At 60.9% G+C, this 56561-nt stretch carries 54 protein-coding genes and 2 tRNA genes (2 of these 56 cut by a window edge); 28 read left to right on the forward strand and 28 right to left on the reverse strand.

Features of this window, described 5'->3' with window-relative positions; all coding sequences use genetic code 11:
- The 5 genes from trmFO to ACHHRT_RS00810 all read left to right on the forward strand — a co-directional run.
- On the forward strand, nucleotides 1–608 hold the final stretch of the coding sequence (gene trmFO / locus ACHHRT_RS00790) for a methylenetetrahydrofolate--tRNA-(uracil(54)-C(5))-methyltransferase (FADH(2)-oxidizing) TrmFO (RefSeq protein ID WP_395496759.1). The gene continues 730 nt to the left of window position 1, outside the view; the window shows 608 of its 1338 coding nt (coding positions 731–1338); its start codon lies beyond the left edge, outside the window; the stop codon is at nucleotides 606–608.
- Entirely contained in the window at nucleotides 535–2592 is a 2058-nt protein-coding gene (locus ACHHRT_RS00795) for a ChaN family lipoprotein (protein WP_395496760.1), read from the forward strand. Before trmFO ends, ACHHRT_RS00795 begins: the two co-directional genes overlap by 74 nt.
- A 142-nt stretch (nucleotides 2593–2734) precedes the next feature.
- A complete protein-coding gene (locus ACHHRT_RS00800; RefSeq protein WP_395496761.1) occupies nucleotides 2735–3187 on the forward strand; it encodes a universal stress protein in 453 nt (150 codons plus the stop codon).
- A gap of 17 nt (nucleotides 3188–3204) precedes the next feature.
- Complete coding sequence (locus ACHHRT_RS00805; RefSeq protein WP_395496762.1) at nucleotides 3205–3477, forward strand: DUF6763 family protein; 273 nt, start codon at nucleotides 3205–3207, stop codon at nucleotides 3475–3477.
- A gap of 6 nt (nucleotides 3478–3483) precedes the next feature.
- On the forward strand, nucleotides 3484–3849 hold the full coding sequence (locus ACHHRT_RS00810; RefSeq protein WP_395496763.1) for a hypothetical protein: 366 nt from the start codon (nucleotides 3484–3486) through the stop codon (nucleotides 3847–3849).
- A gap of 101 nt (nucleotides 3850–3950) precedes the next feature.
- Here the strand turns inward: ACHHRT_RS00810 and ACHHRT_RS00815 are convergent, their stop codons facing one another.
- Nucleotides 3951–4163 carry a cold-shock protein gene (locus ACHHRT_RS00815; RefSeq protein ID WP_395496764.1) on the reverse strand — a complete coding sequence of 71 codons (213 nt, stop codon included), beginning with the start codon at nucleotides 4161–4163 and terminating at the stop codon, nucleotides 3951–3953.
- A 482-nt stretch (nucleotides 4164–4645) separates the two neighbouring features.
- Here ACHHRT_RS00815 and ACHHRT_RS00820 point away from each other — a divergent pair, with 482 nt between their 5' ends.
- From ACHHRT_RS00820 to ACHHRT_RS00840, 5 genes are all read left to right on the forward strand, one after another.
- A complete protein-coding gene (locus ACHHRT_RS00820) occupies nucleotides 4646–5242 on the forward strand; it encodes a TetR/AcrR family transcriptional regulator (protein ID WP_395496765.1) in 597 nt (198 codons plus the stop codon).
- A gap of 263 nt (nucleotides 5243–5505) precedes the next feature.
- Entirely contained in the window at nucleotides 5506–6003 is a 498-nt protein-coding gene (locus ACHHRT_RS00825; RefSeq protein WP_395496766.1) for a NifB/NifX family molybdenum-iron cluster-binding protein, read from the forward strand.
- Nucleotides 6004–6020: 17 nt separating this feature from the next.
- A complete protein-coding gene (locus ACHHRT_RS00830) occupies nucleotides 6021–6857 on the forward strand; it encodes an ATP-binding protein (protein WP_395496767.1) in 837 nt (278 codons plus the stop codon).
- A complete protein-coding gene (locus ACHHRT_RS00835) occupies nucleotides 6854–7747 on the forward strand; it encodes an ATP-binding protein (RefSeq protein ID WP_395496768.1) in 894 nt (297 codons plus the stop codon). Before ACHHRT_RS00830 ends, ACHHRT_RS00835 begins: the two co-directional genes overlap by 4 nt.
- Nucleotides 7748–7789: 42 nt before the next feature.
- Nucleotides 7790–8554 (forward strand): N-acyl homoserine lactonase family protein, encoded by a 765-nt coding sequence (locus tag ACHHRT_RS00840; RefSeq protein WP_395496769.1) that lies wholly within the window; start codon nucleotides 7790–7792, stop codon nucleotides 8552–8554.
- Nucleotides 8555–8565: 11 nt separating this feature from the next.
- On the opposite strand, the gene ACHHRT_RS00845 is transcribed toward ACHHRT_RS00840, so the two are convergent.
- The 15 genes from ACHHRT_RS00845 to pyk form a co-directional block, all read right to left on the reverse strand.
- A complete protein-coding gene (locus ACHHRT_RS00845) occupies nucleotides 8566–10350 on the reverse strand; it encodes a sigma-54 dependent transcriptional regulator (RefSeq protein ID WP_395496770.1) in 1785 nt (594 codons plus the stop codon).
- A gap of 41 nt (nucleotides 10351–10391) precedes the next feature.
- Nucleotides 10392–11945 (reverse strand): PAS domain-containing sensor histidine kinase, encoded by a 1554-nt coding sequence (locus tag ACHHRT_RS00850; RefSeq protein ID WP_395496771.1) that lies wholly within the window; start codon nucleotides 11943–11945, stop codon nucleotides 10392–10394.
- 57 nt (nucleotides 11946–12002) lie between these two features.
- The gene (locus tag ACHHRT_RS00855; protein ID WP_395496772.1) at nucleotides 12003–13907 is read right to left on the reverse strand and encodes a GAF domain-containing protein; all 1905 of its coding nucleotides are present in this window, start codon (nucleotides 13905–13907) and stop codon (nucleotides 12003–12005) included.
- A 119-nt stretch (nucleotides 13908–14026) separates the two neighbouring features.
- The gene (nrfD, locus tag ACHHRT_RS00860) at nucleotides 14027–15277 is read right to left on the reverse strand and encodes an NrfD/PsrC family molybdoenzyme membrane anchor subunit (protein ID WP_395496773.1); all 1251 of its coding nucleotides are present in this window, start codon (nucleotides 15275–15277) and stop codon (nucleotides 14027–14029) included.
- The gene (locus tag ACHHRT_RS00865; RefSeq protein WP_395496774.1) at nucleotides 15274–16215 is read right to left on the reverse strand and encodes a 4Fe-4S dicluster domain-containing protein; all 942 of its coding nucleotides are present in this window, start codon (nucleotides 16213–16215) and stop codon (nucleotides 15274–15276) included. Before ACHHRT_RS00865 ends, nrfD (ACHHRT_RS00860) begins: the two co-directional genes overlap by 4 nt.
- A gap of 49 nt (nucleotides 16216–16264) precedes the next feature.
- Nucleotides 16265–16780, reverse strand: coding sequence for a cytochrome c3 family protein (locus ACHHRT_RS00870; protein ID WP_395496775.1), 516 nt, complete (start codon nucleotides 16778–16780; stop codon nucleotides 16265–16267).
- A gap of 257 nt (nucleotides 16781–17037) precedes the next feature.
- On the reverse strand, nucleotides 17038–18855 hold the full coding sequence (ftsH, locus tag ACHHRT_RS00875; protein WP_395496776.1) for an ATP-dependent zinc metalloprotease FtsH: 1818 nt from the start codon (nucleotides 18853–18855) through the stop codon (nucleotides 17038–17040).
- Nucleotides 18856–19032: 177 nt separating this feature from the next.
- Nucleotides 19033–19347: a hypothetical protein gene (locus tag ACHHRT_RS00880; RefSeq protein WP_395496777.1), complete on the reverse strand. Its 315-nt coding sequence runs from the start codon at nucleotides 19345–19347 to the stop codon at nucleotides 19033–19035.
- Between the two features lie 60 nt (nucleotides 19348–19407).
- A complete protein-coding gene (locus tag ACHHRT_RS00885; RefSeq protein ID WP_395496778.1) occupies nucleotides 19408–19623 on the reverse strand; it encodes a hypothetical protein in 216 nt (71 codons plus the stop codon).
- 492 nt (nucleotides 19624–20115) lie between these two features.
- Nucleotides 20116–20421, reverse strand: a complete 306-nt coding sequence (locus tag ACHHRT_RS00890) for a hypothetical protein (protein ID WP_395496779.1) — start codon at nucleotides 20419–20421, stop codon at nucleotides 20116–20118.
- Nucleotides 20422–20483: 62 nt separating this feature from the next.
- Nucleotides 20484–20702: a hypothetical protein gene (locus tag ACHHRT_RS00895; RefSeq protein ID WP_395496780.1), complete on the reverse strand. Its 219-nt coding sequence runs from the start codon at nucleotides 20700–20702 to the stop codon at nucleotides 20484–20486.
- A 496-nt stretch (nucleotides 20703–21198) separates the two neighbouring features.
- Nucleotides 21199–22383, reverse strand: coding sequence for an NrfD/PsrC family molybdoenzyme membrane anchor subunit (gene nrfD / locus ACHHRT_RS00900; RefSeq protein WP_395496781.1), 1185 nt, complete (start codon nucleotides 22381–22383; stop codon nucleotides 21199–21201).
- Nucleotides 22384–22461: 78 nt separating this feature from the next.
- A complete protein-coding gene (locus ACHHRT_RS00905; RefSeq protein ID WP_395496782.1) occupies nucleotides 22462–22851 on the reverse strand; it encodes a c(7)-type cytochrome triheme domain-containing protein in 390 nt (129 codons plus the stop codon).
- 53 nt (nucleotides 22852–22904) lie between these two features.
- Nucleotides 22905–23660: a 4Fe-4S dicluster domain-containing protein gene (locus tag ACHHRT_RS00910; RefSeq protein WP_395496783.1), complete on the reverse strand. Its 756-nt coding sequence runs from the start codon at nucleotides 23658–23660 to the stop codon at nucleotides 22905–22907.
- 237 nt (nucleotides 23661–23897) lie between these two features.
- Nucleotides 23898–25439, reverse strand: coding sequence for a pyruvate kinase (gene pyk, locus ACHHRT_RS00915; protein ID WP_395496784.1), 1542 nt, complete (start codon nucleotides 25437–25439; stop codon nucleotides 23898–23900).
- A 157-nt stretch (nucleotides 25440–25596) separates the two neighbouring features.
- On the opposite strand from pyk, the gene ACHHRT_RS00920 reads away from it, so the two are divergent.
- The 4 genes from ACHHRT_RS00920 to pap all read left to right on the forward strand — a co-directional run bounded on the left by ACHHRT_RS00920 (nucleotide 25597) and on the right by pap (nucleotide 30039).
- Nucleotides 25597–26982 (forward strand): MATE family efflux transporter, encoded by a 1386-nt coding sequence (locus tag ACHHRT_RS00920; protein ID WP_395496785.1) that lies wholly within the window; start codon nucleotides 25597–25599, stop codon nucleotides 26980–26982.
- A 172-nt stretch (nucleotides 26983–27154) separates the two neighbouring features.
- Nucleotides 27155–27397, forward strand: coding sequence for a twin-arginine translocation signal domain-containing protein (locus tag ACHHRT_RS00925; RefSeq protein ID WP_395496786.1), 243 nt, complete (start codon nucleotides 27155–27157; stop codon nucleotides 27395–27397).
- Between the two features lie 33 nt (nucleotides 27398–27430).
- Entirely contained in the window at nucleotides 27431–27973 is a 543-nt protein-coding gene (locus tag ACHHRT_RS00930; RefSeq protein WP_395496787.1) for a split soret cytochrome c precursor, read from the forward strand.
- A 560-nt stretch (nucleotides 27974–28533) separates the two neighbouring features.
- The gene (gene pap, locus ACHHRT_RS00935; RefSeq protein WP_395496788.1) at nucleotides 28534–30039 is read left to right on the forward strand and encodes a polyphosphate:AMP phosphotransferase; all 1506 of its coding nucleotides are present in this window, start codon (nucleotides 28534–28536) and stop codon (nucleotides 30037–30039) included.
- A gap of 185 nt (nucleotides 30040–30224) precedes the next feature.
- Here pap and ACHHRT_RS00940 read toward each other — a convergent pair.
- Nucleotides 30225–30301, reverse strand: a tRNA-Arg gene (locus ACHHRT_RS00940).
- Between the two features lie 80 nt (nucleotides 30302–30381).
- Entirely contained in the window at nucleotides 30382–31455 is a 1074-nt protein-coding gene (gene tilS, locus ACHHRT_RS00945; RefSeq protein ID WP_395497027.1) for a tRNA lysidine(34) synthetase TilS, read from the reverse strand.
- A gap of 149 nt (nucleotides 31456–31604) precedes the next feature.
- Between tilS and galU the strand changes: the two genes are divergently transcribed.
- The 6 genes from galU to ACHHRT_RS00975 all read left to right on the forward strand — a co-directional run bounded on the left by galU (nucleotide 31605) and on the right by ACHHRT_RS00975 (nucleotide 38241).
- Nucleotides 31605–32477 carry a UTP--glucose-1-phosphate uridylyltransferase GalU gene (gene galU / locus ACHHRT_RS00950; RefSeq protein WP_395496789.1) on the forward strand — a complete coding sequence of 291 codons (873 nt, stop codon included), beginning with the start codon at nucleotides 31605–31607 and terminating at the stop codon, nucleotides 32475–32477.
- Nucleotides 32478–32491: 14 nt separating this feature from the next.
- Complete coding sequence (gene priA, locus ACHHRT_RS00955) at nucleotides 32492–34987, forward strand: replication restart helicase PriA (RefSeq protein WP_395496790.1); 2496 nt, start codon at nucleotides 32492–32494, stop codon at nucleotides 34985–34987.
- Nucleotides 34988–35056: 69 nt separating this feature from the next.
- Nucleotides 35057–35668 carry a peptide deformylase gene (locus ACHHRT_RS00960; protein ID WP_395496791.1) on the forward strand — a complete coding sequence of 204 codons (612 nt, stop codon included), beginning with the start codon at nucleotides 35057–35059 and terminating at the stop codon, nucleotides 35666–35668.
- Entirely contained in the window at nucleotides 35668–36603 is a 936-nt protein-coding gene (gene fmt, locus ACHHRT_RS00965; RefSeq protein WP_395496792.1) for a methionyl-tRNA formyltransferase, read from the forward strand. The genes ACHHRT_RS00960 and fmt overlap by 1 nt, the downstream gene beginning before the upstream one ends.
- A 2-nt stretch (nucleotides 36604–36605) precedes the next feature.
- Nucleotides 36606–37799, forward strand: coding sequence for a nickel pincer cofactor biosynthesis protein LarC (gene larC, locus ACHHRT_RS00970; protein ID WP_395496793.1), 1194 nt, complete (start codon nucleotides 36606–36608; stop codon nucleotides 37797–37799).
- Entirely contained in the window at nucleotides 37792–38241 is a 450-nt protein-coding gene (locus tag ACHHRT_RS00975) for a phosphatidylglycerophosphatase A family protein (RefSeq protein ID WP_395496794.1), read from the forward strand. The genes larC and ACHHRT_RS00975 overlap by 8 nt, the downstream gene beginning before the upstream one ends.
- A gap of 79 nt (nucleotides 38242–38320) precedes the next feature.
- On the opposite strand, the gene ACHHRT_RS00980 is transcribed toward ACHHRT_RS00975, so the two are convergent.
- The 3 genes from ACHHRT_RS00980 to ACHHRT_RS00990 are packed head-to-tail and all read right to left on the reverse strand — an operon-like array spanning nucleotide 38321 to nucleotide 42633.
- On the reverse strand, nucleotides 38321–39154 hold the full coding sequence (locus tag ACHHRT_RS00980; protein WP_395496795.1) for an N-acetylmuramoyl-L-alanine amidase: 834 nt from the start codon (nucleotides 39152–39154) through the stop codon (nucleotides 38321–38323).
- Between the two features lie 34 nt (nucleotides 39155–39188).
- The gene (locus ACHHRT_RS00985) at nucleotides 39189–40088 is read right to left on the reverse strand and encodes a ChaN family lipoprotein (RefSeq protein WP_395496796.1); all 900 of its coding nucleotides are present in this window, start codon (nucleotides 40086–40088) and stop codon (nucleotides 39189–39191) included.
- Between the two features lie 10 nt (nucleotides 40089–40098).
- Nucleotides 40099–42633 (reverse strand): cache domain-containing protein, encoded by a 2535-nt coding sequence (locus ACHHRT_RS00990; RefSeq protein WP_395496797.1) that lies wholly within the window; start codon nucleotides 42631–42633, stop codon nucleotides 40099–40101.
- A 244-nt stretch (nucleotides 42634–42877) separates the two neighbouring features.
- Between ACHHRT_RS00990 and ACHHRT_RS00995 the strand changes: the two genes are divergently transcribed.
- From ACHHRT_RS00995 to ACHHRT_RS01005, 3 genes are all read left to right on the forward strand, one after another.
- On the forward strand, nucleotides 42878–45157 hold the full coding sequence (locus tag ACHHRT_RS00995) for an AAA family ATPase (protein ID WP_395496798.1): 2280 nt from the start codon (nucleotides 42878–42880) through the stop codon (nucleotides 45155–45157).
- A gap of 82 nt (nucleotides 45158–45239) precedes the next feature.
- Nucleotides 45240–45734: a metal-dependent transcriptional regulator gene (locus ACHHRT_RS01000; protein WP_395496799.1), complete on the forward strand. Its 495-nt coding sequence runs from the start codon at nucleotides 45240–45242 to the stop codon at nucleotides 45732–45734.
- Between the two features lie 89 nt (nucleotides 45735–45823).
- Nucleotides 45824–46009 (forward strand): hypothetical protein, encoded by a 186-nt coding sequence (locus ACHHRT_RS01005; protein WP_395496800.1) that lies wholly within the window; start codon nucleotides 45824–45826, stop codon nucleotides 46007–46009.
- Between the two features lie 54 nt (nucleotides 46010–46063).
- Here ACHHRT_RS01005 and ACHHRT_RS01010 read toward each other — a convergent pair whose 3' ends face one another.
- The 6 genes from ACHHRT_RS01010 to ACHHRT_RS01035 all read right to left on the reverse strand — a co-directional run bounded on the left by ACHHRT_RS01010 (nucleotide 46064) and on the right by ACHHRT_RS01035 (nucleotide 50277).
- The gene (locus ACHHRT_RS01010) at nucleotides 46064–47272 is read right to left on the reverse strand and encodes a pyridoxal phosphate-dependent aminotransferase (RefSeq protein WP_395497029.1); all 1209 of its coding nucleotides are present in this window, start codon (nucleotides 47270–47272) and stop codon (nucleotides 46064–46066) included.
- 42 nt (nucleotides 47273–47314) lie between these two features.
- Nucleotides 47315–48124, reverse strand: a complete 810-nt coding sequence (gene truA, locus ACHHRT_RS01015) for a tRNA pseudouridine(38-40) synthase TruA (protein WP_395496801.1) — start codon at nucleotides 48122–48124, stop codon at nucleotides 47315–47317.
- An 8-nt stretch (nucleotides 48125–48132) separates the two neighbouring features.
- Nucleotides 48133–49170 carry an N-acetyl-gamma-glutamyl-phosphate reductase gene (gene argC, locus ACHHRT_RS01020; RefSeq protein WP_395496802.1) on the reverse strand — a complete coding sequence of 346 codons (1038 nt, stop codon included), beginning with the start codon at nucleotides 49168–49170 and terminating at the stop codon, nucleotides 48133–48135.
- Between the two features lie 156 nt (nucleotides 49171–49326).
- Entirely contained in the window at nucleotides 49327–49722 is a 396-nt protein-coding gene (gene rpsI / locus ACHHRT_RS01025; protein ID WP_395496803.1) for a 30S ribosomal protein S9, read from the reverse strand.
- Between the two features lie 29 nt (nucleotides 49723–49751).
- Nucleotides 49752–50180, reverse strand: coding sequence for a 50S ribosomal protein L13 (gene rplM / locus ACHHRT_RS01030; RefSeq protein ID WP_395496804.1), 429 nt, complete (start codon nucleotides 50178–50180; stop codon nucleotides 49752–49754).
- A 22-nt stretch (nucleotides 50181–50202) separates the two neighbouring features.
- Nucleotides 50203–50277, reverse strand: a tRNA-Gly gene (locus ACHHRT_RS01035).
- A 209-nt stretch (nucleotides 50278–50486) separates the two neighbouring features.
- On the opposite strand from ACHHRT_RS01035, the gene hisB reads away from it, so the two are divergent.
- Nucleotides 50487–51083 carry an imidazoleglycerol-phosphate dehydratase HisB gene (gene hisB, locus ACHHRT_RS01040; protein ID WP_395496805.1) on the forward strand — a complete coding sequence of 199 codons (597 nt, stop codon included), beginning with the start codon at nucleotides 50487–50489 and terminating at the stop codon, nucleotides 51081–51083.
- Nucleotides 51084–51149: 66 nt separating this feature from the next.
- Nucleotides 51150–51929 carry a tRNA lysidine(34) synthetase gene (locus ACHHRT_RS01045; protein WP_395496806.1) on the forward strand — a complete coding sequence of 260 codons (780 nt, stop codon included), beginning with the start codon at nucleotides 51150–51152 and terminating at the stop codon, nucleotides 51927–51929.
- A 39-nt stretch (nucleotides 51930–51968) separates the two neighbouring features.
- On the opposite strand, the gene ACHHRT_RS01050 is transcribed toward ACHHRT_RS01045, so the two are convergent.
- The gene (locus ACHHRT_RS01050; RefSeq protein ID WP_395496807.1) at nucleotides 51969–52904 is read right to left on the reverse strand and encodes a PA2778 family cysteine peptidase; all 936 of its coding nucleotides are present in this window, start codon (nucleotides 52902–52904) and stop codon (nucleotides 51969–51971) included.
- Nucleotides 52905–53085: 181 nt separating this feature from the next.
- Between ACHHRT_RS01050 and mrcB the strand changes: the two genes are divergently transcribed.
- The 3 genes in view from mrcB to ACHHRT_RS01065 are tightly spaced (at most 3 nt apart) and all read left to right on the forward strand, a layout consistent with a single transcriptional unit that may run on beyond the window.
- On the forward strand, nucleotides 53086–55446 hold the full coding sequence (gene mrcB / locus ACHHRT_RS01055) for a penicillin-binding protein 1B (protein ID WP_395496808.1): 2361 nt from the start codon (nucleotides 53086–53088) through the stop codon (nucleotides 55444–55446).
- A 2-nt stretch (nucleotides 55447–55448) separates the two neighbouring features.
- A complete protein-coding gene (locus ACHHRT_RS01060; RefSeq protein ID WP_395496809.1) occupies nucleotides 55449–55886 on the forward strand; it encodes a tetratricopeptide repeat protein in 438 nt (145 codons plus the stop codon).
- Between the two features lie 3 nt (nucleotides 55887–55889).
- Nucleotides 55890–56561, forward strand: the 5' portion of a protein-coding gene (locus tag ACHHRT_RS01065; RefSeq protein ID WP_395496810.1) for a CbbQ/NirQ/NorQ/GpvN family protein. 141 nt of this gene lie beyond the right edge of the window; the window shows 672 of its 813 coding nt (coding positions 1–672); its start codon is at nucleotides 55890–55892; its stop codon lies beyond the right edge, outside the window.

Here is a 56561-nt window from a genome sequence, read left to right on the forward strand (position 1 = left end):
TCGGCCCCATGAAGCCGGTGGGCCTGATCGACCCCCGCACCGGCCGGGAAGCTTACGCGGTGGTCCAGCTGCGCCGGGAAAACCGGGAAGGTATCCTTTACAACCTGGTCGGTTTCCAGACCAAGATGACCCACCCGGCCCAACGGCGGGTATTACGCCTGATTCCGGGGATGGAAAAGGTGGAGTTCGCCCGGCTGGGGAGCATCCACCGCAATACCTTTGTTTGCGCCCCCAAGGTGTTGCAACCCAGCCTGCAACTCATGGCCCGGCCCGACATTCTGCTGGCCGGCCAGATCAGCGGGGTGGAGGGTTATGTGGAATCCACCGCCGGCGGCCTGTTGGCCGGGATCAACGCCGCCCGGCTGACCACCGGCCAAACGGCCACGGTGCCGCCGCCGGAAACCGCCCACGGGGCCCTGATCGCCCACTTGACCGGTACCGAAGCCAAGCTGTTTCAACCCTCCAATATCAATTTCGGGCTCTTTCCCCCGCTGACGGGCAAAAAGATGCCCAAACGCCTGCGAGGAGAATATCGTGCCCAAATCGCCCTGGATGCCCTGGCCCACTGGCAGCAGCAGGAGAAGATCGAACCGGAACCGGCCCCTTGAACGGGGCGGGACCACTCTGCCGCGCGCCCTCCCCTTTCTGCTGCTGATGCTGCTCACCCTGATCTCCTCCCCGGTTGCGGCCGCCCGGCAAACGGGCTGGGTTGAGGATAATTTCCTCCGCCTGCTCAAAACCCAGCTGGCGACCGACCGGGAACAGGATTCCTTAGCCGAGCTGGCGATCGTCAACCCCCTGCTTAGGGAGCAAAAAGGGCGGGTGGAGTTGAGCTTCACCCTGGAACAGGGCCAACCCACGCCCCAGCCCTTGGAACTGCTGCTCTTGATCGTCACCCCCGCACAAAACTACAGCGCCACCTTTACCAGCGATCAGGCCAGCACCCCGCTGAGCCTGCTGCTGGACGATCCCCCCACCGAAATTCGCCTGGACCCCTATTTTGAGGCCCCCCGCCTCCTGAGCCGCCAGGAGACCCCGCCCACCTGGGCCGGCTTCATCAAGGCCCCCCGGCGGCTGGCCATCCTGCCCCAGCAGGAAGCGCCGGGGTCCTGGGCTCCCCTCCTTGCCTATCTGGCCCAACAGGAGGTGGAGGTGGTCACCCCGGCGGAGATCCAGGATCGGGACCTGACCGAAGCCGCGCTGCTCTTCCTCGGTGACGGCACCGCCAGTTCAGCCCGGGGGTACCTGCTTCAACCTGCTTATCCGGCTACCGCCATCACCCTGGAGGCCCGCGAAAACCCCCTGAACCCCGACCTGCCGGCCATTCTACTCAACCTGCCGCCGGCGGCTGTCGCCACCGAGCTCGACTCCCTGCTGAGCCATCTCCGGGGTGAGGGGATCTTCAGCAAGCTGCAACTCCAGGAGGGAGTGGTGCGCCAACACGCCTTGGCCCCGACCGAGGCCGGGATCAGGGTGACCCTGGACCGGGCCCCGGACGGCATCCCCGCCGCCGCCCGGCAGGATTTCCCCTCCATCATGGCCGAACTGGCCGACACCCGGGTGATCTACGTCGGCGAGGTCCACAATCGCTATGAGGACCACCTCCTGCAGTTGCGGGTGCTGCGGGCCATGCATCGCCAGAATCCCAAGGTGGCCGTGGGCATGGAGATGTTTCCCCGCTCCACTCAACCCATCTTGGACGCCTATCTGGCCGGAGAGCTGGAGGAGCCCCGGTTCCTCAAAGAGTCAAACTGGTTTAAGAACTGGCAGTTCGATTATCGCCTCTACCGCGAGATCATCGATTTTGCCCGCCACCACCAACTCCCGCTCATCGCCCTCAACCTGGAAAAGGGGATCACCAACAAGGTCTTCCGCGAGGGGGGCATCTCGGCCCTGAGCCCCGAGGAGCGGGCCGAGCTGCCACCGGAGCGGGACCTGGGCCTGCCGGGCTATCGGGAGCGAATTAAGGCCGCCTTCGGCGTCCACAACCATGATGAGGAGGAGGATCGGCAACAACGGTTTGGCGGGTTTCTCCAGGCCCAGAACCTGTGGGATGAACAGATGGCCGCCGCCATGGCCCAGTTCCTGGCCGCCCAACCCGATTACCGAATGCTGGTGGTGGTGGGCCAGGGCCACACCGACAAGCGCAACGCCATCCCTCCTCGCCTGGCCCGCCGCCTGCCGGTGAGCCAACAGGTTCTGGTGCCGGTGCGGGAAAACAGCGCCGCCCCGGCCGCCGCCGACTTTTTTTTCTTTCTTGAACCCCAAAGCCTGCCGGAACTTCCCTTGCTGGGAGTGCAGATCAGTGATGGGGAGGAGGGGGCTCCCGGGGCCCTGGTTGCCGGAATCAATCCCCACGGTAAGGCCTACGGGGCGGGAGTTCGAGAAAACGACCTGCTTACCGCCCTGGACGAGCAGCAGATCGAAGATGCCGCCGATCTCCGCATTGCCATGCTCTACAAGGAGCGGGGCCAAACCCTCCGGGTCCGGCTCAGCCGCCCCCCGGCTCCGCAACCGGAAGAGCAGGACGAAGAGGCGCCAGAGCCGACGGAAGTGGAGCATGAAATCATTGATATTACGCTAACACTGTAAGCAGCCGGCCAGCGCCGGACCGGCTTCGCCAAAACAAAAAAAGGCCTTGGAACTTCCTTGCTTTTTTCTCCCTCGACCTTCATTATACTTTATGTAAAGGGTCTATCCAGCCATTTCCGGTTCGATGCAATGGAGGTGATTAATGAGTAAATCAACATGTAATATCAAGAAGATCCTGGTGCCCGTCGACTTTTCAGCCAACTCCATCAAGTTGATCAAAAAAGCCGCCGCGGTGGCCGAAGATCTGGGGGCCGGCCTGGAGATAATCCACGTGACCGAATCCCTGGCTCCCTACGCGGGTTTTGCCGTGCCTCACCTGCCCCTGGACAACCTGGGCAAGGATATCTTGGGTTATGCCGAAAAGAAGATGACCAGTTTTTTGGAGGAGAACCTGCACAGCAGTGTTCCCCACAGCGCCAAGGTTGTCGCCGGGCAGGACGCCGCCGCTGAAATTGTCCGCCATGCCGAGGAGAACGGCAGCGACTTGATCATCATCGCCAGCCAGGGTTTTAAGGGTTTGCCCAAGTTTATTTTCGGCAGTGTTGCCGAACGGGTACTGAAACAGGCCCCCTGCCCGGTTCTGACCATCAAGTAAAACCAACAGGTGCAACCATGACTTTAAACTCAGATGAGCCGGTGGAGGGAAACTGGTACGAGCTGCCATCCGGCGAGATCTTCACCGTGGTAACCGTGGATGAGGATGATGGCATTGTCGAGATCCAATACGACGACGCCACCCTGGACGAGATCGAACTGGAGGCCTGGGAGGATCTTGGGGCCGACCCCATCGACCCGCCCGACGAGTGGGCTGGTGACTACGCGGGATTTGATGAAGATGAAGATCTGGATTACGACGTGGATCCGGACGAGATCGAGGAGGAATGAACAACTATGACCACCCAGCTTTCATTCAACAAGGATGAGAACGAACTGCTGCCCGATTACCGCAACAAAATCGGTAAGGCCGAATCAACCGAGGATGTGAAAAAAATATTCGCCCAAACCATGGGGGCTTTACTGACTCGGGTTTTCAACGGCAACTTGCAGGTCGAATATGATGATATAAGCTTGGCCCCCCAAACGGAGGCCCGCCCTTTTACCCTCAGTGATCGCCTGGGTGGACGCTCCGAGTTTGCCGAACTTTGGGAGAAATCCGATCTTCCCCATGTGATTGGCCGCCTGGCCCAAACCGCCCAGAACCGCTACCGGCACCTGGAAAAACACCCGGAAAAGACCAACTCCAAAATCAGGATGTAGCCCCCTCTCGGCCCAACGCTGATCATCTCACGCAAAAAGCCCGGTTTTTTACCGGGCTTTTCTTGTTAATTTAATCAAGTTTGACCAAGGGCGAGAAGCACTCAGGCGATCACCTCCACATCCTCCGCCTGCAGCCCCTTGGGGGTTTCCACCACCGCGAAGCTCACCGCCTGCCCATCCTGGAGGGACTTGTATCCCTCTCCCCGGATCCCCCGATAATGGACAAAAACATCAGAATCGTTCTCTCGCTCGATGAATCCAAAACCTTTGGGGGCATTAAACCACTTTACTCTACCGCTGACTCGTTCCGACATACCATCCACTCCTTCCCAAAAATTTCCGGCGCCTTCCCGTCGCCCAACCGTAACCCCCTTCCCCGGGCCAACAACCGCCACCAACCGACAATGGCTGCGGACCATCGGGGGGTTACACTAACACAACCGACTACGACTGAGTTTAGGGTTGATTTTTCCTCCAACGCAACATTTTTTTTGGGATGTGGTACTTTACCAACCGAGGAACTCCAGAAAGCACTGGGCCAGCACCGATCCAACTACAAATCGGCGAGTTTTAGGGCCATCGGCATGCCGTTCTCCGGTCAATCCGTTCACCACACCGTGCCCCCCGGGAGCATTATACCCAGGGATGCACCGTCTAATTTACTTTGCAAATGTCATATAATTTGCCTATATATGCCTCGGTTCATAATTTTAAGATTAATTCAGGGTCCGAAGCGATCGACAGAGCCATATAGGCTGCCGACCGTGACCGACCCCCGGAATAGACCCCAAAATCAATGGATTCAGCCAAAAAAAAACGGACCATCGACCCCGAGGATAAAGCGCGCCGGATTTTTGCCAGTGCTCGCAAACTGTTCGTCGACAAGGGTTACTACCGGGTCTCCATTCCCGATATCGTGCGCAGTTCCGGGGTCAGCACCGGAGCGATCTACAACCTCTTCGGCAGCAAGGAGAACCTGGCCAAAATCCTGCACAAGAAAACCCTGGGGGACTTCAACGAAATGTTTCTCCAGCGCCTGCATGGCCGGGAAACTACCTTTGATAAGCTGAGGGTTTTTGCCGAACTGGTCTACGAATTGACCGAAGAAGATCCGGCCATGATGGAGTATCTTTTGTTTATGAAACACGCGGAGTTCATGGAAGATGCCGCTCCGGTCTGTTTCAGCGAACCTTTCATGGTGATCCGCCAGATCATTACCGCCGGGATGAAGCAGGGGGATATCCGGCAAACAGATGTTTTCATCGCCGCCGTTTCCTTCACCGGCGCCATTCTCCGCCCGGCCCAGCTCCGTATCCAGTGTGTCCTCAAGGAACCCCTGACCAGCATGACCGAACAACTGATGGCCAACGCCTGGGCGGCAATAAAATCCTGAAAACCCGCCTTTCTAAAGTTTCCGGCAAGCTCCGGCCTTCACCATCCATCCGTCACCACAAAATAGAAAGAATGTCTTTTCTATTGACTTAAGTGGGTTCTTAATTTATTCTGAATTTGTTACCTCCTCTCCGTTGGCTCCCCCCTCTTTTCTCTCCCCAGGAAAAAAGGGAAGGAGCCAACGTTTTTTTTTGCTTGACATCCCGGCTGGTCATCCATAATGTGTGCATATGCACATTACCCCAACCCTCATGAGGTGTCGCCATGAAAGTCGCAGTCAGTTCCACTGGTAAAGAACTCACTTCCCCCGTCGATCCCCGCTTTGGCCGAGCCGACTATCTGTTACTGATCGAAACCACAACCGGAGAGGTTGTGGAGGTGATCGACAATCGGGAGACGGCGGCCCAGGCCCAGGGAGCCGGCATCGCTGCCGCCGGCCGGCTGGCTGAGGCAGGAGCCCGGGCAATCTTGACTGGGGTGGTTGGACCCAAAGCGGCTCAGGTCTGCGAACGGGCCGGCATCGCCATGGTCAATGGCGCCTCCGGCACTGTCGCCGAAGCCATCGCTAAATTCAACGCCACTCCTCCCCCGTCACCGACCGACCAAGCGGTGACACCTACTTCCGTTTCCCCAGGCCGACCCGCCCCTGGAGCCGCCCGGAGTCGCTGTCGGGCTGCCGGCGGTCCGAGCCGCGATGGCCAGAGAGCCCAAGGCCGCGGAAATCAGGGCCGCTGCCGCCGCACTATGCGGACGGCCCGCTGAAAAAAAGAGGTGACCAGTTGAAGATCGCGATTGCCAGCGGCAAGGGCGGTACCGGCAAGACCACCGTGGCCTTGGCCATGGCCCGTTCCTGCCCAGGCCCCGTCCAGTATCTGGATTGTGATGTGGAGGAACCCAACGGTCATCTCTTTTTGCGGCCGACCATTGCGAGCAGCAGGACCATCTCGTTGACGGTTCCCCGACTACTGCCGGAAAGGTGCAACCATTGCGGTCTCTGCCGCGATCTTTGCCGCTTCAACGCCATCAGCAGCTTTGGAGCCGGTCGGGGCGAGCTCCTTGTTTTTCCGGAGCTTTGCCATTCCTGTGGGGGCTGTTTTCTGGTCTGCCCGGAAAAGGCGCTGGCGGAAGAAGCTCGCACCTTGGGCGTGGTGGAACTGGGTCACAGTGGCGGAATCGCTTTCGGTCACGGCCGCCTGCGGGTGGGAGAAGCCATGGCGGTTCCCCTGATTCAAGCGGTGCGGGAGCAGGCGGCCGAAGAGGGGCTGGTGCTGATCGACGCCCCTCCCGGCACCTCCTGCCCCTTCCTGGCCGCGGTCAAAGGAACCGATTATGTTATCCTGGTAACCGAGGCCACCCCCTTCGGCCTCCACGATCTACAACTGGCGGTGGCGGTGCTGCGACAACTCACCCTGCCCTTCGGGGTCATCATCAACCGCAGCGACCTCGGGGATCAGCGCACCGCCCAGTGGTGCCGCAGCCAAGGGGTCACCATCCACCTGCAGATCCCCTTCGACCATAAGATCGCGGCGGATTATGCCGCCGGCCATAGCCTCATCGACAGTCGCCCAGAACTTGAAGCGGTATTTGGCGCCTTGCTCGAAGAGGTATCCCGATGAAAGAACTTCTGATCCTCAGCGGCAAGGGGGGAACCGGCAAAACCACGGTCACCGGAGCCCTGGCCGCCATCATCAACAACAAAGTGATGGCGGACTGTGATGTCGATGCAGCCGACCTGCACCTGCTGCTCAAGCCTCGAGACAGTGTGGCACACGAGTTCTGGTGCGGAGCAGAGGCCAGGATCGATCCCCAGCGGTGCTCCGGCTGCGGAACCTGTTTCGAGCTGTGCCGATTTAAGGCCATAGAACTGAAGGACAAGGCCAGACTGCTGCCCTTTGCTTGCGAAGGATGCGGGGTCTGCGCCCAATTCTGTCCGGAAGGAGCCATCAACATGGTGGACAAACTTTCCGGCAGCTGGTTTGTTGCCACGACCGATCACGGGTCTCTGGTCCACGCCCGCTTGGGGGTGGGTGAAGAAAATTCGGGCAAGCTGGTCGGTCTGGTCAAGAGAAAAGCCCGGGAACTGGCCACCAGCCAAGGAGCCCAGTGGTTGCTGGTGGATGGCCCCCCCGGCCTGGGCTGCCCGGCAATCGCCGCCCTGGCTCAGGTCCAAGCCGCGCTGCTGGTAACCGAACCCACCCGCTCCGGCCTCCACGACCTGCAAAGAGTGGCGGAACTGACCGCTCATTTCCGGGTACCCACCGCCGTTTGCCTTAACAAATGGGATCTTCACCCCGAGCAGGCCAGCAAGATCGCTCAATTTTGTCGGCAGCAACAACTGTCACTGGTGGGGAAAATCCCCTTCGATCGAGCCGTGGTCGATGCCATCGTTCAGGGATTGCCCTTGCCGGCTCATGCCCCCAACGCCCCGGCAACCATGGCCATCGAGCAGATGTGGGCTGAACTAGAAACATTCCTGGCGCGGGAAGAACTGCGAATAATCAGTTAAATCGGCCCGCCTGTCGGGCGCAACCAATAAAGGAGAAGCGACGTGAGCCAGTATCTGATTCATCCCATCCCCATGGGCAGTAAGGTGTTCGACAAGGGAATGATGACCTACCAGTATGGGTATGGCGAACCATACACCATCCCCATCTACTGCTGGTATCTGGAGGGGGGTGACCGGAAAGTGCTGATCGATACCGGCGAACTCAATCCGATCCAATCCGAGGATCGGCAGCAGAAGATCGGGGGCCGGATCTATACCTTTGAGGAGGGACTGGCCAAATACGGTTTAAAGCCCGAGGATATCCAGGTGGTGATCCACACCCATCTGCATCGGGACCACTGCGAAAATGACTACAAGTGCGTTAATGCCCAGTTTTTTGTTCACCAAAAGGAGATCGAGACCATTCGGGCCTACCACCCCCTGGACTATCGCTATGTGGAGGATTTTATCCTGGAGGTGGAGCAGAACGGCCAGCTGACGCTGATCGACCATGATCGGGAGATCCTGCCGGGCATCCGGGTGGTCCACACCCCGGCCCATACCCCCGGCGGGATGAGCGTGCTGGTGGAAACCCCCGGGGGAAGGGCGGTGATCACCGGTTTTTGCACCATTTTCGAAAATCTGTATCCTCCCCAGGCGATCCGGGGCATGGATATGGAGGTTATTCCCCCGGGAACCCACGTTAACGCCCATGAGGCTTACGATATCCTGCTCAAAACCAAAGCGCTGGGCGACTACCTCCTGCCGCTCCATGAACCCCGTTTTGCCGGCCTGGAGACCATCTCCGGCCCAGTGCCCCATGACTAAAAAGACCGGGATTATGCGTCCACGATCTGATACTGCTTCATCTTGCGATAGAGGGTGCTGCGATCAATCCCCAATAGTCGGGCGGCCTTGGCCTTGTTGCCGTCGGTCTGGCGCAGCACCCTGACGATCCTCTCCTCCTCCCCCTCGCCATCCACCCCGCCCACCCTCTCCACCAAGAAGGACGCACTCCCACTCTCCCCACCATCCGCCAGCGACGGAGTACCTGAATCGCCCAGCACTTCGACCGAAAGCTCGGCGCTGGTGATGGTGCTGCCGGCACAAAGCACACAGGCCCGCTCGATCACATGTTCCAGTTCCCGAACATTACCCGGCCAGCGATAGGCCATGAGCAACTGCAGGGCCTGGTCGGAGATGGCGGTGATACTTTTGTCCAGCTGTTTACTGAAGCGTTCCATAAACAGCCGGGCCAACAACTCCAGGTCGTTTTCCCGCTCCCGCAGTGGCGGCAAGTGAATATCCACCACCCGCAAGCGATAGTACAGATCCTCCCTGAACTCACCCTGCTGCACCTTGCGCCGCAGATCGGCATTGGTGGCCGCCACCACCCGAACGTCAACCGATACCGGCTGATCGCCTCCCACCGGATAAAAGGTGCGCTCCTGGAGAAACCGCAACAACCTTACCTGGTTGGCCAGTGAGATATCCCCCACCTCGTCCAGAAAGAGGGTGCCACCATCGGCCTGGAGGATCCGGCCCTCCCGGTGGCGATCGGCCCCGGTGAATGACCCCCGCTTATGGCCGAACAGTTCGCTCTCCAGCAGGTTTTCGGGGATGGAAGTGCAGTCCACCTTCACCAGCGTCATCCCCCGCCGGGGGCTTTCCGCGTGCAGAGCCTCCACCACCAGCTCCTTACCGGTGCCGGATTCGCCGGTGATCAGCACGGTGACGTCCACCGGACCGACGTTTTCGATCATGGTATACACCGCCTGCATGGCGGGGGATCCGCCGGCCAGCCGATGGAAACGGGTCCGGCGGGTCCGCTGCTCCTGGTACTCGGAACAGGTCACGTCCCGAAAGAGCAGCATGGCCCCGATAAACTGTTCGCTCCGCCCCTCCAGGGGAACACCGCTGATCCGGAAGACCACGCGCCCCAGCTTGTCCAACTCCAGTTCCACCTGATGCTCCTCCACCTCCCGGCGGGATTCGAGCACCCGGCTGGCGTCATCAACAAAAACCCGAAAGGGGGCCGGCAGCTCCTTCAGGCTGCTGCCCACCTCCAGATCAAGCTCCAGCGCGGTGGCCCACTGGCGGGCCCGCTCATTGATTTGGGAGACCTTCAACTCGGGATCGACGGTGATAATCATATCCCGGACGCTGCGGAAAACCGTTTCCAGATCCTGCCGATAACGCTCCATTTGCCGGTCGGCCCGCACCTTTTCCCGCCACAAGGCAAACTGCTGCAGGGCCATGCGGGCGGTCCGCAGCAGATCATCCTTCTTGACCGGTTTGGCCAGATAGTCGAAGGCGCCCAGGCGCACCGCCTCGGCGGCGGTACCGATGTTGGGATAGCCGGTGACCATCACCACCGGACACTCCTTGCACAGCTCGCGAACCCGCCGCAGCAGCTCGATTCCCGACTCTCCATCCATGACGATATCGCTGATGATCAGATCAAACTCCTCGTTGTTGATCAGCTCCATGGCTTCTTCAAAGGTTCCGGCAGTCTTTACCGGCCCGTATCCTTCCCGGCTCAAAAACATTTTAAAGGTCAGGCGGAGGCTCTCCTCGTCATCAACCACCAGAATCCTGCTGCTAATCTTTTCGGGCTCCACCATGGTCAGCCTCCTTTATACGTATTTATCATGCCGCCTCCATCTCAGGAGACCGGCAGATCCACCATCATAGTGGTATGTTTACCATACTCGCTTTCAACCCGCAGAAAACCACCAAGCTCGCGCATAATCCCCTGGCTGATGCTTAATCCCAGGCCGGTTCCCTCCCCCGTCTTTTTGGAGGAGAAAAAAGGCTCGAAAATATGTGCGATAATCTCCCGGGGAATCCCGGTACCGTGGTCGGTGACGGTGGTCCGGATATATGGGTTGCCGTTCTCGGCCCAGCGCCTGGCCCGAATCTCCACGCGCTTGTCGGGATCCTTGCCGGGATAACGCTGGTTGAGGGCATGACGGGCGTTACTCAGCAGATTGAGAAAAACCTGCTGCAATTGATGCGGGTTAACGGAGAGCAAAGGCAGATCCTCGTCGAGGTCCACCGAAAGGGAGATTCCATCCTTGAACATTTGATGGGTGTAAAGAGCCAGGGCGTTATCGATCACCTCCCCGATCATCACCGGCTCAACATCCTCGGTACGATGCTGCCGGGAAAAAGAGAGCAGATTGCGAACGATATCGGCAACCCGCTCCCCCTCCTCGATGATCCGGGCCAGCATTTCGCGCCCCTCCCCGTCGGGATGGTCATCGACCAGCAACTGGGCGAAATTGATAATTCCGTTGACGGGATTGTTGATCTCATGGGCCACTCCGGCGGCCAACTCCCCAATGGCCGCCAACTGACCGGCCCTCATGGTTTCCGCCGCCCGTAATTTTTCTTCGGTAACATCCTCGAAACTGCCGATGGCCCCCACCACCTCACCATCGGGGTTCCGCAGCAGCCCGGTATCGATTCGCAACAGGCGCAGTCGCCCATCCTTGAGGGTCATTTGGCACTCCGAGCCGCTGAGGCGGCCGATCCGGGCCAACAGTGCTTCCCCGGATTCCTTTCCGGGGCAACCAGCAAGATCGAGGGCGGTAAAAAGCGGGCAGGGCCGCCCCATCACCTCCCAGCGCTGATAACCGGTCGCCTCCTCGGCCCGATCGTTCCAGCTGCTCACCAACCCCTGGCCATCGACGGTGAAAATAGCGCTGGGACTCACCCGGTAGAGCAATTCCGCTTTCTCCTTGGCATGCAGCAGTTGGGCGGTCCGCTCCCGGACCCGCCGTTCAAGTCGCTCCTGTTCATCACGGAGCATAACCGCCATCTTCTTGCGGGTGGTAACATCCCGCAGGGACTCGACAATTCCCCACACCTTCCCGTCGTCATCAAACAGCGGCGAGGCCAGGACTTCAAAAACCCGCAGCTCACCAGCGGCCGTATAGTGCTCGTGCTCCACCTGCACCCGGCGGCGGGAGCGTAAAACCTCCTGGAGGGGACAGGAGCGCCCCACCTGATCGCAGGGACGCTCCAAGCCGAAAATGAGCTGATGGCAGTGGGGCAACCGGGCCACCTCCCGCTCGCCACTGCTGGCATACTCGCGGGCCGCCCTGTTCATCAGTTTGATATAATAATCGGCCCCCACCACGATAATGGGATCGGCCACCCCATCCAAAACGGTCTGCCAAAGATCCTGTGGTGATTCCTTGCATCCTTCCGGCAAAACAACACCTCACGGGCGGGTTTCATCACCGGCTCCAGCCGCGGTCCACATCGCCACTCAACAGGGAAATTCGATCTTCACCGTCACCTCAGGGCCGGCGGTATCCAGTCGCAACTCTCCCCCCTGCTCCGCCACCACCTCCTGCATTCCGGCCAGCAGCTCGGGATCAATCCGGGAAGACTGGCCGCTGAAGGAGAGGCGCAGGCAGCGCCCCTGTTTGCGGCTGCTGAGCTCTCCCTTGATCAGCAATTTTTTATTCTGATCCTTGGCGGGATAGCGCAGGTCCAAGGTACGGCGAGCCTGCTCGCAGAGGAGCATAAACACCTGCTGCATCCGCCGGGCGTTAACCGGCAGGGGCGGAAAATCGGCGGGCAGGTCCGGTTCCACCAGAATTCCGGATCCCTTCATGCTGAAACGGCTAAGGGTGATGGCATCGGCCAATACCTCGCCCAAGGGCAGAAACTCCTCATCGTGCCCCCCGCCCCGGCTGTAGAAGATGGTTTTCTTCATGATCCCGGCCAACTGCTCGCCGGTGCCGATCAGTTTGGCCGCAATCTCCCGCTGGGTCTGCTGCTCCAGGGGCTCGTCGGCCAAAATCTGGGCATAGTTGATCATTCCGTTGGCCAAATCGCTCACCTCGTGGGCGACCCCCGCCATGATCCCCCCCGACTCGGCGAGGTTGAAGCCCAGCAGCTGCCACTTATGTTCCCGACCGGGAGCGGTGGCGCTGAACTGACGCAAAGCCATTCCCACCGCCGTGGCCACACCTTGGAGAAGATCCACCTCATAGGGGGTAAATCCCTCGGCGGCGGTGCTGAAAACGGCCAGCACCCCCACCAGCCCTTCCTCCTCTTCGCTCAAGGGGAAAACGCCGTAGGCGGCCCGGCGCCCGGCCAGCTTGGTATCCTGCAGCAATCCGGGTGAAACCGTGGCCAGATAGTCGGGAATAACCACCGGTTCACCCGCCGCCAGAGCCCGTTGCACCGGACCCGAATCCTTGCCCGGCTCCCGCCCCGCCACCGGCAGACCGCTCACCAGGGCCAGATTGTCCGGTTCAACCAAGCCCGGGCCGGCTCCGGCCACCCCCAAAAGCTTGAGGCCATGGGGTTGCAAGGGGCATCCCAGCCAAACCAGAAAGTAGTCGGAATTATGGCGCAAAGCACGACAGACCTCAATTCCCAGCTGCTCCATGGTCCGGGCCTGGGAGAGGGCCGCAACCGCCCGGCGGCCCATGGCGGCCAACGCCACCTGCCGCTCCAGACGGCCAGCCATTTCCGCGTCATGACGCAACAGGTCATTGACCATGGCGACCACCCCCGACAACCACCGACCGTCGGCCGGGCAGGAGATCTCCAGGCGCTCACCATCCAATACTTCCTTCCCCTGGGAGTTGAGGCAAACCAGCGGCAGCACCACCCGCCGGTAACCAAGAAAAAGGGCAACCAGAGCCCCGAAAAAGAGCAGGGCCAGGGTGCCGATCAAGACGTTCTGAAAACCGACCAGGCGGCGCTTGGCCTGCTCCACCACCAAGCGGTCAAAGAGCAGCAACCGCTCACCCAGGATTCGCATCTCCCGGTTCAGGTTGCGCCGCAACTCCGGGGCGTGGGGGCGAGCCTCAAGCTGGCGGACCATCACCACCATGCCGGAAATATCCACGGCCTGCATGAAGCCCAACTTGTACTCATCGGCGATCCGGCGGTCCGCCAGCACCGAGGACAGGGAACTGTTGAACTGCTCCAGGGACCGGGAAACGTTCTCCAGATTACCGTTCTCGGCCTGCAACAGTTCATCCATAAGTTGTTCGCGGATGATGGTAAAACGGAAAAGCAGGGTTTCGCTTTGATCGGCAATCGCTTTATGACCCGCGTAAAGTGTGTATTGGCGGGCGCCTGAGCCAAGCAGCGCCACCAGGATCAAGCCCAATCCCAGAACTGAAAACCAGATTATCCGTTGCAAGGCCATGGTCCGATCCTTTTTGGGATTAAGCGCCGAGCAACCGTTTCCCGACGCCCCGGGTTGGGAAAACCGGAAGGGCGCGGAGGGGATTACCCCCTCCGCGTTTAGCCGTCATTATACCCGTCTCAAGATTTGTCCTTCCAGGTGAAAAGAATCGGCAACCGAGCCAGCACCGCCCGGTAAACCAGGATATAGGTCGCGTAAACGGTGACGGTGATCACGAACTCCCGCCAGTGGGGAATCTCCTGATAAAGATTCCAGTTGAAAGTGATGAGCGAGGTGTTGAGCCGATTCAAGGCAATCCCCACCACCGCGAACAGAGCCGCCCAACGGGCCGTGGTGGCGTTGTTGTTACGCACCGCCGAGGTGAAAAGCACCAGCGGCACGATTACGCCCAGGGCCATTTCGAACATGAACCACTGTCCCCAGCCGCTGAAAAGATACTGCCAGTCATTATCGTGGGCGACCCCGATGAACTTGATCACCAGATAGGTGACCAGGGCCAGGGCGGCCCCCTTGGCGATTCCCACCGTCAGGCGGTCCAGGCTTTTCAGGAAGGTCTCGTCACAGCGCCAGCGCATAAACCACTTGGTCAGGGTGCTGACCACGATCAACATGGAGAGGCCGGCAAAAATCGCCGAGCAGATGAAATGGAACCACTGGAAGGCGGAGGAGTACCAGAGCGGATGGACCTTGCCCGGAGCGTAGGTGAAAAGCGCCCCCAGGGCACCTTGGTGCAGGGTGGAGAGAATAATACCGGCCACGGTCAGACCAATTACGATCTGTTTGATAAAACGTTTGGCCTTGGGCCAGCCCATCCACTCGGAAACCGCCGGCACCAGCTCGGCGACCTGCACCGACAGGTAAGTGGCCACGTGCCAGGCCACCAGGAAGAGGACCGCCGCCGGGCCCAGGGAAACAAACATCGGATAGATCAAACGCCAGGGCTGGCCCAGATCCACCTGGAGAAACATGACCGCGAAGAAATAGCCCAGCAATCCATTGAGCAGCCCCAACCGCTCGATGGGTTTGAAATCCTTGCGGCCGAACAGCTCGACGGTGGTCCCCATCATAAAGCCCGAGGCGGACAGGGGAACCATCACAAACAAGCCCCAACCCAGCAGCAGACCCCAGGGATAATCGTAGGAGCTATGGGTGACCCAACCCAGGCCGAAGATGAAGCGACCGACAATGATCGGCAGCCCCACCGCGAAAATCGCTGCCAGAATCCAGTTGAAGGGATTGCGTAACTGGGCCGCCCAATATTCCTGGGAACTCAATCCCAGCATCATCTTCTCCTTGAAGCTCCAAGGAGTACCATCCGGTTTGTGCAGCGTGTCGATCGGCCGGAAGCCCTTTGCAAGCATTCGATTCATGATTTGCCCCCCTCTCCCCTGTTGTTATCTTTTTTGCCGGCTTCGGCCTCCTCCTTACGGGTGGCGAGCAGATGAAATCCGGTGAACAGCGCCGGCCAGATGGTCAGCACCATGGGCACGATGGTCAGGAACTCCTTAACATAGGAGATTACCGGTTCATTGCCGAGGGTGGTGTTGAAACCGAGCTCCTCAAAGGGCACTCCCGAAAGGTAGAGCCAGGAGGTCCCCCCCATCTCCTTTTCGCCATAAATATGATCGACATATTTATTGGGGCGTTCCTTGATCCGCTGCCGGGCAAGGCGCAGCATATCGGCACGCTTGCCGAAGACCATCACCTCCTGGGGACAGGCCTCGACGCAAGCCGGGGGGCGGCCGAACTGGAGCCGGGTATCATAACAGAAGATGCACTTCTTAATGATGGGGTTGATCGTGCTGGAGTAGCTGTAGGCCGGGATATGGAAGGGACAGGCGATCATGCAGGTCCGGCAGCCGACGCAAACCTTGGGATCGTAAATCACCGCTCCTTCCGGGGTTTTCTTGTAGGCGTTAACAAAGCAGGAGGTTAGACAACCGGGCTCATTGCAGTGATTGCATTGAATTTTGCGGTAGACCGGCCCCCCCGACTGGGTGTCATAACGGTTGACCACCGTATAGGCCTTCTCCGTGGGCTGCCGGGGCATGCCGCCATGTCTGGTTTCCTCGAACACCGAGGTGTCGTTAAAAGGTTTGGCCGGTTCCGGCAACCCCTGCTCCTTGTTGCAGGCCGCCTCACAGGTACGGCAACCGACACACTTGGTCAGGTCGACCAGGACCCCCATACTGTCGGGGTAACCCTCAAACGAGGCGGCCTTACCCGAGGCCGCCTTGCCGGTCACCGCCAGGGCGGCAGTCCCGGCCAAACTGCCCTTGAGAAAGTTTCTGCGATCTATCTTCTTCATCACTAAGCTCCTCTCCTCTATTTTTGCTGAACCCAGACCCGGCTCAATTTCAATGCTTGTCGTCAGAACCACCTTGGGGGGCGTAATCACCGCTGCGGTAGAAAGCATCGCCCTTTTCGGTGCGCACATGGCAGTCGGTACAACCGTAGGCAACCCCAAACTGCTGATGACAGCCGAGGCACTGCTGATGGAGAGCCCCGAGCAACCCGGGCCGGCCGGTGTGATAGAGGTAGGGATCCTGCTCCAGCTTCTCCAGGTAGGCGGAGGAGAAACGATCCTGGGGATGACAATCCTTGCAGGCCACTGCTCCGGCGGGGCTACCTCCCTGGTGACAGCGCAGGCAACGTTCATCCACCGGGGCCTCCCCCAGGGTGTGGTGATGGCAGGTTACACAGGATCCGGTTATCATCACGTGAAAGTTGTGATCAAACGTAACCGGACCATAGAGGTCACCCAGCTCATCCATAACAACGGTGTCCGGTGCCGCTCCCAGCAGACCCGGAAGGGCTCCGCCCATCAACAGGGCCAGCCCCAGCGCCAGCAGCTTCTTTCTTGATCCACCCATTCCGTCTCTCCTTTGCTGATAGTTTATAAAAACAACCCGACCCGAATCGAATTCCATACCTCTTGTTATCGCTGGCCCACGCGTTTGCACAGATAGTGCCAAGTAAAAGAAGGGTTATTCTGTAACCAGCTAAATGGGCAACAACTCTGTCTTCTGGACCCACCTTTCCCCACGGCAAAGTGTTTCAAGAAGTGTGGCATGCAACACTTCTGTTGCAACAGAAGTGTTGCATGCCACACTTGCAGGCCCCACTGGATTTACTCCTTGCTGGCCGGCTCGATGCCCACCGGGACCGTCTCCTGCTCGATCTGAGCGCAACCCATGATAATATCGGCCTCTTTGCCATCAATGGTCTCATGCTCCAACAAAATGGCTGCCAGTCGATGGAGGTATTTGATCTTGCCCTCCAGGATAATCATCGCCTCCTGGTAACAGGTTTCAATCAACTGGTTGATTTCGGCGTCGATGGCCCGGGCGATCTCCTCACTGTAGGGCCGCGATCCGGCATCTCCACCCAAAAAGCCTGTGGCTTCCTTAATATAGGCCCGAGGACCCAGAACCGAACTCATTCCCCACTCGCAGACCATGCGAGTGGCCAGATTGGTAACCGCCTGGAGGTCGTTGCTGGCGCCGGTGGAAAATTCCCGGAAGACAATCTCTTCGGCAGTACGGCCCCCCAACAGGATTTTGATGCGGTTCATCAGGTACTCCCGGGAGTAGGCATGGCGATCATCCAACGGCACCTGCTGGGTCACCCCCATGGCCCGGCCCCGGGGGATAATGGTGATTTTGTGAACCGGATCGGTGTTGGGCAGCAGTTTGGCCATGATGGCGTGCCCCGCCTCATGATAGGCGGTGACCTTGCGCTCTTCGGCGTTGATCACCAGCCCTTTCCGCTCCGCCCCCATCAGAATTTTGTCCCGCGCCTCCTCGATATCCTCCAGCTCCACCTCCTGCTTATGCTTGCGGGCTGCCATCAAGGCCGACTCGTTAATCAGATTGGCAAGCTCGGCCCCGGTAAAACCTGGGGTACTGCGGGCCACATCGGCCAGATCCACCGAATCGGCCATCTCAACCAGGCGGGCGTGAACCTCAAGGATCTTGATTCGGCCATTGATATCCGGTGGCAAGATATTGACCTGGCGATCAAAACGTCCCGGTCGCAACAGGGCGGGATCCAACACGTCGGGACGGTTGGTGGCCGCCACAATCACCACCGTTTCATCGGAACGGAAACCATCCATCTCCACCAGCAGGGCGTTCAAGGTTTGCTCCCGTTCATCCTGGCCGCCGGCACTGGCCGCCGCGCCCCGGCTGCGGCCCACCGCATCGATCTCGTCAATGAAGATAATGCAGGGGGCATGTTTCTTGGCCGCCTTGAACAGCTCCCGCACCCGAGAGGCCCCCACCCCGACAAACATCTCAACAAAATCGGAACCGCTGATACTGTAAAAAGGAACCCCCGCCTCACCGGCAATCGCCTTGGCCAGCAGGGTCTTGCCGGTTCCCGGCGGCCCCTGCAACAGAACCCCCCTGGGTATCCGCCCACCCAGCCGGGTGATACTTCCGGGATTGCGCAAACAGTCAACAATCTCCTCCAACTCCTCCTGGGCCTCGGGAATGCCGGCCACATCGGCAAATGTGACTTTCTGCTTGGAGTCCAGCGGGGTGGGCAGATTTTTTTCGGAAAACCGGGACAATCCTCCCCGTTGTTGAAGAACCATGAAGATCATCACCCCCCCCACCAGCAACAACACCGGGAAGGTACTGGTCCAGAAAGAGGACCCCCGGGGCTCAGGACGGGCCTCGATCTTGATCCCCTGCTCTTCCAGCCTGGGCAACAGGGCGGCGGGGGCCGGAGCATATGTTGAAAAGGGCTGATTTAAACGATCCAGGCCGGTTATCTGGCCACCCCGCAAGGTAACTTCCCTGATCTCTCCCTCATGCAGCCTGGCCAGGAAGCTGGAATACTCCAGATGGGGCGGTTGCCCTTCCATCTGATGGATGTTGTAGGCGACCACCGCCACCGCCACCGCAAAAAGTAACAAAAGATAATTACGTACATATTTGGCCATACCCCAACCTCCATCACTATAGATGCGAGTTAAGTGTCCAACTTCTTTGGCCTTATTTCTCTGCAACAACCACGCCAACTTGGCGAATACTTGAAAATCCCCCAGCCCGGGCCAAAAAAAATCCGGGATCATCCCGGATTTTTTACAACCGACCAGCCAACCACCGGCCTCGTTATTTTAGCGTCTAACCGCTACAGTCTTCTCCTGGGGACGGTTGACATATTTGAAGAAGGCGGGGAATGCAACCAGAAAGGCCAGGCAGATAATGTATTCAACCCCCTTGATGTGAGAGTAGAAATCCACCAGGGTCTGGAACTCACCGATCGCTCCGGTGGCCACCAGATAGCTGCGCAGCAACTCGGAAACCTGCCAGTTAACCTGGGAGAGACTGAAGAGAACCACACCCATGGCCCAAGCGCCGACCATGACGCCCACGCCAACCATCATGGCCAGGAAGAGCTTACCGCTGCGATTTGTATTGTTGGTTGTCATTGTTCCATCCTCCATGTTGCGTCATCGTCACTTGCGATTGGTTCATGGTCCGGCTAAGTTCTATTGTCCGGTCACTGCGGTGATTAAACCCCTGACCAGATCAACCGCCCCGGCTTCCATCACTCCGCCCGCCAAGCAGGCGAGGCCCCAAGCCCCGATCAAGGCGGCCAGAATCACGACAATCCCAATTCCAGCTTGCCCGGCACCCTCGGCAATCGCTCGACCATCGATCCGCGCCCCTGCCATTTCCTGTCCGATTCCAGTTGCGTTCTTCATGGTGTCCTCCTTATCTCTTTGTCTTGACTCCTCTAATCACCTCATCGTTTCTCTTTGACCAGCTAAGAATGCACGTGTCGTGCCAAGCCTTGAGGCTTTTTTCACCTCTAAACGATTTACCACAAATAATTTTCGATAAATCGGTTAATTACCTATTAGACGATTTCAACTGCCAGCCACTAAACAACCAGCACCACACAACTGTTGGCCAAAGAATAAATCAACGAAAATACATAGATATAACCATATCTCTGACCGTCTCGAACGGCAAGGGGTGTAAACACCGCCACACAACACAAATGTTGCATGCCACACCTCACCGCGACACCTGTGCGTCAGTTGACTGTTGCAAAAGGGAGAGGAGAGGGAGATCACCGCAGTAGCCGGGCTAACCCTTGGCCCAGCATTAGGAACAGACGGCCATGAACACAAAAAACTCCGGGGATAGTCTCTACCCCCGGAGTTGGCCTTAGCGTCTTAAGTAAGTTACGATCAGCGGGGCACGGCCTTCGGCGCACGGTTGACATATTTGAAGAAGGCGGGGAAAGCCACGAGAAAGGCCAGACAGATAATATACTCAACCCCCTTGATGTGGGTATAGAAATCCACCAGAGTCTGGAACTCACCGATTGCCCCGGTGGCCACCAAATAGCTGCGCAGTAACTCGGAAACCTGCCAGTTAACCTGGGAGAGGCCGAAAAGCACCATTCCCACCGCCCAAGCTCCGATCATGCCACCTGCGCCCAGCATCATCACCAAAAAGATCTTACCGCCGCGATTTTCGCCTTTACCAGTCATCACCCTCTCCTCCGTTCAATTGTTGTAATTTAAAACTTTGGCCCCGACTGCCCCGTAATTTTTCAAACTCCAATTACCGCACTGAAAAAACCCCGGACCAAGTCGCCGACTCCGGTTGCCATCACTCCGCCCACCAGGCAGGCAAGACCCCAAACACCAATCAAAGCGGCCAGAAGAACAATGATTCCAATCCCGGCTTGTCCGGCACCTTCGGCAATGCCCCTGGTGTCAACCACATCCTTGCCCAACCGTTCCTGCCTGATTTCAGTCGTGTTCTTCATGGCGTCCTCCCTATCCGTCTGTCTTTACTAACCTAATTGCACCAGGCTAGTGTTTGATCAGGGACTTCTGCACGGTGCGTGCCAAGAAAAATCGCCACCAGGGTAAAAAGGGCTACCAGACAGCGGTTACTGAGGCTAACCTTATGATTTAAGGCTAAAATTAAATTATGCCGGCCTGAAACCAAGAAATAAGGGGGAAGATGCCACAGGGCTGTGGCAATAAAGGAAATAGCGCCCAAGAACATGGAGAAAAGCAAGCTAACCAGGAAACCGATCCGCCCAGAACCCCGTTTTGCCTGTTAAGGCAAAAGTGTTGCGCGCCACACCCCCTGCCACAGCTTTGCTACGACTTGTTGTGGCAGAGGCCCCAGATTCTTCACCACCTGAGTGAAGAAACAAAAACGCCACCGTCCAGGCGATCTTCAACCTGAACGGTGGCGTTTTACTGGTAAAGGGGGGCTGAAGCAGCCCCCTCCAGAGAGGGAGTTACCTGCTTTTAATGATGACCGCTGTACCGGAAGGCCTTACCGAAGAAGCGTTCGCCCAACAGAAAACCGGCACCAACCACCCCGAAGCCGCCCAGACAGATCAGCAGTTCCACCAGGGAGGGTTTATAGGCCAGATAGGTGGGAAGGCTGTCCCAACCGGCATAAACCGGGACCAGCTGGCCGGCCACCACCAGATCGTAGCGCTGAAAATAGGCGCCCACCAGAATCATGATCGCCGCGTAAAATAGAACTTTGTAGTTCTGCATCCGGGTGAGGAGCAGCAACACGAAGGGCAGGGCCATCCCAATTACGGTCTCAAAAACCCAGAAGTTGAAGGAGAGCGGGCCCTTGAGCAGACTGAGGGCGGCCATTCTGCCCTCCTCGGTCCCACCCACGAAGGGGGCCACGAATTTCCAAACCGTGGCCACCGCGATCAGTACCAGGGTCAGGAGCATAACCTTGCCCGCTCCCTGCAAGCCCTCCCGGGTGGCGGCACTCATCTCTTCTCCCCGCATCCGGTGGGCTATGGTGGTGAACATGATGATCGCCGCCGCGCCGGTCATAACCGCCGAGGCCAGAAAATAGATGGGCAACTGGGAGCCGTACCACAAGGGCCGGGCGGGGATGGTGGCAAATACCGCCCCCAGGGTGGTGTTGGCGGCAACTTCAGCCAGAGCACCCAGCACCCCCAGGGTCACCGCCAGGGCATATCGCTTGGAGAGGATCAGATAAAACTCCACCAGCATGAATCCCACCGCCATGCTGTAGAGGGTACCCATCCACCAGATATTGGAAGTAATGTTGGGGGAGAGCATATTGTAGAGCAGCATTCGATGGGGGTTCTTCAATTCCAGGCCGATGATCAGAAAGGCGCCGAAAATAACGATGATGGATAGGAAAACCATCCGGTTGGCCAGGGGGGCCAGCCGGTTACTGCCGAAAATGTGGCTCACCACCGCCAACAGACAGAGACCGGTGGAGATGATGGCGAAGTAAGCGTAGTTGGAGATCAGGATCCCCCAGGCCACCTCCCGGGTGTTGTTAAATGCCGCCAGGTGACCCACCACCTGGGCGTAGAGCCCGGCACCAACTCCCAGCAGGATAAACACCACAAACATGATGGTGGCTTTATTGATGGCAGGAGTCCCGACCTCCGGCTCCGCCAGCTCGTCAAAGGATAATGTTTTCAACATGAAATTCCCTCCCTAAGGAAAATATAAGCTCAATTAAGTAAATAGTCTGTCCTGTTACAATCACCGGATATATGGCGATCAATCCTGGCCGGTTAAGCGCCTAACTCCCTTGACCCCGATATGGCAGGTGGTGCAACGGGTGCTGGCGGCAAAAACCACAACACCGTTGTGACAGGCGCCGCAATATTTACCCTGATACATCGCCTCCATGGTGAAATCATCCTGCTTTTCGGCGGCCCCGGCCTGATACTCGAAAAGGTCGGTATGGCAGTGATGACATTGGAGGCCGGCATCCCGAGTATGGGGAAGATGCTCGAAAACCACCCCCTCCACCGGTTTACTCCAGATGATGGGCTCCTCGGGGCCGTAATATCCGCCACCGATGGCCTGGCCCAGGCCAACCAACAGAAATCCCGCCACCACGGCCAGGCCCAGTACCCTCGTTAACTTTCTTTTTTCGCGCTGCATAATTGTCCTCATCTATCAGAAATTAGCAAAATTACCGTGGAGTTGGATCAAGCTCAGGCATTCATGTAGAAGACGTTGGGCAGCGCTCCGGTTTCCGGACGCAGCACCCAGATCACCCGCTCGGGGGTATGGATCAATTTGTAAGCCGGGCTGTTTTGGTCGGTGAGATCACCGAAAACCCGCACCCCGGCCGGGCAGGCTTCGGCGCAGGCAGTGGTGGTTTCCCCCTTGGAGAGCCGGGAGTTCCAGCAAAAATCACACTTATCCACGGCCCGATTTTTTTCCTTGAAATAGCGCGCGTTATAGGGGCAGGCGACCATACAGGTCTTGCAGCCGATGCACCGCTTGCCGTCCATGATCACGATCCCGGTCTTTTTATCTTTATAGGTGGCGGTGGTGGGGCAAACCCGCACGCAGGGAGGACGGTTGCATTGGTTGCAAAGCACCGGCATAAAAACCGTTTCGGTACCCCCGCGCTGAATCGGCCGCTGCTGCTCCATGATGGTGGTCCGATAACCGTAGGAGGGAACATCATTGGTCCGCACGCAAGCCTCCATGCAACGCTCGCAGTCGATACAACGGTTCTGCAGCATCACCATGGTATAATGGGGGCTGTAAGGGAATCGGCCGGCGGCTGGCACCACGCCCGTGCTGCTCTGGGCAAAACGGGTGGAGGTCAAGGAGAGTACGGTTCCCCCGGCAAAAACACCCATAACCCCCAAACCAAAGCGTAAAAAGCGACGCCGCTCCTCGGAGGGAAGGTTTTCCACCCCTTCGTTTTCCAACTTCTCAAAGTCAGATATTTTCATCCTCATTTCTCCTCTAATCTCATTTTATTGGCATGCGACATGTTGCACCCCCCCGGAGCCCAGCTAACATCCTTAAAATTAAAGGCTTTTATTTTCAGCCTAATTACCTTGCAATAAGCCCCGGGCATTTTAATTTGACAGTTCAACATGTCAAGATAATTTTCGGAGAGTTTACCGGGAATTTACCTGCTTCACCCTTCAGGCCGCGACATAAGAGTGTGGCATAACGCTTCGTATTCAGATTATTCTAACCTGAACCGTCTCGACGAATTTACCGCCGGCCAGGATGTCGGAAAGAATGATTACCCGTTCACCATCGCGCACAATTCCTTTGGTCAGCAACTGTTCGAGGGCGCGCTGAATGGTAATTTCGGGATCGCTGGAAAGCTGAACCTTAAAGGCGTTAACCCCCCAGTAGATTCCCAGCCGCCGGCGGACATGGGTGGTGTTGGTAAAGGCGAAGATCGGCGCCCCCGGCCGGCAGCGCGCCAGCAGGGCCGCCATCAAACCGCGCCGGGTGATCACCACAATACCAGCCACCTGCAGGTTGTTGCCCAGCATGGCGGCGCTGCGGGAGATCTCCTCTTTGGAACGGACACGTTCTTCGGCCGCCGGGGAGGGGCCCGCCGGGGTTGGCCCTTCCGGCACCACCGGACAGCCGCTGTTGCGGCAATCCCGGCCCAAAAGGCGGGAAGATGACGGACGCTCATCCCACCCTCTACCCCGACCCTCGACCAGATGACGCTCGATCCGGCGAGCCACCGTGTCCATCACCTCCAGGGCCCGGTAGGGATAACGACCGGTGGCGGTCTCCCCGGAGAGCATGATCGCGTCGCTGCCCTGCTGCACGGCGTGGGTTATATCGGTAACTTCGGCCCTGGTGGGGGTGGGATTGACAATCATCGACTCCAGCATGTGGGTGGCCACGATCACCGGCTTGCCGCCCAGCCGGCATTTCTCGACAATGGCGTCCTGGAGCAGGGGGACATCCTCATAGGGCAGCTCCGCTCCCAGATCGCCCCGGGCGACCATCACCCCGTCGGCCACCGCGATGATCCGGTCCAGCACCGGAATCGAGGCCGCGCTTTCAATCTTGGCCAGTACCTCCACCGAGACCCCACGGGTCTCCAAATGCTGCTGGAGCTGAACAATGGGCTCGGGACTCCGGACAAAGGAGAGGGCGATGAAATCAACCCGCTGCTCGATGCCAAACTCGATATCCAGCCAGTCCTGCTCGGTGATCGCCGGCAACTCGGCACTTTTGCCCCGGACATTGAGGTGGCGCCGCGAACCCAGCACCCCCTCATCCAAGGACTGGCAGCGAACATCGGTGCGGCCAACCTCCAACACCTTAAGCCGGAGCATTCCACCATCCACCAGGATGATATCCCCCGGGGCCACCTCGGCCACAAAACCATCGTGGCTGACCTCAACGCAGTAAGGCTCCAGTTCGGCCTGCCGCCGGGTGGTCAGGGTCAGGATATCACCCACCCGCAGGGGTAGGTCCTGCTTGAGATCGCCGCTGCGGATCTCCGCCCCCCGGGTATCAAGCAGAATGGCCACACAGCCGGCAAATTTTTTGTTGTAGCGCTTAATGTTATTGATAACTTGGCCATGCCATTCCCGGCTGCTGTGGGACATATTGAGCCGGGCCACGTTCATCCCCTGCTCGGCCAGTTGCCTGATCGCCTCGAATGATGCGGTTTTAGGCCCGATGGTGCAGACTATTTTGGTTTTGCGCAACGGGAGTCGCCCCGCCTCTGCCTGCTCAGTAAACATCACATTGCTCCCTCTGCCGTTGACTTTTGCCCGCACCCGCAGCAAAGTGTGCCTCCGCTCCTGAATTGGGCATCCGCACTGTAGCAGGTTATGGCCCGGCAGAGCAAGCCCGGGATCACCAACATTTGAACCAGGCGCCCAAGGGCAACACATGACGATGGCAAAAGATAACCCCCCGCTTTTCCGGGATAAATACTTAACGGAACTAAGAGAGCTGGCCAGCCTGAGCCTGCCGCTGATCCTGGCCCAGCTCTCCCACATGGCCATGGGGTTTGTCGACACGGTGATGGCGGGGCGGGTCAGCCCGGCGGATCTGGCGGCGGTGGCCATCGGCGGCAGTGTCTGGTTTCCGGTCATGCTCTTTGTGGCCGGCATCCTGATGGCCATTACCCCCATCGTGGCCCAGCAGTTTGGGGCCGGCAACCACCGAGCCATTCCCGCCGCCCTCCGCCATGGCCTGTGGATCGCCCTGGCCCTGGGGCTGGCCGGTTTTGTCCTGCTGCGCAACATGGGGTGGCTGCTGGAGCTGCTCAACCTGGAAAGCGAGGTGCGGAGGCTGGCGGCGGGTTACCTGCAAGCGGTGGCCTGGGGTTTTCCCGCCCTGGCCCTCTACCAGGCCATGCGCTCCTTCAGCGAGGGGGTCTCCCTGACCCGCCCCATCATGCTGATCGGTTTTTTGGGACTGGCTTGTAATATCCCCGCCAACTACATCTTGATCTACGGCAAACTGGGCTTGCCCGCCCTGGGCGGCGTGGGCTGCGGCTGGGCCACCGCCCTGGTGATGTGGGTGATGATGCTGGCCTTGGGAGGCTTGATCCTTTATGGCCGCGGCTACCGCTTTCTCCCACCACTGCTGAGCTGGCAGCCTCCCTCCGTTGTCCAACTGGGGCGGATCTTGCGCCTGGGCTTTCCCATCGGAATCTCTTTTTTTATCGAAACCAGCCTCTTTGCGGCGATCGCCCTGCTGGTGGCCTCCCTGGGGGCCGAGGTGGTGGCCGGCCACCAGATCGCCCTCAACTTCACCTCCCTGATCTTCATGGTGCCCCTCAGCTTCTCCATGGCCATCACCATTCGGGTGGGCCAGGCCATCGGTCGCCGCGACCTGGAGGCGGCCCGCTTCAGCGCCCGGAGCGGAATTTTTACCACCATGCTCATCGCGGCCATCTTTTCCAGCGCCATCCTGCTTCTGGCCCCGGCCATCGCCGCTCTCTACACCCCCGATCCGGCGGTCCGCCAAGTGGCCGTGAGCCTGCTCTTCTTCGCCGCCCTGTTCCAGATCTCCGATGCCCTCCAAGTCAGCGCGGCCGGCGGTTTGCGGGGATACAAGGATACCCGGATACCCATGGTCATCACCTTCATCGCCTTCTGGTTCATCGGCCTGCCCATCGGATATCTGCTGGCCCTTTCCGAAAGGGTGGGGCTGAAACTGGGGGCCAGCGGGTTCTGGATCGGCCTGGTGGCTGGCTTAACCACGGCGGCCCTGCTGCAAAGTTGGCGACTGTGGTCGGTGCAACGAGGCAACCGGGCCGGCTTGAACAGCTGACCCCCTTTTTTTGTCCTAAGAGAAATTATTATTGAATTTGGCTGCAAATTATGATTGTTAAGAAAGCCGTGGCATAATGGTCAGTAAAAGTTTGAGGCAATGATGCCTTTCATCAGGTATCTTTCTGTGACCACGGCGTTTTTCGCCAAAATTACCCCAAGGAGGTAGCAGAATGCAAGGTGGTTCCGAACAAACTACACCGACAACCCAAGAAAAGAGCGTCCTTTCTAGGCGGAAGTTTTTAACCGCCGCCGGAATCGTGGCCGCCGGCGGGGTCCTCACCGCCCGCAATCTCATTTCGGCCGAACCGCCGACGGCGGCGGCTCCCCCCCCCCTGCCCTGGCGTTACACCAAACTCGATCCCCTGGAGGCGGGCCGGCGGGGTTATAAAAATTATCTTGAAAAAGGTGGCTGAGGCTCCGGCGCCTGGCTGGGGGTCCTCAGCCTTATGAAGGAGCAGATCGGTTATCCCTACACCATGCTGCCCGACGACATGTTCCAACACGGCGGCGCCGGTTACGGCGGCCAGGGCACCCTCTGCGGGTCCCTGGGGGCCTGTTCGGCAATCATCAACCTGGTGGCCATGGATCAGCACTTCAGCCACAACGCCATCGTGGCCGACCTGATCAACTGGTACGCCTCCGCCACCTTCCCCACTAGCCGCTTTGACGACATCTGCCGTTTCCCCGAGCAGATCAAGGTCTCCCCCAACTCTCCCCTCTGCCATATTTCCGCTTCCACCTGGACCGTGGCGGCCGGGACCAACGTGGATTCCTACGAGCGGAAAGACCGTTGCGCCAAGGTGGCTGGCGAAGTCGCCTACCAGACGGTGCTGCGGCTCAATGCCTATGTGGATGGCAGTTACGCCCCCAGCGCCCCCGGCCCCTCCGAGGCCACGGCCTACTGCCTGAACTGCCATGGCCCGGCGGCCTTCAACAACCAGCAGGGCAAAATGTCCTGCATGTTGTGCCATAGCGACCATACCAAGTAAAAGCTAAGCTTTACGGCCTTGGGCAAAGGCCGGCGGGTAAACAAAAAGGGCGAATCAAGCTTAATTGTTTGATTCGCTTTTTTTCGTGGCGAGCGGAACGAGAGATAGGGGTTGAGACTTTATTTTTGCTATGAATTCAAGCTGATGGGGTGGCGCAGGTTCATTCGCCGTTCACCAGAGTAGAATTGGGATATCCCGAGGACTTCACCGACGCCGGCGGAGGGATCGGAGGTTTCACCGCGACCTATTGCCCCTTTGGCCGGACGCTCCCCTTCGGGTGGCGGTGACAGTAAGATTCTGTCCGGCTTTTGCAGCCTCGTTTCCGGTTGACGGGTTTGTTGGCAGGGGTTAGAAGGAGGTGGGGCGGAGGCCAGCCCTGCCGCCGGACTGCGCTTGGCTGCTCTTTGTACGCTGCTGTGCAACAGTTTGCGTGAATTCATTACGAGCTTGTGATGTTTGTCGGCGTCACAAAAGTGGCGATGACGGGGCGCGCTTCTTAGCCAGCTGCTTTTGCATCAACGATCACCAGGTTTTGTAACTTTTTTTCGGCATTGCTGCCGATGATCGACAGCGAGGTTGTCATGTTTGAGGTCGCCGAACTTGGCCGCAAGGTTACCAAGTCCGAGTTCAAGGACGCTTTGCCGCAGCTGCGGGCGGAACTTACCGAAGTTCAGCGGCGGTTACGGGACAGCGGCGTGGCGGTGCTGGTGATTGTGGAGGGGGTTGAGGGGGTCGGAAGGGGAGAGGTGGTCAACCGGCTCAACGGCTGGCTGGATACTCGCGGCACCGAAACCCACGCCTTTTGGGATGTTTCCAGCGAGGAACAGTCTCATCCCAGGTACTGGCGGTACTGGAAGAGCCTGCCGGCCCGGGGCAAGATTGGTCTGTTTTTCGGCGGCTGGTATTCAGAGCCCCTGCTGCGCGGTTGCAACGGGGAGTGGGATGAGGTCAGGATTGCGGCCGCCGCCAGCCGCATCCGGGATCTGGAGCGGATGCTGGCCCTCGAAAATGTCCTGATCGTCAAGTTCTGGTTCCATCTGCAGCGGACCCAGCAGAAGCGCCGCCTCAAGGAGCTACGGGATGATCCGGCCAGCCGTTGGTCACGCACCGGGCGGGATGGCAGCGTCCTGGATTATCACGATTTCCTGCGAACCGGGGAGCGGGTTATCCGGGAAACCGATACTGCTTTGGCGCCGTGGTACCTGATTGAATCCGGCGATTCCCGCTACCGGGATCTCACCGTTGGCCGCACCCTCTACCAAACTATCCGCGAACGCCTGGATCTCGGCTGCCCCGACTGCGAGTCTGAAACCCTGTCCCATGCCCCCAGTCTGCCGGATGCCGCCGACGGGCGGCTTACCATCCTCGATCATGTTCCCTTGCATAAGCAGGTGGACAAGGCTGATTATACTAAGCGGCTGGCAAAATCCCAGCGGCGGTTGCGGGCACTGACTTGGAAAGCGTACAAATCGGGTCGGGCCAGCGTGCTGGTGTTTGAAGGTTGGGATGCGGCCGGCAAGGGTGGAACCATCCGCCGCCTGACGGCGGGCATTGATGCCCGTCTCTATCGGGTGGTGCCGGTGGCTGCCCCCAGTGATGAGGAACTGGCCCATCACTATCTCTGGCGTTTCTGGCGCCATGTGCCGGCGGCCGGCCGGATGACCATCTTTGACCGCTCCTGGTACGGGCGGTTGCTGGTGGAGAGGGTGGAGGGACTGGCCGAGGCGAATCAGTGGCGCCGAGCCTATCACGAGATCAATAAATTCGAGCAGCAACTGGTGGAACATGGCATTCTGGTTCACAAATTCTGGTTGCATATCAGTGAACAGGAGCAGCTTAACCGTTTTCTGGCCCGTAAGGATATCGCCTACAAGCAGCATAAACTGACCGACGAGGACTGGCGCAACCGGGAGAAACGCTCTTATTACGAGGCGGCGGTCAACGAGATGGTGTTTCGCACCAGTACCGAACAGGCGCCCTGGACGTTGGTGGCCGCCGAAGATAAACGTTTCGGCCGGCTGGCGGTGATCGACACCCTTTGTGATCGTCTTGAAGAATTGCTATGACCGACGGTGGGTGCCGGAAAAGTGGATCGCCGGTTTGGGAGTGAGGGTCGCCCTGTTTCAAAGGAAATTCCTATTACCCACTCTTGGACCACAAAAAATAAAAACGACCGGTTTTTGGGCCAATTTACTGGCAAAAAACAAAAAGGGAAACCAAGCCTATATGCTTGATTTCCCTTTAGTTTTCGTGGTGAGCGGAGCGGGATTCGAACCCACGACCTTTAGCTCCGGAGGCTAACGCTCTATCCAGCTGAGCTACCCGCCCACGAATGCGAGCCCGCAGTTACTGGCCTGCGGATTTCACGAGGGCCTGATTACCATGGATCGGCCCTCCCGTAAAGATTTTTATCGTGCCCCCCGGCGCCGGGGACCGGGGATGCCCCGGCTAAATTTCAGCGTCTCACCCTCCTTGCTCACCGTCACGCCGGCGGCCAGATGGGCAAGAACCCCATCTTGGGGGCGGCCGGCCCCGGCCAGCAGCTGCTCGATCTGCCGGACGGAGGGGCGCAGGGCCAAAGCCCAGAGGGCCTTCTCCAGCAGCCGCCGTCGCAGAGCAACCGGCTGGGCGTTGAAAACGACCAGGTCCAACCCCAATTGGTCAAGTCGCCCCCCGCCCTCCGGTCGGGCCAAAACCCGGGCTTGCCGATAAGCCTCGTCGGCCAGGTGTCCCAGCAACTCCTCCTCATCCCGCAGCACCCCGGCGGTTCGGCGCAGGGTTTCCCGGACATTGGGATTGAAACGCTCCTCCAACCAGGGCAGCAGCTCCAGCCGCACCCGGTTGCGCAGGAAACGCAGATCGTGATTGGAGCTATCCTCAGCATAAGCGAGGCCACGTTGACCCAGGTAGTTCAACACCTCAGCCTTGGTCACCGCCAGCAGAGGGCGAATGATCTTCAACCCGGCCGGCACCGCCGCCGACTCTCCTGCCCGCCGCCCAGCATGGCGCAAACGCTCCATCCCGCCCAAACCCTTGCGGGCGGTACCCCGCAACAGTCGCAGCAACAGCTCTTCGGCCTGATCGTCGGCGGTATGGGCCACCGCCAGGCAATCGGCCCCCAGTTGGGCGGCGATGTCGGCCAACGATCGATAACGCAGCTCACGAGCGGCATGTTCCAGGGAAAGACCCTCTTGCCGGGCATGATCGCGCGTCGCCACCTTACCGTTACGCCAGGGGATTTTAAGCCGGTGGGCGGCCGCCGCCACCAGCTCCCGCTCCCCTCCGGTTTCCGCCGGTCGCAGGCCATGATCGACGTAGGCCGCCGCCAGCCGGAAGCCACCGGCGGCCGCGAGAGGTCCCAAGGCGTGGAGCAGGGCCATGGAATCGGGCCCGGCGGAAACCGCCACCAGGACCAGCTCCCCGGTCTTGATCAGCCGGTAACGCGCAATCTCCCGACCCACCTTTTTTTCCAGCGGATGCATCACCACCGACCTGATTTGCCAAGATAAGGTTCAATAACCAAGAAACGGTTGCCAAGCGGGGCGTTCTTGAACATACTGTGTACTCAGTACGCCGCCCGTGGCGACCGAGCCTGCCGGTAAAGAGTCAAACCCAGAGAGGAGTCTTAACCATGAAAGTTCGCAAGGCCGTTATTCCCGTTGCCGGGCTGGGCACCCGTTTTCTCCCGGCCAGCAAGGCGATCCCCAAAGAGATGCTGACCATCGTCGATCGGCCCACCATTCAGTATATCGTGGAAGAGGTGGTGGCCTCCGGCATCGAGGTGATCATCTTTATCACCAGCGAGGGCAAATCCGCCATCGAAAACCACTTCGACTACAATTTCGAGCTGGACACCCTGCTGCGCCAGAAAAACAAGATCGACCTCTGCGAAGAGGTCTGCCATATCTCCAACCTAATCGATATCATTGCGGTCCGCCAGAAAAAGCCCCTGGGTCTGGGACATGCCATCTGGAGCGCCCGTAACGTGGTGGGCAATGAACCCTTTCTGGTTTTACTGGGCGACGACCTGGTCCTTTCCGACCAACTGCCCTGCTGCCAGCAGATGCTCAACCTCTACGACGAGGTTCAGGAATCGATTGTAGCCGTCCAACAGGTTTCCCCGGAGGAGGCCAGCCAGTATGGAATCGTCGAGGGAGAGCTGGTCCGGGAGGGGGTTTACTCGGTGCAGCGCATGGTGGAAAAACCGGCGCCCGGCACCACCGATTCCGACCTGGCGATTATCGGCCGCTATCTGTTGCAGCCCGATATCTTCGATATTCTGGAGAAGACCACCCCCGGCCATGGCGGCGAGATCCAGCTCACCGACGCCCTCCAGGCCCTGGCCAAGAAACGGCCCATGTACGCTTACCAGTTCCAGGGCACCCGTTTTGACGCCGGCGACAAGCTGGGCTATCTCAAGGCCATTGTGGCCTTTGCCATGCGGCACCCGGCCCTGGGCAAGGATTTCAAAAAACATCTCAAAGAGGTCTGCGCGGCGCTGTAAGCGACCAGCTCGCCATGTCCCAAGATCCTCCGCTCTACTTCGAGGTGGCGGTTTTAGCCCCGATTTACCACACCCTGACCTATGCCCCGCCCCCCGGGGTGAGCCGGCTGGCCCCCGGCCACCGGCTGCTGGTCCCCCTGGGCCGCCGCCAGCTAACAGGCTATCTGTTGGCCTGCGGCACCAACCCGCCGGTCGTCAAACCAGGGAAAAAAGAGCCCGCTGAACCGGAGGAGATGGCGGCCGGCAAAATCAGGGCCGCCCTGGCCGTCCTTGACCCGGAACCCCTGTTCCCCGGCAGCCTGGTCCCCTTTTTCCGCTGGGTCGCCGACTACTATCACCATCCCATCGGTGAAGTGATTCAAACCGCCCTGCCCGCCGGACTCAGCCGTCGGAGCGTCAACGTTATCAGGCTGACCGCCGAGGGCGCCAAGACTCTGGCCGGTCGCGGCCAGCCCGATGAAGCTCCGGAGTGGCTGGAGGAGCTGCTGACCGCGGGCGAGCTCAGCCCGGCCCGCAGTGCCACCATTATCCGACGGCGGCAGCCACCCCTGGCCCGCTGGCAGAAGCGGGGCTGGCTGGAGATCGCCAGCCGTCTCAAACTGGAGAATGTTCGCCCCAAGAGCGAAACGGTGGTGATCCTTCCCAATGCCTCCACCGAACCCCTCGACCGACCGCTCAAACCATCGGAAAAAAAGACCCTGGCCCTGGCAAGGAAGCTGGCCGGAGACAACCCCAGCGGCCTGCCCCGGCGGGAGCTGGTCAGGGAGTATGCCGGCGCCGCCCGGGTTTTGAAGAATCTGGCGGCCCTGGGTCTGGTCAAGCTGGAGGAGCGGCGGCTCTACCGCGACCCCTTTGGCGAACCCCCGCCATTTTTCGCCAAACCCGACCGGCTGACCGCTGAACAGCAGAGGGTGATGGCCCAACTCCTGCCCGCCATCCAGGCGGGCGGTTACGCCCCCTTTCTGCTCCACGGCATCACCGGCAGCGGCAAAACCGAGATCTATCTGCGGGCCGCCGAAGCGGTGCTGGCCCAGGGACGCCAGGTACTGGTGCTGGTGCCGGAGATCGCCCTGGCCACCCAGCTTGAAGGCCATTTCTGCTCCCGCTTTGGGGAGGCGGTGGCCCTGCTCCACAGCGGCCTTTCCGCCGGTGAACGCTTCGACCAGTGGAGCCGGCTGCTTGGCGGTGAAGCCCAGATCGCCATTGGGGCCCGCTCGGCGATCTTTGCCCCCCTGCCCGACCCCGGCCTGATCATCGTCGACGAGGAGCACGATCCGGCCTACAAGCAGGAGGAGCAGTTACGCTACAACGCCCGCGACCTGGCCCTGCTCCGGGGCCTGCAACAACAGGCCACGGTGATTCTCGGTTCAGCCACTCCGGCGGTAAGCAGCTATTACCAGGCCCAAAAAGGAAAGTTTCGCCTGCTGACCATGGGGGCCAGGATCGATGACCGCCCCCTGCCGACGGTGGAGATCATCGATCTCAAAGAGGTCAAAACCGTCTCCGGCTATCCGCCCCTCTTCTCGCCGCAACTGGTCCGGGCCCTGAAGGAAAACCTGGCCGCCGGCCATCAATCCCTGGTGTTCCTCAATCGGCGGGGCTGGGCCAACCTGATGCTCTGCAAGGATTGCGGCCGCCCGGTCCAGTGTCAGCACTGCCAGGTCAGCCTGACCCTGCACAAGCAACGGGGGCAGTTGCTTTGCCACCATTGCGGCTATCACCTGCCCCGTGATCTCCTCTGCCCCAACTGCCGCTCCGGCTCCCTGGTCTCGACCGGTTTCGGCACCGAACGGCTGGAGGAGGAGTTGCGCCGGCTCTTGCCCAAGGCCCGCATCGCCCGCCTGGACCAGGACACCACCAAAGACCGCAGCCAGTTCCTCAAGGTACTCAAGGCGGTGCGGGATCTGGAGATCGACATCCTGATCGGCACCCAGATGATCACCAAGGGGCATCATTTCCCCCGGGTAACCCTGGTGGGAATCGTCTGGGCCGATGCCGGGCTGGGAATTCCCGATTATAAGGCGGGGGAGCGCACCTTCCAACTGCTGACCCAGGTCACCGGCCGGGCCGGCCGGGGCGAATTTCCCGGCCGGGTGCTGGTCCAAACCCTCCAGGCCGACCACTATTCCATCACCATGGCCCAAAACCATGATTACCAGGGGCTCTATCAACAGGAGATCGCCCAGCGCCGCCGCCTCAACTTTCCCCCCTTGGGACGGCTGATCAATCTCCGCCTGGATGGGGAACAGGAGGAGCGGGTCCGGGAGCTGGCCACAAGCCTGGGCGCGCTCGCGATCCGGCTCAGTGGCGGCCGGATCGCGGTGCTGGGACCCTCCCCGGCGCCTTTGGCCCGGTTGCGGGGGCGTTATCGCTGGCAACTGCTGCTCAAAGGGAGCGGGGTTGAAGAGCTCCATCGCCTCTGCGGCCGGATTTGCGCCGAATATCCCCGCCTGCCGGGGGCTTCCACGGTTAAATTGAGCCTGGACGTTGACCCCGAAAACATGGTATAGCATTAACCGTCCAAACCGCTTGGCGATCATCGCCAACTCTTACTGACAGGCTCACCCAACGAAAAGATCATGGCTATCTTACCGATTGTTAAATTTCCCGAGGCGGTATTGAAGGGCAAGGCCAGGCCGGTTACGGTTTTCGACGAGCAGTTGCGCCGGCTGGTGGCCGATATGATCGACACCATGCACGCCGCCCCCGGGGTGGGGTTGGCGGCTCCCCAGGTGGGGGTGCCCCTGCAGCTGGTGGTGATCGCCGGCCGGGTGGCGTCCCGACCCGGCGAGCCCGGGGAGGAGCGGGAAGCAGAAGCGCCCCTGCCCGATGGTGCCGATGATGCTGATGATGCGGATGATGCCGCGGAAGAGCGGCGCCGCCCTTCCCTGGTGCTGATCAATCCCCGAATCGTCTCCGGCGAGGGCCAGCAGGTGGATGAGGAGGGTTGTCTCAGCGTCCGCGATTATTGCAGCAACGTGAAACGCCTGGCCAGAATCCGGGTCGAGGCCCTGGACCTGGAGGGCCGCCCCCTCAACTTCGAGGCGGAGGATTTCTTCGCCCGGGTGATCCAACACGAACTCGACCACCTGGAAGGAACCCTCTTCATCGACCGGATCAGCTCCCTGAAACGCTCGCTCTATCGGAAAAAACTGAAGAAAATTCTGGCCGACCAACAGGAAGAGCTTTGATGCGCATCATCTATCTGGGTACCCCCGAGTTTGCGGTCCCGCCCCTGACCGCCCTGCTGGAGCATGGCGAGGAGGTGGTGGCGGTGATCACCCAGCCCGACCGCCCCAAGGGACGGGGCAAGAAGTTGAGCCCGCCGCCGGTCAAGGAGCTGGCCCTGGCCCACAAGATTCCGGTGCTGCAACCCAGCAAGATCCGCACCCCCGAATTCCTGGCCGAGATCGGCGCCCTGCAACCCGACTTGCTGGTGGTGGTGGCCTACGGCCGTATCCTGCCCGGACCGTTGCTCAACCTGCCCCCCCACGGCACCATCAACGTCCACGGCTCCCTGCTCCCGGCCTACCGGGGAGCGGCTCCCATTCAGTGGGCGATCCTTAACGGCGATGAGGAGACCGGGGTAACCATCATGCAGATGGATGAGGGGATGGACACCGGTGATATCCTCCTCCAACGCCGACTGGCGATCAAGCCCGACGACACCGCCGCCAGCCTGGCCGCCAGGATGGCTCCCCTGGGGGGCACGGCCCTGGTGGATGCCCTGGAACTGCTGCGGGCCGAGGCCCTCCCCCCCCACAAGCAGGACGACGCCCAGGCCACCATGGCCCCGCTGCTCTGCAAAACCATGGCGCCCATCGACTGGCAGCGATCGGCCCGGGCGATCTCCTGCCAGATTCGCGGCCTGGACCCCTGGCCCCTGGCCCGAACCAACCACGACGAGACCACCCTGCGCCTCTTCAAGCCGGAGCTCGCCGCCGAACCGGCGGGAGCGCCCCCCGGCACCATCACCATGGTCCAGCCCAACCTGAACCGCCTGGGAATTGCCACCGGGGAGGGTTGCCTACTGGTGGGCGAATTGCAACGGGAAGGGGGTAAACGCCTGGCGGTGAGCGATTTCCTCCGCGGTTATCCCTTGAAGCTCGGCGACCGTCTCGGCTAGCAATGTCCAGCCACACCGCCTATCTTGATTGCTTCTCGGGCATCTCCGGCGATATGCTGCTGGCCGCCCTGCTGGACGCCGGTCTGCCCCTGGCCCTCCTGGAGGAGCAACTGGCCCGGCTGCCGTTGTCCGGTTACCAGTTGCAATTCAGCCGGGAGCGGCGAGGGGGGATCAGCGCCGGACATCTACAGGTCAGGGTCGAGGAAAAACAGAACCCGCGCGGTTGGCGGGAGATCAGCGCCCTGCTGGAGCAGGCCGAACTGGCCGCCCAAGTCAAGGAGCTGGCCCGGCGGATCTTCACCGCCCTGGCCGCCGCCGAAGGCAAAATCCACGACTGCCCGCCGGAAAAGGTCCATTTCCATGAGGTGGGGGCCCTGGACTCCATCGTTGATATCGTGGGAGCCGCCATCGGCTTGCACCATTTCGCCATCCGCCACCTGGCCTGCTCTCCCCTGCCCATGGCCCGGGGCTGGGTGAACTGCCAGCATGGCCCCCTGCCCCTGCCCGCCCCGGCCACCATGGAGTTGCTGCGGGGCCTGCCGGTGTATGGCGTGGACCTGGAGATGGAACTGGTCACCCCCACCGGGGCGGCGGTGGTCAAGGCCCTGGCCCAGGAGTTCGGCCCCCTGCCCCCTTTGACCCTCTCTGCCATCGGTTACGGCGCCGGCAGCCGGGAGCGGCCCGACGGCCGCCCCAATCTGCTGCGGCTGCTGATCGGCCGGCCCAAGTTGACCGATGAGAGCCAGGAGGTGGAGGTGATTGAAACCCAGCTTGACGACTGGGCGGCCGAGGGTTTCCCCCATCTCTGCGAGCAGCTCTTTGCCCGCCGGGCCCTGGATGTCTCCCTGACGCCCCTGCTGATGAAAAAGGGGCGGCCCGGCTATCTGCTGCGGGTACTGGCCGACCCGGCCCACGCCCACGACCTTAAAGATTGCCTGCTCAGCGAAACCACGGCCATCGGCCTGCGTTTCCACCGGCAGCAGCGCCTCACCCTGCCCCGCCGACCGGGCCGGGTAACCACCCCCTGGGGGGAGATCGCGGTCAAAAAGGTGGAGACCCCCCAGGGAAGCGTACTCTACCCCGAGTATGAATCCTGCCGGGCGGCGGCCCGGCGCCACCAGGTCCCCCTGCTGCGGATCCACAGCCACGTGGCCGCCCTGCCCCCGGAACAGTGCAAGGAGGAGCAGGATGGATAAGCTGATCATGCTGCTGGCCACCGGTTTCGGCCTGGGCCGTCTGCCCAAGGCCCCCGGCACTTGGGGCACCCTGCCCGCCTTCCCCATCCAGCTCCTCTTGCTGACCCTGGCTCCGCTCACCTACGCCCTGGCCTTGGTCGCCATTTTTATCCTGGCGGTGGTGGTGGCCGGGATGGCGGAAAAGATTCTGGACCGGCCCGACCCCGGCATGGTGGTGATCGACGAGATCATCGGCATGCTGATCGCCCTGATCGCCGTACCGGCCACCCCCCTGGCCTGGCTGGGGGCCTTCCTGCTCTTTCGCTTCTTCGACATCCTCAAACCCTGGCCGATCCGCCTGATCGACCGCCGCTGCCACGGCGGCCTGGGCATCGTCCTCGACGATGTGCTGGCCGGAGTTTACGCCCTGGCCTGCATCCACCTGCTGCTCCATCTCCTGTAGGCCCAACACCAGTTTAACCAGCTTCCAGGCCCCCGCGGCGGCAAGCTCCAGTAGAGCACTCGCCATCCCCAGCCGCCCGTCATGAGGAGGAAAGCTTTTCGACAAACTCCCCGGCCACCCAGCCCCTGACCTTTACCTCCACCTGGTACCAGCCCTTTTGCTCATCGAGGATCTGAAGCTCGGTGTTGCGGGACAAAGGCTGGACGATGGTGGGGCTGTTGACTGAAGGCCCCGAGCGGACGTTGAGGGCTTGGGCCCGGACGATGCCGGAGGCCCGGGCCTCACCGCCGGCCTCCGGCTCATCTTTTCTGTTATCATGCAGCAATCTGTCCCGGAGCTTGTCCAGGGGGAAGGCCGGACCGGGATCGATCTTGCGCCCCGGGGAGATCTCCTCATGGCCGAGGATGTGGCAAATCTGGTAACTGCTTTTTAAAGCCTGGCACAGGCTCAACACCGCTGCAATCTGCTCCTGGGTGAACCGTTCCCAGTATGCTGGTTCCTCCTCGTTGCGATGCACGGCCCTGACCACCTCCTCTTCCGGGTAGCTCCGGCCGAACCAGGAGCGGTAGAGCCCACCGCTTCGCTCCAGTTTGCCGGCATTTACCACTTCAATGCCGATGGAGTAACTGTTCAGCCCCCGCCGGTCCAGGTAGGAGCTGGTGCCGGCATGCCAGGCGATCCGGTTAAAGGGGACCAGCTGCACCAGCCGGCCATCTTTGTCAACCAGCACATGGGCCGAAGCGCTGACCTGGGGATCCTTAAAGGTGTTGAGGGCCGACGCCAGGCTGCCCCCGCCGGTGTAATGGATCACAACGGTGTCCGGGAGGCCGGGGGCAAACTTGCCCCCGCTCTTGTCAACCCAGTCATGGCCGGCAAACTCTGCGGCCAGCCGATGGTCCGCGATCTTCATCATATCATCCCCCCCAGGGTTTAATTAGCGTGGCCACCTATAATCCCACCCCTTTTTCCAGCTCCGCCGGCCGCCAGCCATCGGGGCCAGAGTCCAGCCAGAGAAAATCGGCGTCATGAACCGAGGCGCTGGCGCGATCGATCCGGCCGGGAATCTCGGGCATCACCACCCGGTAGCTGATCGGGGCGTCGCTTACGGCCGCCAGTTGAGCGGGAATCCCATGCTTCCAGGCATGGCCGTTGCCGACCAGCACCACCACCCGATGCTCGGGATTGGCCGCCAGAAAGCGCAGTAGATTGACGGCCATGACCCGATCCCAGAGCAACTGGGCCTGGCAAAAGTTGGTGAAACTGCCAATTCTGGTATGGGCATGGCCCCCCAAGGCCCGGCGGATAAACTCCTCGTAGGCCGGACTGACGAAGCAGCTGAATCCGCCCAGCCCCAAATCCCGGCGTTGCTCATCGGTCAGACTGGCAAAACCCTCCCGGGCCACCCGGCCGGAGATCTCCCGGGGAATGTTGAGCCCCAGCAAGGGGATCCCCTTTTCACGGGCATGGAGAAAGATGGGCCGATAGAGCGGCCACATACTCCAGTTGGCCTGGTAAATCGGCAAAAATTCGGCTTCCTCCAGTTCCTGGGCCACCCACCGATCCAGGGCGCCCTGGTCCTCTCTTTTAAACATCTCCAGCCCCACAGCCACCGCCCCCCCTCTTTGCCCCAGGGCGCGAATGACCTCCAACTGCATCTGGTGGTGCCCTTCATGGTCATGGAGCTCCCCGACAAAAACCAGCCGCACGCCTTCAAGTTCGTCCATAAGCTCGGCAAAGGTGATCTCCCCCTCACCAGCCAGAGCGAGGATGTGGGGGTGCCCCCAAGCCGGGCCGGCCCCAAGAATGAAAAGCGTTGCCGCCAGAAGCGCAACAAAACGAATTCGCATATCTGCCTCTCTATGCTTGCCTTGGTTTGGTTTGTGCCTCGGGGGACTGCCCCCCCTCCGCCTGACGATCCAGCAGCGCCCTGACGGCCCGGACCAGCTCCATCATCTCCAGAGGCTTTTGCAGATAGAGATCGACCCCCTGGGCCTCCGCTCCGGCCTTGCTGGTTATTTCGCTGTGGCCGCTGCAGAGGATCACGGGGGTGCGCGGGCGCAGAGCCTTGACCTCGGCCGCCAGCCGCAGACCGTTCATGGCGGGCATGGTCAGATCGGTGATCACCAGTTGGTAGCGATCCGGGTTCTCCCGGAAACTCTCAAGCCCTTGGGCCCCGTTTCGGCAAACGGTAACCCGATAACCATAGAGGGCCAGAACCTCCCGGCCCAGCTCGGCAATGTTCTCCTCGTCATCGACCAACATGAGCTGTTCGCTGCCGACCCGCAACGGGGCCTCCACCACCGGGGCGGGGATCTGATCGGGCTCCCGATCGACAATGGGCAGATAGACATGGAAGGTGGTCCCCTGGCCCGGCTCACTGTAAACCTTGATGACTCCCCGGTGGCCGCTGACAATGCCGTGGACCACGGCCAGACCCAGGCCGGTTCCCCGGCCGATCTCCTTGGTGGTGAAATAGGGCTCAAAGATCTTAGTCAACGTCTCCGGGGCCATGCCGCAACCGGTGTCACTAACCTCCAGGCGCAGGTAGCGGCCCGGAGGCAGCATGATCAGTTCCGGCCGCCGCTCGTGGGCTGCGACCACGATCTCCCGCAGGGTTACCCCCAACACCCCGCCGCTCTCCAGCATGGAGTGGTAGGCGTTGGTGGCCAGATTCATGATGACCTGATGGAGCTGGGTGGGATCCCCCAGAATGGTGGCGGTACTTTCCAGGGATTGCCGCAGTTCAATGGAAGCGGGGATGGAGGAGCGCAGCAGTTTCAAGGCCTCCTTAACAATCGGGGCAACCTGGACCGACTTTTTCTCGTGTTCCGTTTGACGGCTGAAGGTAAGAATCTGGCTGACCAGATCGGTGGCCCGCTTGATGGCCGCCCTGACCTGGACGGCATTTTGGGCGATCCGCTCATCGTGGCCGACCTTCAGCAGGATCAGTTGAACATAGCCGGCGATGGCCGTCAAAATATTGTTGAAGTCATGGGCAATACCGCCGGCCAGGTTGCCGATGGCCTCCATCTTCTGGGCCTGGCGCAACTGACGCTCCAGGGCCAGCTTCTCGGTGATATCCTTGGCGATATGGACAATTTGGGTAAATTCCCCCTTTTCATCGGCCACCGGCGAGGTGGTGATCAGGAAGGTTTTACCCAGCTTGTCATGGTGGATCTCCGCCGAACTCACCCGGCAATGCTCCATGGTCGCAACCCCCGGGCAGCCTTCACAGGCGGCCGGCAGGTCGGCGAAAACCCGGTAACAGTGCTGGCCGATGAGACTGCCGGGCTCGGCCCCCAGGATGCGGTGGGCGGCCTTATTGGCCCGGATAATCTGGAGATTGCCGTCCATAATGGTAACGATATCACCGATGGCATCAAAGGTCCGCTCCCAGGCGGCATGGGAACTGGCCAGCTTACCGATCAGCCTGCTGAAACTGAGGTGGAGAACCGTCAGGGTAATGCCCAGCAGAATGGCGGAAAAGAACAGGGAGCGGGCGATGAAGGTTCGCTTGGCGGCCAAAGCGCCGGTGATCTCCTGCATGACCACAAAACCACCCAACGGCTCACCTTTAAAGTCGTTAAAAGTGGGAAAGGTATGCAGCAGATAGGTGTTGCCGTCAAGGGTGAAGCGCTGCTCGGCCAGGGAGAGATCCAACTCCCGGGGCAGTTGCCGGAAAAGGGGCTCGCCATGGGTCAGCAGGGTATGCTGACCCAGAACGATGCTCTCCCGGTCGGTGATGACCGCCTGCCAGTTGTCGGTCAGAAAATAGGTGGTGATCGGTGATTCCAGCAGCTTCCGCAGGGATTCCAGCACGGTATCGACCCGGATCCCCAACTCAACCACCCCGGCGTAGGAGCCCTGATGAAAAACCGGCTGAATAACCCGATAGAAGGCGTCGTAGATCCCGATTTCGTAGCCGGTGATCGCTTTTTGTTCCCGGTGAACCTGCTGGATGGCCGGCCGGATCCGGCGGAGATCGTCGCCAAACTTCTCCGGGGTGTGCATCCGGAGAAAGGAGCGGCCATCGGGCAGGTGGTAATGCATGATATATAGATTGGGGTTCTCACGCAGCAGAGCCTGATAAAGGGGGAGGGTCAGCCGGTAAAGCCCCTGGCGGTCCTGGTTGAACAGGGCCGCGCCAATCCCCGGGTTGAGCTGCAGGAGGCTGTGCAGGCGATTTTGGTAAGGGGTGAACGAATAAAGATCGACATTGTTGATGGTTAGTGCGATCGATTCCTGTTGGTCGTGAATAACCCCCTCGATGGTCCGGTCGTGGAGCAGCATCCCCTGGTAAAAAAAAGCCGCCGCCAGGGTGACCACGACAACGGCAACCAGGACTGTGGCCTTTTCCTTCTCATCTTTGGGCAGCAGATTCTTAAGGCGCATCTAGTCCGTTAGTCAAGAGTGCGGTGACAACCGCCCACCGCCTTGCTCCCCCTGGAGTTTAAGAGTCCCTTACGCTTTGCCGCCCCTCCGACAAAACCGTCCAGAGGCATTGTAGAAAAAATCCGGCCGCACACCAATAAAAAAAGTAATTTCCTTACCCTTTGGTTTTTTCAGTAAGGGCTGCTATCATAGGCCTTTAATTTATGACAGTACCGTTTTTTTCAACCAAGCAGGGAAAGAAACCATGGCCGGAGATGAAGCAACCCCTAAAGGCAGCAGTAATCAAGGCAAAATCTTGCTCCTGGGCTCCAAGGTGCGGATCACCAACATGCCGGTCAAGGAGGTCAGCCTGTTGCAGGAGGGCAGCCTGCCGGCCTACGGCTACAACCCCGGCGACCAGATCGAACTGCTGGCCGGCGCGGTGGGCATCGAACATGGCCGCCTGGAGCAGACCCACACCTGGCTGACCGCTTTCCTGGGGGACGCCGCGCCGACCCCGGAGATTGACTCCTTCACTTACGGGGAGCAGAAGGAGATCTACCAGATTTTCCGTAACCGCCTGGCCACCCCCGGCAGCAAAGCGGAAAAAGGCTGGTTCATGTTCCAGCAGTTCCTGCCTCCGGAGGGCCGACGCGCCAGCACCCACGATCTGGAGATCACCGCTGCCAACCGGGGGATTATGGGCGGTAACCGGGGGATCATGGTGGTGGACGACTCCGGCCACCCCCCCGCCGCCAGCGCCGAGCTGGCCGCGATCAACCCCGGCGCCTGGGTGATCGCCCTGGGGATCGGCGTGGCCCACTGGCGGGAATGGGCCCAGCGCTTCGGGGAAAAATTCTGCCTCTTCTGCCGGCTCTCCGACCTGGAAACCACCCGGATGGAGATGGACAGCTCGGTGATCTGGGAAACCATCGTGGCCATGGCCCTGCGGGCCCTGCGCACCTCGGAGGTGGGTCTGTGGGAAAACGATCGTTTTCTCTGCCATATCGTGGTGGAGATGTACCCCCATGGGGTGATGTACGTGGGGCCGGAAGGGGGCTTTTTCCGCCACCGGCGGGGTTGCCTGCCCGAGAAAAGCTCCCCCCGCCACAAGGGTTCGGCCCCCTGCTACGACACCCTGGCCACCTCGCTGCTGGCCGGTGACTGGCTGCAGTGCGGCGCCCCGCTGTTCTCCCGCAACGCCTTCTTCGACTACTCCACCCGGCTGCTGAAAAACTGGCGGCAACTGCACGAGGGCGGTTACGCCTTCGACCAGGCCCTGCGCCTGCCGGAGCTGGATTTCGCCTCGGTCTTCCCCGATGGTCGACCCTGCTCCTATCTGGAGCGGGAGGAAGACCCCTGCTTCATCGAGCTGCCGCCCCTGACCCCCGAGTTCGAGGGGGTGCTGGAGCTGGTCTCCTGTCAGCAGTGGCACGAGAACAAAAAGGAGGCGATCCGCGGCTTCTTTCCCTGGCCCGCCAGCCCCTTTGTCCGCCAGCGGATGGGACCCATGGCCGGCGATTGCATCGGGGTGATCGCCGAAGTACTCCACTATCTGAAAAACGAGGTAAGCTGGAAAAAGGGGTTTGAGGAGCTGCGGATGTTCCATGTCGGCCATCTCCGCACCACCGACCCGGCCGAGATCGAACCGGTGGTAACCCTGCAGAACGTGATGGACTCCTACGTTTCCCGCGAGCAGGTACAACGACCGCTCTGCGTGGGGGTTTTCGGCCCGCCGGGCTCGGGCAAATCCTTCGCGGTCAAGGAGGTGGCCCGGGTTATCGGTCGCCGTTTCGATATCAGCCCCTTTGATTTCTTTGAATTCAACCTGACCCAGTTCGACGGGCCGGCCGAGATCAACAGCGCCATCGACGCCATCCGGGCCTCGGTGGCCAAGGGCAAGGTACCCATCGTCTTCTGGGATGAGTTCGACTGCCGCTACGACCGCCATGAGTTCGGCTATCTGCGCTATTTTCTCCCCGCCATGCAGGACGGCATCACCTATGTCCACGGGGTGCCTTACAACATCGGCCGCTCCATCTTCGTCTTTGCCGGCGGGGTCAAGGCCAGCTACGACGGCATGGCCGCCCTGCTTAATCCCGCCCAACCGGAGACCCTGCAACTGGCCCGCACCCTTAAAATTCCCGATTTCCTCAGCCGGTTGCGGGTGGTGCTGGATATCGACGATATCGTCATCCCCCCCGAACTGCTCTGCGGCAAGGCCGGCCCCCAGGAGCTGGCCCGGCTGCGGCGGATCCTGATCAAAAGAGCCTTCATCATCGCCCACCAGATGGACACCCACTGGAAAAAGGCGGCTCGCAAAACCTCCGGCCTGCTGCTGCGGCTGCTGCTGGCCGAATACAAGTTCGGCGCTCGCTCCATCGAGGCGGTTATCGAGGCCTCCGGGGCTTCCGATCGTCTGGTTTACGGGCTGCCGGAACTGATCGCTCCTTCCGCCGCCCGGGTCCATGCCTCCTGGCAGACGGAACTGGAGCGGTTGGTGGATCTGGCCCGCAAGCAGCAGGGTCTGCGTGAGGTCTGGTGAACGCTCGGGAAAAACTTGACAATAAGTGGCTGCCTAAATTATTTTAGTGGTTCCGAAAACAGTTCATCGAGGAACTACAATCATGCCCAAAAGCGGAAAACGTCTCAGTGCCAGCCTGGAAGATTACCTGGAGACCATCCACCATATCGTGGCCGAGAAGCAGGTGGCGCGGGCCAAGGAGATCGCCACCCGGCTCAAGGTGAGCCGTTCGTCGGTGACCGAGGCCTTTCGCTCCCTCTCCCAGAAAGGGTTGATCAACTACGCCCCCTACGAGGTGATCACCCTGACCCCCGCCGGGGAGAAGGCCGCCCGGGATGTTATTCAACGCCACCAGGCGTTGAAGGACTTCTTCCTGCGGGTCCTGGCGGTGGATGAGGAGCTGGCGGAAGAGGGGGCCTGCCAGATCGAGCATACCGCCCCCCGGGAGATCATTGATCGCCTGAGCCTGCTGATGAATTTTGTCGATGAGTGCCCCCGGGGTGGGGCCGACTGGATCAAAAGCTTCAGCCGTTACTGCCGGGGGGGCAAAACCCCGGAAAAATGCCAGGAATGTATCACTCTTTGCCTGGACAAATAATGACAAGCCCGGGCGGTCACCCCATGGGGCCGACCGTTGAGCGCCGCAATCCGCAAGTAACAACCGAAAGGGAAAGAAGAGGGTAAAAAATGGAAGGATCTTTTCGCGAGGGCTGGTTCAAGCACCCCACTCTGGGCTTGATTCGCATTTTCATCAAGGGCCCGGACTGGGTCTACGTCTGCTACACCAGTAATGGCGAGAAGGCCCTTTCCAAGGAAAGGCCGCTGGACAGCTGGACCTGGGCTTTAAGCGAACCCAGCGGCGCCACCCACTGAACTGACCCCACCACCGCCCAACGGGGGATGGACACCCCATCCCCCGGCTTTTTTTTAGCTCAACCCCGCCAAGGCTTTGGCCAGTCTTTGCATCCCCGCCTCCAGGATCTCCATCGAAGTGGCAAAAGAGAAACGGATAAACTGGTCGGCCCCAAAGGCCGCCCCCGGCACCGTGGCCAGCAGGGCCTCCTCCAGCAGATAATCGGCCAGGCTCACCGAATCATTGATCACCTTGCCGCTGCTGCTCTTTTTGCCGAAATAGGCCGAAACGTTGGGAAAGACGTAGAAGGCTCCCCGGGGACGCACGCAGCTCACCCCCGGGATGGCGGTCAAGGCGCCGATGATGAAATCCAGCCGGGGCAAAAAGGCATCGCGCATCGCCCGGGGAAAATCCTGGGGGCCGGTGAGGGCCGCCAGGGCCGCCTTCTGGGCCACCGAGGAGGGGTTGGAGGTGGCCTGACTCTGAATCTTGTTCATCGCCGCGATGATATGCTTGGGGCCGGCGGTGTAGCCGATCCGCCAGCCGGTCATGGCAAACGACTTGGAGACCCCGTTGAGGATCAGGGTCCGCTGGGCCAGTCGGGGGTCCACATCCAGGATGTGGGGCAACTTCCCTCCCCCATAAACGATGGTGTCGTAGATATCATCGGAGATCACCACCCAGCCCCGCTCCAGGGCCAGCTCTCCGATGGCCGCCAGGGCCCTGGCGGAAAGCACCGAGCCGGTGGGGTTGGAGGGGCTGTTGAGAATAATGCCCCGGGTCTTGGCGGTGGCGTAGCGGGCCAGCACCGCCGGGTCCAGGTCGAAATCGCTCTTTTCATCCAGGGGCACGATCACCGGGGTGGCGCCGGCCAGCTGAATAATCGGCGGATAACTGACCCAGTAGGGGGCCGGCACCAGCACTTCGTCGCCGGGGCCGAACAGGGCCTGGGCCATGTTGTAGAGCCCATGCTTGCCGCCGCAGCTGACCTGGATCTGGTCGGGTTGATAGTGCCAGCCATGATCGGCGACCATCCGATCGCAAACCGCTTGGCGCAGGGGTAGAATGCCGGGAACCGGGGTGTAACGGGTGAAGCCCTGATCAATGGCCTCCTTGCCAGCCTCCCGCACATGGGCCGGAGTGTCGAAATCCGGCTCTCCGACGCTGAAGTTCAACACATCGGCGCCCTCGGCTTTCAACGCCTTGGCCTTGGCATCCACCGCCAGGGTGGGCGAAGCCTTGATCTCTTTCACCCGGGCCGCCAGTTCAACGGGAGCATCCATAATCGTCATTACCTCCAGTGGGTTAGCTGATATAGTTAAAATTCAGTAGTAAACCTGCCACAGGGTCAAACCGCAGGCCGGGGCAGTGGGGCCGGCCAGGGCGCGATCACCACCGGCCAGCAGTTCGCCGAGGGATTCCGGGCGCCGTCGGCCCCGGCCCACCTCAATCAGGGTTCCGGCAATGTTGCGCACCATATGGCGCAAAAATCCGTCACCGGCCACCAGCAGGCGATAGCTCTCCCCTCCCGCCCGACGCTGCTCAACCATGGGGCCCCATCCCCTTTCATCCCGCTCCAGAGTCAAACGGCTCAAGCAACGCACCGCGCCCCGCCCCCGCTCGGCCTCCCCAGGGCCAGCCAAGGTGCGAGAACCGGTGGCCTCGAAGGCGGAAAAATCATGTTCCCCGATAAGTAGGGGCAGGGCCTTCCGCGCCGCCTCCAGATCAAAGGCGCCGGGGAAATGGGCGCAATAGAGGCGCCGACTGGGGGGCATGACCACGGCGGTGGTAAAAAAATAGAGATAGGCCTTGCCCCGGGCGCTGAACCGGGCGTGAAAACCGCTCTCGACCTCCTCGGCCGCCAGGATGCGAATATCGGGGGGCAACATACTGTTCAGGCCCCGCCGGTAGGCGTCCAAGGGTAAGCTCCGTTGGGGCTGAAAATTGGCCACCATCCCCAGGGCATGGACCCCGGCGTCGGTCCGGCCGGCCCCATGGACCACCACCCGCTGCCCCAGCATCCGCCCCAGGGCCGCCTCCAGCGACTCCTGGATGGTGGGACGATGGCGCTGACGCTGCCAGCCGTCATAGGCGGTGCCGTCGTAGGCGATGGTCAGCTTGACGTTGGCGGCCATGGAAGCCCTTAAGGAAACAGCGGCACCAGATGCAAACCCTGCTCTTCGGGGAAACCGCAAAGCAGGTTGAGATTCTGAACCGCCTGGCCGGCCGCGCCCTTGACCAGATTATCGATGGCCGAGAGCAGGATCACCCGGCCGGTCCGGCTGTCCAGCCGCAGGGCCAGATCACAGAAGTTGCTGCCCCGTACATACTGGGTGGCCGGCAACTGCCCGTCGGGCAACACCCGCACAAACGGTTCCCCGGCATAAAAATCGGTCAGCAGCCTGGTAAGACCGGCCTGGTCGATTTCAGCGGTCAGCTGGGCGTAGATGGTGCTGAGCATTCCCCGGGACATCGGCACCAGATGGGGGGTAAAACTGACCGCCAAAGAGCGGCCACAGAGCTGGCCCAGCTCCTGTTCGATTTCGGGGGTATGGCGATGCTCGGCCACCTTGTAGGCCCGAAAACCGTCGGTCACCTCGCAGTAGAGGGTACCCACCGCGGCGGCTCGCCCCGCCCCGGAAGTACCGCTTTTGGCGTCGATAACCAGGGTATCGGGATCGATGCATCCCGCCTTGAGCAGGGGGGCCAACGCCAGCAGAACACTGGTGGGATAGCAGCCGGGATTGGCAACCAGCCGGGTCTTGGCAATGGCCTCCCGATGCAACTCCGGCAAGCCGTAGACCGCTTCGGCCAGCAACTCCGGGGCCGAATGGGCCTGGTACCACTGTTCGTAAACCTGCTGCTGGTGAAGACGAAAATCGGCCGAAAGATCGATCACCTTGGCCCCGGTGGCCAGCAGGCCCGGGACCACCGCCATGGCGGTCTGATGGGGTACGGCGGTGAAAAAAAGATCGGCCCGGCCGGCGGGATCAAGACCGGTTGGGTCCTCGCAGACCAGATCGGTTTTCCCCGCCAGATGGGGAAAAACCTGGGCCAGGGCCTTGCCGGCGTACTGGCGGGAGGTGGCCAGAGTGAGTTCAACCTGGGGATGGTTGACCAGCAGGCGCACCAATTCGGCCCCGGTATAGCCGGAAGCCCCGATAATTCCAACCCTTATCATTAACAATTCCCCCTTCTCTTCTCAAAATAGCCCGGGGACGACCCGCCCGGGAGGTACAACGCAAAAAAGGGAAGGAGCTCTTGGCGAGCGCCTTCCCTTTTGCCGTCGTGCATAGGCTGACGATTCCGAGGCCGAAAAGGCGGCCCCGCCTCCCTTTTAACGCTTGGAGAACTGGAATCTGGCCCGCGCCCCGCGCTGGCCATACTTTTTCCGCTCCTTGCTCCGGGGATCACGGGTCAGCAGGCCGGCCCGCTTCAGGGTGGTGCGCAACTCGGGATCAGCCTCGGTCAGGGCCCGGGAGATCCCATGGCGCAGGGCCTCGGCCTGAGCGTTCTTGCCGCCGCCGCGCAGGGTGGCCATGACATCGAACTTAACCTTGGTCTCGGTGATCACCAGCGGTTTTTCCACCACCGCCCGCGAATATTCGCCGCCATCGAAATAATCTTCCAACGCCCGCTTGTTGACCAGAATCTGGCCGCTGCCCGGCTTCAACCAGACCCGCGCGATTGCCGTCTTGCGCTTGCCGGTGGCGTAAATGCTGTTATCTGCCATGATCTCTCAAACTCCTGAATGGGGTTGGACTACAACTTGAGGGCTTCCGGTTGCTGGGCCGCGTGGGGATGTTCGGAACCGGAGTATACCTTGAGTTTTTTCAACTGTTTGCGGCCCAGGGAATTCTTCGGCAGCATCCCCTTCACCGCCCGGATGATGAGCTCCTCCGGCTTGCTCTCCCGCAACTCGGAAGCGGTTTCCTGCTTCAGTCCGCCCATGTGGCCGGTGTGACGATAGTAAACCTTGTCGTCCCACTTGTTGCCGGTGAGCTTCACCTTGCCGGCATTGAGCACGACGACAAAGTCGCCGGTGTCCATGAAGGTACTGTAGATGGGCTTGTGCTTGCCGCGCAAGCGGGTGGCAATCTCCGAGGCCAGACGACCCAGGATCAGCTCCTCGGCATCAACCACGTACCACTTGCGATCAATGTCATTGACCGGCACCAGATGGGTTTTCATGTGCTTCCCCTAAAAAAAATATTGGAGCGGGAAACGAGATTCGAACTCGCGACTTCAACCTTGGCAAGGTTGCACTCTACCACTGAGTTATTCCCGCTCAACGGCTGCGTTTAAAGGGCGACTATATACCAGTGGGGCGGCCCCTTGTCAACATAAAAACCGGCTAAAACTTACCTCTCCCCCACCATTTTTTCACCACCCAAAGCCCGGGGGCCAGCTTAAGCTCTTGCCTTTACGGCCGGGTCACGGTTAAACTGCCCACCGGCTCCACAACCGATCAGCTCAACCGGGAGGAAAACTGCGAACATGAGCCCCAAAACCCGTCGCGGCGAAATCCAGCGCCGCACCAAAGAAACCGATATCAAACTTGCCCTGTCCCTGGACGGGCAGGGAAAAACCTCCATCAACACCGGGGTCGGCTTCATGGATCACATGCTGACCCTGCTGGCGGTACACGGCTTTTTTGACCTGGAGATCTCCGCCAGCGGCGATACTGAAGTTGACGACCATCACACCGTCGAAGATCTGGGGATCGCTTTGGGCCAGGCCTTGAGCCAATCCCTGGGCGACCTGGCCGGGATCGCCCGCTACGGCGCGGCGGCGGTCCCCATGGATGAAGCCCTGGTCCGGGTCACCCTGGACTGCTCCAACCGCCCCTTTCTCCATTACGGAATCACGGTGCCCGACGCCAAGGTGGGCAGCTTCGACACCGCCCTGGCCAAGGAGTTCCTGCGCGCCTTTTCCCTCCATGGCGGCCTCACCCTGCATCTGGAGATGGCCCACGGCGAGAACAGTCACCATATCCTGGAGGCGGCCTTCAAAGCCTTGGGCCGGGCCCTGGACCAGGCCACCCGCCCCGAGCAGCGCTTGCGGGGAGCGCTCTCCTCCAAGGGCAGCCTCTAACCATCAATTACAATGGGCGTTCCCAGCGAACCTGCCGTTAACTCGACGCCGGCAAACGACCCTGGCGTGATCCCCCCGGAGATCAACCGCCTGATCGGCCGGGCCATGCACAAGTACCGGATGCTGGCCGACGGCGACCAGGTGATGATCGCCGTTTCCGGCGGCATTGACAGCCTGGTGCTCTGCCGCCTGCTGGATCTCTGGCGGCGCAAGGCCCCGATCCACTACGAGCTGCTGGCAGTCCATCTGGACATGGGGTTTGCCGGCTACCGCCCCCGGGCTGAGCTGTACGGCAAGCAGGGCCCGGGCCTTCCCCCCGCCGAGCCCCTGCCCGGCACCTCTACCGCGGTGCGGGTTCAACTCGAAAAACTGGGCCTGCCTTACTATATTGAAGAAACCCCCTTCGGCCCCGAGGCCATGGAAGCCGAGGCGGGAAAAAACGGCTGCTACCACTGCTCCGCCCGCCGCCGCAGCCGCCTTTTTGAACTGGCCCGGGAGCAAGGGTGCAACAAGCTGGCTTTGGGTCACCACCAGGAAGATATCATCGAAACCTTTCTCCTCAACCTGCTCTACGGCGGCAACCTCAGCACCATGGTCCCCCACCAGCGCCTCTTTGCCGGCCGCCTGCGAATGATCCGCCCCCTGGCCCTGCTGGACAAAGCGATGGTCCGGCGACTTGGGCAACTGTTTGCCGTGGAGCCGGTGGCCAACCCCTGCCCGCTCACCGACAACTCCAAACGCCACGAAATGCGCGACCTGCTGGCCACCATCACCGGCAACGACCCCCGCCGCCGGGCCAGCATCTTCGCGGCCCTGGGCAACGTCCGGACCGACTACCTGCTCTAGCTCCTCATTCCTTGGCCCGGGGCAGAAAGGAGCTCCTCCTCATGGTTGGTCAGCGATAATTTTTTGCCGGGTCCGGAGTAACTCCTGCCGCCAGATTCCGTCCAATTCCAGGGCCTGCCGGATCACCACCAGGGCCTCCTGCCTTTGCCCGGCCGCGGCCAGGGCCAGAGCCAGGTTGTTCAACACCGCTCCGTTGGCGGGCTGAAGCAGGAGCGCCTGGCGGAAAGCCCTTTGCGCTAGCTCGTAGTCCGCCAGCGCGTACCGGGCATTGCCCAATCCGACCCGGGCGCCAAAACTGCCGGGCCAGCGCTCCAGGGCCGCCTGGTAGGCTAAAAGCGCGGCCGACCATTGCCCGGCCTGCTCCAGACCCGCCGCCGCCGCCAAAAAGGGGGTTTCCCCGGCCGTGGCCGGCAAGCGGTCCGGCGGCAGCACCACCACTCCCCAATGGCCGCCGCGAGCCCAGGTCCGCTCAAAAAGCCGGGCCGAGATCTCCATGGCTTGCTGCCGGCCAGAGTGGAGAAAAATCCGGTTCCGCGCCAAATCATGTCCGATAACCACCGCGTAGTGCCAGCGGGGCAGCCGGGAGAACCCCAGATTCTGCAAAACCAGCACGGGATGGCCGGCGGCCAGTTCGGCGAACAGAGCTGCCGGCTGGTCCAGGGGGTAGACCAGATAACCGTGCCGGCGAGCCGCCGCCACCATGGCCGGCTGCAGACTCCCCTCCAGGGAAGGGGAATAAACCTGGTCGCTCAGGGCCGGCAGGGAGAGAGCCTCGTCGTTCCAGGCCAACAGCATGGCCAGGGCCGCCGGGCCACACTGATAATCTTCCTGGGCATAAAAGGGGGTGTCGAGGAGCAGCACCCGCTCCCGTGGGCTCCGATCAGCGAAAAACCCGGGCCCCAAAGCGCCACATCCAGCAAGGACCAGGACCCCAAACAGCAGCAGCAAGGGGATCGGTCGGCTCAGCTGGCCCATGGAATTCCCCGCAATAAAAACTGACAATAAACCATTTTCAGCCTCCAGTTCCAAAAAAACCGGGAGATCAGGGAAATTTCCCGAGTGTCCTGCCGCAGACTAGGCTAATATCCTTACTGTCCAACCTTGGATGGTGTGTCCATAGAAACCTGTATCCATCGGCAACCCGCAACAGATCGGCATGGCACCAAGAAAAAGAACCTTATTCAAGAAGTCGCGGCGGCCCCGCAGATCATCAAGAGTTATTACCTGGCAAAAACTGCTGGCCGCCACCGCCCTGGCAACCTTCCTGCTCGCCGCCCTTTACACCCAGCACCTGGACCGCCAGGTGCGCGCCCTCTTCGAGGGCAAGCGCTGGGAGATTCCCGCCCGGGTTTACGCCCGGCCCCTGGAACTGTACACCGGTCTGCCGTTAACCGCCACCAGTCTGACCAGAGAACTTGATCTGGCCGGCTACCGCCTGGACCGGCAGCTATCCTCCGCCGGCAGCTACTACCATCAGGCCGACGACGGCACCCTGCACCTGGTGACCCGGGCCTTTGATTTCGGGGACAGCCGGGAGCCCAGTCATCGATTGACCATCCGTTTCGCCAACCAGCGGGTGGCGGCCATGGAGGCCGGCGACGGCACCCCCCTGAGTCTGCTCCGTCTGGATCCCGCCCAGATCGGCAGCTTCCACCCCCTGCACCATGAAGACCGGGTCCTGGTCGGTCGCCAGGAGATCCCCCAGGCCCTGGTCCATGCCCTGCTGGCCATCGAGGACCGCAGATTTCACCGCCACTACGGCATCGACCCCCGGGGGATTATCCGCGCCCTGGCCGCCAATATCCGGGCCGGCTCCACGGTCCAGGGCGGCAGCACCCTCACCCAGCAGTTGATCAAAAACATGTACCTGACCCACGAGCGCACCCTGGGGCGCAAGGTCAACGAAGCGATCATGGCCCTGCTCCTGGAATACCACTACAACAAGGAGGAGATCCTCACCGCCTATGTCAACGAGGTTTTCCTCGGCCAGGACGGCCAGCGGGCTATCCATGGCTTCGGCCTGGCCAGCCAGTTCTATTTTCGCCGCCAGCTCAATGAACTTGACCTGCCGCAACTGGCCCTGCTGGTGGGACTGGTGCGGGGGCCCAGCTACTACGATCCCCGGCGTTTTCCCCAACGCAGCGTGCAACGGCGTGACCAGGTCCTGCAAGCCATGGCGACCGCCGGTTTCCTCTCTCCGGCTGAGACGGCAAGCGCCCAAGCCACGCCGCTGGAGCAGGATCTGCACGCCACCGGCGGCGACACCCCCTTCCCCGCCTTTGTCGGGCTGGTCCGCCGCCAGCTGCGGGAGAGCTACCGGGAACAGGATCTCACCGGCCAGGGCCTGAAAATCTTCACCACCCTTGACCCCCAGGTTCAGTGGCAGGTTGAGGAAACCATCAACACCGCCGTTGCCAGGCTGGAGCGGCAGACCGGCCAGCAGCGAATCCAGGCGGCGGTGGTGGTCAGCCGTTACGATTCGGGGGAGATCGAAGCCCTGGCCGGCAGCCGAATCGCCGGAGAGGCCGGGTTTAACCGGGCGGTGGACGCCCGCCGCCCCATCGGTTCCCTGATCAAACCCGCCGTCTATCTGAGCGCCCTGGAGCAGGGCTATACCCTGGCCACCCTCCTGGAGGATGTTAAAATCACCGTGGACAGCGGCGGCGGCAAACAGTGGCAGCCCCGCAACTTCGATCAACGGGAACACGGCCCGGTCCCTCTCTATGAAGCCCTGGCCAACAGCTACAACCTGGCCACCGTCCGTCTCGGCATGGATGTGGGCCTGGATCGGGTGATCAACACCCTTACCCGGCTGGGCCTGCAACAGGAGCCCCAACCCTACCCCTCCTTGCTGCTGGGAGCTCTCTCCATCTCGCCCCTGGAGGTGAGCCAACTCTACCAAACCCTGGCGGCCGGTGGTTTTTACAGCCCCCAGCGGGTGATTCAGCGGGTAATCGCGGCCGACAACCAACCCCTGGAACGTTTCCCCATCACCGTTGAACAGCGACTGGCGCCCGAGCACGCCTTTCTGCTCAACACCGCCTTACAGAAAGTGGTCAGTGACGGGACCGGCCGGCCGCTCTCCCGCTATCTGCCCGGCTCCCTGGCGGTGGCCGGCAAGACCGGCACTTCCGACGGCCTGCGCGACAGCTGGTTCGCCGGATTTACCGGCGACCGGCTGGTGGTGGTCTGGCTTGGCCTGGACGACAACCAACCCCTGGGCCTGACCGGTTCCACCGGCGCCCTGCCGGTCTGGGGAGAGCTGATGCGGGCCCTGGAGAGCAACCCCCTGGTGCTGACCAAGCCGGCCGCCGTCGAATGGGCCTGGTTCAACCCCCAGCGCCAGGGCCGGGCGCGGGCCCGAACTCCCGGAGCGGTTCAGCTGCCCTTTCTCAGCGGCACCATTCCGGCCCCCCCGGAAGAGACGCCCCTGGTCCGGGAAGAGCGCGAGGGCGGCAGCTGGCTGGGACGAATTGTTGATCGGGTTTTCCAAAGGGATAAAGAGGGGGAGAGATAAAAATGCCCAACTTCTTTGCCGGCCGCCGCCTCCTCTGGAGCTGCCTGCTGCTGATTTTGCTTTTGCCTGGCTGCGCCCTGCTGGAACTGAAACCGACCAGGCCACCGGAACCGGAAGCGATACCGATCTCCCCCCAGGCCGCCCCCCTGTTGGCCAGCGCCCGCCAGGCCCTGGACCGCCAGGAGCCGGCGGCGGCCGAGGGTTACCTGGAGCGGGCCATCCGCCTGGAACCCCGTAACCCCCTGCTGTGGCACACCCTGGCCCAAACCAAATACCAGCAGGGTGACTACGCCCAGACGATTCAACTGGGGTTGCGCTCCAATGCCCTGCTGCCCCAATCCGCCCCCCTGGCCCGGGAAAATCTGCGGCTGATGGCCGCGGCCCATCGCAGGCTGGGCCAGGAGGATAAGGCCCGCCAACTGGATGAGCAACTGAGGTGAACCATGCCCGCCCATGAAGAGAAGATCGCCGAACACCGGATTGCCGCCAAACCGTTCTATCTCCCCCAGGGAGATGAGGTGGAGATCGCCAAAACCGCCCATGCCAACCAGCTGCCCCTGTTGCTCAAGGGTCCCACCGGCTGCGGCAAGACCCGCTTCATGGAGTTTCTGGCCTGGGAGCTTAACCTCCCCCTGGTCACCGTCTCCTGCCACGACGATCTCTCCACCAGCGACCTGGTGGGCCGCTATCTGATCAAGGGGGGAGAGGCGGTCTGGGTTGACGGCCCCCTGACTCTGGCGGTAAGGGCCGGGGCGATCTGCTATCTGGATGAGATTGTCGAGGCCCGCAAGGACACCACCGTGGTGATCCACCCGCTGGCCGATGATCGCCGGGACCTGCCCATCGAGAAAAAGGGGGAACTGCTGACCGCCCCACCCGATTTCATGCTGGCCATCTCCTACAATCCCGGCTACCAGAGCGTACTCAAGGATCTCAAGCAATCCACCCGCCAGCGTTTTGTCGCCCTGGAGTTTGATTATCCCCAAGCCGAACTGGAGGCCGAGATCGTCGGCCGGGAGTCGGGGGTTGACCAGGCCACCGCCCGGGCCCTGGTCAGGGTGGCCGCCATGACCCGCGCCCTCAAGGACTCGGGCCTGCCCGAGGGGGCCAGCACC

The sequence above is a fragment of the Desulfurivibrio modestus genome (assembly GCF_044068625.1).
Taxonomy (GTDB): domain Bacteria; phylum Desulfobacterota; class Desulfobulbia; order Desulfobulbales; family Desulfurivibrionaceae; genus Desulfurivibrio.

Coding starts and splice junctions, on each gene's coding strand:
- ACHHRT_RS00800 (WP_395496761.1), top strand. CDS start 2,735: ATGAGTAAATCAACATGTAATATCAAGAAGATCCTGGTGCCCGTCGAC.
- ACHHRT_RS00805 (WP_395496762.1), top strand. CDS start 3,205: ATGACTTTAAACTCAGATGAGCCGGTGGAGGGAAACTGGTACGAGCTG.
- ACHHRT_RS00810 (WP_395496763.1), top strand. CDS start 3,484: ATGACCACCCAGCTTTCATTCAACAAGGATGAGAACGAACTGCTGCCC.
- ACHHRT_RS00815 (WP_395496764.1), bottom strand. CDS start 4,163: ATGTCGGAACGAGTCAGCGGTAGAGTAAAGTGGTTTAATGCCCCCAAA.
- ACHHRT_RS00820 (WP_395496765.1), top strand. CDS start 4,646: ATGGATTCAGCCAAAAAAAAACGGACCATCGACCCCGAGGATAAAGCG.
- ACHHRT_RS00825 (WP_395496766.1), top strand. CDS start 5,506: ATGAAAGTCGCAGTCAGTTCCACTGGTAAAGAACTCACTTCCCCCGTC.
- ACHHRT_RS00835 (WP_395496768.1), top strand. CDS start 6,854: ATGAAAGAACTTCTGATCCTCAGCGGCAAGGGGGGAACCGGCAAAACC.
- ACHHRT_RS00845 (WP_395496770.1), bottom strand. CDS start 10,350: ATGGTGGAGCCCGAAAAGATTAGCAGCAGGATTCTGGTGGTTGATGAC.
- ACHHRT_RS00855 (WP_395496772.1), bottom strand. CDS start 13,907: ATGGCCTTGCAACGGATAATCTGGTTTTCAGTTCTGGGATTGGGCTTG.
- nrfD (WP_395496773.1), bottom strand. CDS start 15,277: ATGAATCGAATGCTTGCAAAGGGCTTCCGGCCGATCGACACGCTGCAC.
- ACHHRT_RS00865 (WP_395496774.1), bottom strand. CDS start 16,215: ATGAAGAAGATAGATCGCAGAAACTTTCTCAAGGGCAGTTTGGCCGGG.
- ACHHRT_RS00870 (WP_395496775.1), bottom strand. CDS start 16,780: ATGGGTGGATCAAGAAAGAAGCTGCTGGCGCTGGGGCTGGCCCTGTTG.
- ftsH (WP_395496776.1), bottom strand. CDS start 18,855: ATGGCCAAATATGTACGTAATTATCTTTTGTTACTTTTTGCGGTGGCG.
- ACHHRT_RS00880 (WP_395496777.1), bottom strand. CDS start 19,347: ATGACAACCAACAATACAAATCGCAGCGGTAAGCTCTTCCTGGCCATG.
- ACHHRT_RS00885 (WP_395496778.1), bottom strand. CDS start 19,623: ATGAAGAACGCAACTGGAATCGGACAGGAAATGGCAGGGGCGCGGATC.
- ACHHRT_RS00890 (WP_395496779.1), bottom strand. CDS start 20,421: ATGACTGGTAAAGGCGAAAATCGCGGCGGTAAGATCTTTTTGGTGATG.
- ACHHRT_RS00895 (WP_395496780.1), bottom strand. CDS start 20,702: ATGAAGAACACGACTGAAATCAGGCAGGAACGGTTGGGCAAGGATGTG.
- nrfD (WP_395496781.1), bottom strand. CDS start 22,383: ATGTTGAAAACATTATCCTTTGACGAGCTGGCGGAGCCGGAGGTCGGG.
- ACHHRT_RS00905 (WP_395496782.1), bottom strand. CDS start 22,851: ATGCAGCGCGAAAAAAGAAAGTTAACGAGGGTACTGGGCCTGGCCGTG.
- ACHHRT_RS00910 (WP_395496783.1), bottom strand. CDS start 23,660: ATGAAAATATCTGACTTTGAGAAGTTGGAAAACGAAGGGGTGGAAAAC.
- pyk (WP_395496784.1), bottom strand. CDS start 25,439: ATGTTTACTGAGCAGGCAGAGGCGGGGCGACTCCCGTTGCGCAAAACC.
- ACHHRT_RS00920 (WP_395496785.1), top strand. CDS start 25,597: ATGGCAAAAGATAACCCCCCGCTTTTCCGGGATAAATACTTAACGGAA.
- ACHHRT_RS00925 (WP_395496786.1), top strand. CDS start 27,155: ATGCAAGGTGGTTCCGAACAAACTACACCGACAACCCAAGAAAAGAGC.
- ACHHRT_RS00930 (WP_395496787.1), top strand. CDS start 27,431: ATGAAGGAGCAGATCGGTTATCCCTACACCATGCTGCCCGACGACATG.
- pap (WP_395496788.1), top strand. CDS start 28,534: ATGATCGACAGCGAGGTTGTCATGTTTGAGGTCGCCGAACTTGGCCGC.
- tilS (WP_395497027.1), bottom strand. CDS start 31,455: ATGCATCCGCTGGAAAAAAAGGTGGGTCGGGAGATTGCGCGTTACCGG.
- galU (WP_395496789.1), top strand. CDS start 31,605: ATGAAAGTTCGCAAGGCCGTTATTCCCGTTGCCGGGCTGGGCACCCGT.
- priA (WP_395496790.1), top strand. CDS start 32,492: ATGTCCCAAGATCCTCCGCTCTACTTCGAGGTGGCGGTTTTAGCCCCG.
- ACHHRT_RS00960 (WP_395496791.1), top strand. CDS start 35,057: ATGGCTATCTTACCGATTGTTAAATTTCCCGAGGCGGTATTGAAGGGC.
- fmt (WP_395496792.1), top strand. CDS start 35,668: ATGCGCATCATCTATCTGGGTACCCCCGAGTTTGCGGTCCCGCCCCTG.
- larC (WP_395496793.1), top strand. CDS start 36,606: ATGTCCAGCCACACCGCCTATCTTGATTGCTTCTCGGGCATCTCCGGC.
- ACHHRT_RS00975 (WP_395496794.1), top strand. CDS start 37,792: ATGGATAAGCTGATCATGCTGCTGGCCACCGGTTTCGGCCTGGGCCGT.
- ACHHRT_RS00980 (WP_395496795.1), bottom strand. CDS start 39,154: ATGATGAAGATCGCGGACCATCGGCTGGCCGCAGAGTTTGCCGGCCAT.
- ACHHRT_RS00985 (WP_395496796.1), bottom strand. CDS start 40,088: ATGCGAATTCGTTTTGTTGCGCTTCTGGCGGCAACGCTTTTCATTCTT.
- ACHHRT_RS00990 (WP_395496797.1), bottom strand. CDS start 42,633: ATGCGCCTTAAGAATCTGCTGCCCAAAGATGAGAAGGAAAAGGCCACA.
- ACHHRT_RS00995 (WP_395496798.1), top strand. CDS start 42,878: ATGGCCGGAGATGAAGCAACCCCTAAAGGCAGCAGTAATCAAGGCAAA.
- ACHHRT_RS01000 (WP_395496799.1), top strand. CDS start 45,240: ATGCCCAAAAGCGGAAAACGTCTCAGTGCCAGCCTGGAAGATTACCTG.
- ACHHRT_RS01005 (WP_395496800.1), top strand. CDS start 45,824: ATGGAAGGATCTTTTCGCGAGGGCTGGTTCAAGCACCCCACTCTGGGC.
- ACHHRT_RS01010 (WP_395497029.1), bottom strand. CDS start 47,272: ATGGATGCTCCCGTTGAACTGGCGGCCCGGGTGAAAGAGATCAAGGCT.
- truA (WP_395496801.1), bottom strand. CDS start 48,124: ATGGCCGCCAACGTCAAGCTGACCATCGCCTACGACGGCACCGCCTAT.
- argC (WP_395496802.1), bottom strand. CDS start 49,170: ATGATAAGGGTTGGAATTATCGGGGCTTCCGGCTATACCGGGGCCGAA.
- rpsI (WP_395496803.1), bottom strand. CDS start 49,722: ATGGCAGATAACAGCATTTACGCCACCGGCAAGCGCAAGACGGCAATC.
- rplM (WP_395496804.1), bottom strand. CDS start 50,180: ATGAAAACCCATCTGGTGCCGGTCAATGACATTGATCGCAAGTGGTAC.
- hisB (WP_395496805.1), top strand. CDS start 50,487: ATGAGCCCCAAAACCCGTCGCGGCGAAATCCAGCGCCGCACCAAAGAA.
- ACHHRT_RS01050 (WP_395496807.1), bottom strand. CDS start 52,904: ATGGGCCAGCTGAGCCGACCGATCCCCTTGCTGCTGCTGTTTGGGGTC.
- mrcB (WP_395496808.1), top strand. CDS start 53,086: ATGGCACCAAGAAAAAGAACCTTATTCAAGAAGTCGCGGCGGCCCCGC.
- ACHHRT_RS01060 (WP_395496809.1), top strand. CDS start 55,449: ATGCCCAACTTCTTTGCCGGCCGCCGCCTCCTCTGGAGCTGCCTGCTG.